At 48.8% G+C, this 57,095-nt stretch carries 60 protein-coding genes, 2 tRNA genes, 3 rRNA genes and 2 pseudogenes (1 of these 67 running past the window's edge); 1 reads left to right on the top strand and 66 read right to left on the bottom strand.

The window, feature by feature from the left end:
• The 55 genes and pseudogenes from NTY76_01625 to NTY76_01355 all read right to left on the bottom strand — a co-directional run.
• On the bottom strand, positions 1–172 hold the 5' portion of the coding sequence (locus tag NTY76_01625; protein ID MCX5677789.1) for a hypothetical protein. 68 nt of this gene lie to the left of the window's left edge; only the first 172 of its 240 coding nucleotides appear in the window; it begins with the start codon at positions 170–172; the stop codon falls past the left edge of the window.
• Positions 173–420: 248 nt separating this feature from the next.
• The gene (locus NTY76_01620; protein MCX5677788.1) at positions 421–1,698 is read right to left on the bottom strand and encodes an outer membrane protein transport protein; all 1,278 of its coding nucleotides are present in this window, start codon (positions 1,696–1,698) and stop codon (positions 421–423) included.
• Positions 1,699–1,777: 79 nt separating this feature from the next.
• On the bottom strand, positions 1,778–2,380 hold the full coding sequence (locus tag NTY76_01615; GenBank protein MCX5677787.1) for a methyl-accepting chemotaxis protein: 603 nt from the start codon (positions 2,378–2,380) through the stop codon (positions 1,778–1,780).
• On the bottom strand, positions 2,377–3,369 hold the full coding sequence (locus NTY76_01610) for a PDZ domain-containing protein (protein ID MCX5677786.1): 993 nt from the start codon (positions 3,367–3,369) through the stop codon (positions 2,377–2,379). Before NTY76_01610 ends, NTY76_01615 begins: the two co-directional genes overlap by 4 nt.
• Positions 3,356–4,534 (bottom strand): nickel pincer cofactor biosynthesis protein LarC, encoded by a 1,179-nt coding sequence (gene larC, locus NTY76_01605; GenBank protein ID MCX5677785.1) that lies wholly within the window; start codon positions 4,532–4,534, stop codon positions 3,356–3,358. Before larC ends, NTY76_01610 begins: the two co-directional genes overlap by 14 nt.
• A gap of 6 nt (positions 4,535–4,540) precedes the next feature.
• A complete protein-coding gene (gene larB / locus NTY76_01600; protein MCX5677784.1) occupies positions 4,541–5,281 on the bottom strand; it encodes a nickel pincer cofactor biosynthesis protein LarB in 741 nt (246 codons plus the stop codon).
• Position 5,282: 1 nt separating this feature from the next.
• Positions 5,283–5,681 carry a helix-turn-helix domain-containing protein gene (locus NTY76_01595; GenBank protein ID MCX5677783.1) on the bottom strand — a complete coding sequence of 133 codons (399 nt, stop codon included), beginning with the start codon at positions 5,679–5,681 and terminating at the stop codon, positions 5,283–5,285.
• Between the two features lie 13 nt (positions 5,682–5,694).
• Positions 5,695–6,366, bottom strand: a complete 672-nt coding sequence (locus NTY76_01590; GenBank protein MCX5677782.1) for an MgtC/SapB family protein — start codon at positions 6,364–6,366, stop codon at positions 5,695–5,697.
• An 18-nt stretch (positions 6,367–6,384) separates the two neighbouring features.
• Complete coding sequence (tsaD, locus tag NTY76_01585) at positions 6,385–7,383, bottom strand: tRNA (adenosine(37)-N6)-threonylcarbamoyltransferase complex transferase subunit TsaD (GenBank protein ID MCX5677781.1); 999 nt, start codon at positions 7,381–7,383, stop codon at positions 6,385–6,387.
• A complete protein-coding gene (locus tag NTY76_01580; GenBank protein MCX5677780.1) occupies positions 7,380–8,486 on the bottom strand; it encodes a divergent polysaccharide deacetylase family protein in 1,107 nt (368 codons plus the stop codon). The genes tsaD and NTY76_01580 overlap by 4 nt, the downstream gene beginning before the upstream one ends.
• Complete coding sequence (locus tag NTY76_01575) at positions 8,483–9,760, bottom strand: S41 family peptidase (GenBank protein MCX5677779.1); 1,278 nt, start codon at positions 9,758–9,760, stop codon at positions 8,483–8,485. The genes NTY76_01580 and NTY76_01575 overlap by 4 nt, the downstream gene beginning before the upstream one ends.
• Positions 9,761–9,765: 5 nt before the next feature.
• Positions 9,766–11,202: an Asp-tRNA(Asn)/Glu-tRNA(Gln) amidotransferase subunit GatB gene (gene gatB, locus NTY76_01570; GenBank protein ID MCX5677778.1), complete on the bottom strand. Its 1,437-nt coding sequence runs from the start codon at positions 11,200–11,202 to the stop codon at positions 9,766–9,768.
• Positions 11,199–12,620, bottom strand: coding sequence for an Asp-tRNA(Asn)/Glu-tRNA(Gln) amidotransferase subunit GatA (gatA, locus tag NTY76_01565; GenBank protein MCX5677777.1), 1,422 nt, complete (start codon positions 12,618–12,620; stop codon positions 11,199–11,201). The genes gatB and gatA overlap by 4 nt, the downstream gene beginning before the upstream one ends.
• Entirely contained in the window at positions 12,620–12,916 is a 297-nt protein-coding gene (gene gatC / locus NTY76_01560) for an Asp-tRNA(Asn)/Glu-tRNA(Gln) amidotransferase subunit GatC (GenBank protein MCX5677776.1), read from the bottom strand. The genes gatA and gatC overlap by 1 nt, the downstream gene beginning before the upstream one ends.
• Positions 12,917–13,004: 88 nt before the next feature.
• Positions 13,005–13,838: a 16S rRNA (adenine(1518)-N(6)/adenine(1519)-N(6))-dimethyltransferase RsmA gene (gene rsmA, locus NTY76_01555; GenBank protein MCX5677775.1), complete on the bottom strand. Its 834-nt coding sequence runs from the start codon at positions 13,836–13,838 to the stop codon at positions 13,005–13,007.
• Positions 13,839–13,847: 9 nt separating this feature from the next.
• Complete coding sequence (gene pdxA / locus NTY76_01550) at positions 13,848–14,813, bottom strand: 4-hydroxythreonine-4-phosphate dehydrogenase PdxA (protein MCX5677774.1); 966 nt, start codon at positions 14,811–14,813, stop codon at positions 13,848–13,850.
• Positions 14,791–15,744: a peptidylprolyl isomerase gene (locus NTY76_01545; protein MCX5677773.1), complete on the bottom strand. Its 954-nt coding sequence runs from the start codon at positions 15,742–15,744 to the stop codon at positions 14,791–14,793. The genes pdxA and NTY76_01545 overlap by 23 nt, the downstream gene beginning before the upstream one ends.
• Positions 15,741–16,619, bottom strand: a complete 879-nt coding sequence (locus NTY76_01540) for a peptidylprolyl isomerase (protein MCX5677772.1) — start codon at positions 16,617–16,619, stop codon at positions 15,741–15,743. The genes NTY76_01545 and NTY76_01540 overlap by 4 nt, the downstream gene beginning before the upstream one ends.
• Before the next feature lie 67 nt (positions 16,620–16,686).
• Positions 16,687–18,291, bottom strand: a pseudogene (gene mfd, locus NTY76_01535) (transcription-repair coupling factor).
• A gap of 9 nt (positions 18,292–18,300) precedes the next feature.
• A pseudogene (locus NTY76_01530) lies at positions 18,301–18,561 on the bottom strand (hypothetical protein).
• Positions 18,562–18,563: 2 nt separating this feature from the next.
• On the bottom strand, positions 18,564–20,246 hold the full coding sequence (argS, locus tag NTY76_01525; GenBank protein MCX5677771.1) for an arginine--tRNA ligase: 1,683 nt from the start codon (positions 20,244–20,246) through the stop codon (positions 18,564–18,566).
• Positions 20,247–20,250: 4 nt separating this feature from the next.
• Positions 20,251–20,733: a ribosome silencing factor gene (gene rsfS / locus NTY76_01520; protein ID MCX5677770.1), complete on the bottom strand. Its 483-nt coding sequence runs from the start codon at positions 20,731–20,733 to the stop codon at positions 20,251–20,253.
• A 60-nt stretch (positions 20,734–20,793) separates the two neighbouring features.
• Positions 20,794–20,937, bottom strand: a complete 144-nt coding sequence (locus NTY76_01515; protein MCX5677769.1) for a DUF5679 domain-containing protein — start codon at positions 20,935–20,937, stop codon at positions 20,794–20,796.
• Between the two features lie 90 nt (positions 20,938–21,027).
• On the bottom strand, positions 21,028–21,600 hold the full coding sequence (nadD, locus tag NTY76_01510; protein MCX5677768.1) for a nicotinate-nucleotide adenylyltransferase: 573 nt from the start codon (positions 21,598–21,600) through the stop codon (positions 21,028–21,030).
• Between the two features lie 114 nt (positions 21,601–21,714).
• On the bottom strand, positions 21,715–22,971 hold the full coding sequence (locus NTY76_01505; protein MCX5677767.1) for a glutamate-5-semialdehyde dehydrogenase: 1,257 nt from the start codon (positions 22,969–22,971) through the stop codon (positions 21,715–21,717).
• On the bottom strand, positions 22,968–24,047 hold the full coding sequence (gene proB / locus NTY76_01500; protein ID MCX5677766.1) for a glutamate 5-kinase: 1,080 nt from the start codon (positions 24,045–24,047) through the stop codon (positions 22,968–22,970). Before proB ends, NTY76_01505 begins: the two co-directional genes overlap by 4 nt.
• A 4-nt stretch (positions 24,048–24,051) precedes the next feature.
• Positions 24,052–25,038, bottom strand: coding sequence for a GTPase ObgE (gene obgE, locus NTY76_01495; GenBank protein ID MCX5677765.1), 987 nt, complete (start codon positions 25,036–25,038; stop codon positions 24,052–24,054).
• Positions 25,038–25,268 (bottom strand): 50S ribosomal protein L27, encoded by a 231-nt coding sequence (locus NTY76_01490; GenBank protein MCX5677764.1) that lies wholly within the window; start codon positions 25,266–25,268, stop codon positions 25,038–25,040. The genes obgE and NTY76_01490 overlap by 1 nt, the downstream gene beginning before the upstream one ends.
• Positions 25,268–25,594, bottom strand: a complete 327-nt coding sequence (gene rplU / locus NTY76_01485; GenBank protein ID MCX5677763.1) for a 50S ribosomal protein L21 — start codon at positions 25,592–25,594, stop codon at positions 25,268–25,270. The genes NTY76_01490 and rplU overlap by 1 nt, the downstream gene beginning before the upstream one ends.
• A gap of 75 nt (positions 25,595–25,669) precedes the next feature.
• A complete protein-coding gene (locus NTY76_01480; GenBank protein MCX5677762.1) occupies positions 25,670–27,184 on the bottom strand; it encodes an Rne/Rng family ribonuclease in 1,515 nt (504 codons plus the stop codon).
• Entirely contained in the window at positions 27,177–27,506 is a 330-nt protein-coding gene (locus tag NTY76_01475; protein ID MCX5677761.1) for a TIGR03936 family radical SAM-associated protein, read from the bottom strand. Before NTY76_01475 ends, NTY76_01480 begins: the two co-directional genes overlap by 8 nt.
• Entirely contained in the window at positions 27,502–29,196 is a 1,695-nt protein-coding gene (locus tag NTY76_01470; GenBank protein MCX5677760.1) for a secretin and TonB N-terminal domain-containing protein, read from the bottom strand. Before NTY76_01470 ends, NTY76_01475 begins: the two co-directional genes overlap by 5 nt.
• The gene (locus NTY76_01465) at positions 29,186–29,575 is read right to left on the bottom strand and encodes a hypothetical protein (GenBank protein MCX5677759.1); all 390 of its coding nucleotides are present in this window, start codon (positions 29,573–29,575) and stop codon (positions 29,186–29,188) included. The genes NTY76_01470 and NTY76_01465 overlap by 11 nt, the downstream gene beginning before the upstream one ends.
• On the bottom strand, positions 29,572–30,171 hold the full coding sequence (gene pilO / locus NTY76_01460) for a type 4a pilus biogenesis protein PilO (protein ID MCX5677758.1): 600 nt from the start codon (positions 30,169–30,171) through the stop codon (positions 29,572–29,574). The genes NTY76_01465 and pilO overlap by 4 nt, the downstream gene beginning before the upstream one ends.
• A gap of 6 nt (positions 30,172–30,177) precedes the next feature.
• Positions 30,178–30,801, bottom strand: a complete 624-nt coding sequence (locus NTY76_01455) for a hypothetical protein (protein ID MCX5677757.1) — start codon at positions 30,799–30,801, stop codon at positions 30,178–30,180.
• Complete coding sequence (gene pilM, locus NTY76_01450) at positions 30,798–31,841, bottom strand: type IV pilus assembly protein PilM (GenBank protein MCX5677756.1); 1,044 nt, start codon at positions 31,839–31,841, stop codon at positions 30,798–30,800. The genes NTY76_01455 and pilM overlap by 4 nt, the downstream gene beginning before the upstream one ends.
• Complete coding sequence (locus NTY76_01445; GenBank protein MCX5677755.1) at positions 31,841–31,981, bottom strand: type II secretion system protein; 141 nt, start codon at positions 31,979–31,981, stop codon at positions 31,841–31,843. The genes pilM and NTY76_01445 overlap by 1 nt, the downstream gene beginning before the upstream one ends.
• A gap of 138 nt (positions 31,982–32,119) precedes the next feature.
• Entirely contained in the window at positions 32,120–32,461 is a 342-nt protein-coding gene (locus tag NTY76_01440) for a prepilin-type N-terminal cleavage/methylation domain-containing protein (GenBank protein MCX5677754.1), read from the bottom strand.
• A gap of 147 nt (positions 32,462–32,608) precedes the next feature.
• Positions 32,609–33,826: a type II secretion system F family protein gene (locus tag NTY76_01435; protein MCX5677753.1), complete on the bottom strand. Its 1,218-nt coding sequence runs from the start codon at positions 33,824–33,826 to the stop codon at positions 32,609–32,611.
• Between the two features lie 23 nt (positions 33,827–33,849).
• A complete protein-coding gene (locus NTY76_01430) occupies positions 33,850–35,586 on the bottom strand; it encodes an ATPase, T2SS/T4P/T4SS family (GenBank protein MCX5677752.1) in 1,737 nt (578 codons plus the stop codon).
• Position 35,587: 1 nt separating this feature from the next.
• On the bottom strand, positions 35,588–37,321 hold the full coding sequence (locus NTY76_01425) for an ATPase, T2SS/T4P/T4SS family (protein ID MCX5677751.1): 1,734 nt from the start codon (positions 37,319–37,321) through the stop codon (positions 35,588–35,590).
• Between the two features lie 8 nt (positions 37,322–37,329).
• Positions 37,330–37,779, bottom strand: coding sequence for a hypothetical protein (locus tag NTY76_01420; protein ID MCX5677750.1), 450 nt, complete (start codon positions 37,777–37,779; stop codon positions 37,330–37,332).
• A 16-nt stretch (positions 37,780–37,795) separates the two neighbouring features.
• Positions 37,796–38,860, bottom strand: coding sequence for a type IV pilus twitching motility protein PilT (locus tag NTY76_01415; GenBank protein MCX5677749.1), 1,065 nt, complete (start codon positions 38,858–38,860; stop codon positions 37,796–37,798).
• A gap of 12 nt (positions 38,861–38,872) precedes the next feature.
• Positions 38,873–40,258 carry a diguanylate cyclase gene (locus NTY76_01410; protein ID MCX5677748.1) on the bottom strand — a complete coding sequence of 462 codons (1,386 nt, stop codon included), beginning with the start codon at positions 40,256–40,258 and terminating at the stop codon, positions 38,873–38,875.
• An 80-nt stretch (positions 40,259–40,338) separates the two neighbouring features.
• Positions 40,339–42,045 (bottom strand): TIGR03960 family B12-binding radical SAM protein, encoded by a 1,707-nt coding sequence (locus NTY76_01405; GenBank protein ID MCX5677747.1) that lies wholly within the window; start codon positions 42,043–42,045, stop codon positions 40,339–40,341.
• Positions 42,035–42,562: a tetratricopeptide repeat protein gene (locus tag NTY76_01400; protein MCX5677746.1), complete on the bottom strand. Its 528-nt coding sequence runs from the start codon at positions 42,560–42,562 to the stop codon at positions 42,035–42,037. Before NTY76_01400 ends, NTY76_01405 begins: the two co-directional genes overlap by 11 nt.
• Positions 42,563–42,567: 5 nt before the next feature.
• Complete coding sequence (locus NTY76_01395) at positions 42,568–43,734, bottom strand: SpoIID/LytB domain-containing protein (protein MCX5677745.1); 1,167 nt, start codon at positions 43,732–43,734, stop codon at positions 42,568–42,570.
• Positions 43,731–44,294 carry an epoxyqueuosine reductase QueH gene (locus tag NTY76_01390; protein ID MCX5677744.1) on the bottom strand — a complete coding sequence of 188 codons (564 nt, stop codon included), beginning with the start codon at positions 44,292–44,294 and terminating at the stop codon, positions 43,731–43,733. Before NTY76_01390 ends, NTY76_01395 begins: the two co-directional genes overlap by 4 nt.
• An 11-nt stretch (positions 44,295–44,305) precedes the next feature.
• Complete coding sequence (ruvB, locus tag NTY76_01385; GenBank protein MCX5677743.1) at positions 44,306–45,307, bottom strand: Holliday junction branch migration DNA helicase RuvB; 1,002 nt, start codon at positions 45,305–45,307, stop codon at positions 44,306–44,308.
• Positions 45,308–45,405: 98 nt separating this feature from the next.
• On the bottom strand, positions 45,406–46,047 hold the full coding sequence (locus tag NTY76_01380) for a helix-hairpin-helix domain-containing protein (protein ID MCX5677742.1): 642 nt from the start codon (positions 46,045–46,047) through the stop codon (positions 45,406–45,408).
• Position 46,048: 1 nt separating this feature from the next.
• Complete coding sequence (gene ruvC, locus NTY76_01375) at positions 46,049–46,534, bottom strand: crossover junction endodeoxyribonuclease RuvC (GenBank protein ID MCX5677741.1); 486 nt, start codon at positions 46,532–46,534, stop codon at positions 46,049–46,051.
• Positions 46,534–47,271, bottom strand: coding sequence for a YebC/PmpR family DNA-binding transcriptional regulator (locus tag NTY76_01370; protein ID MCX5677740.1), 738 nt, complete (start codon positions 47,269–47,271; stop codon positions 46,534–46,536). The genes ruvC and NTY76_01370 overlap by 1 nt, the downstream gene beginning before the upstream one ends.
• Position 47,272: 1 nt before the next feature.
• Positions 47,273–49,339 (bottom strand): elongation factor G, encoded by a 2,067-nt coding sequence (gene fusA / locus NTY76_01365; protein ID MCX5677739.1) that lies wholly within the window; start codon positions 49,337–49,339, stop codon positions 47,273–47,275.
• A gap of 97 nt (positions 49,340–49,436) precedes the next feature.
• Positions 49,437–49,667, bottom strand: coding sequence for a DUF4405 domain-containing protein (locus NTY76_01360; protein ID MCX5677738.1), 231 nt, complete (start codon positions 49,665–49,667; stop codon positions 49,437–49,439).
• Positions 49,668–49,680: 13 nt separating this feature from the next.
• The gene (locus tag NTY76_01355; GenBank protein MCX5677737.1) at positions 49,681–49,935 is read right to left on the bottom strand and encodes a SemiSWEET transporter; all 255 of its coding nucleotides are present in this window, start codon (positions 49,933–49,935) and stop codon (positions 49,681–49,683) included.
• Positions 49,936–50,062: 127 nt separating this feature from the next.
• Between NTY76_01355 and NTY76_01350 the strand changes: the two genes are divergently transcribed.
• Positions 50,063–50,446 (top strand): PilZ domain-containing protein, encoded by a 384-nt coding sequence (locus NTY76_01350; protein MCX5677736.1) that lies wholly within the window; start codon positions 50,063–50,065, stop codon positions 50,444–50,446.
• A 119-nt stretch (positions 50,447–50,565) separates the two neighbouring features.
• Here NTY76_01350 and NTY76_01345 read toward each other — a convergent pair whose 3' ends face one another.
• The 11 genes from NTY76_01345 to NTY76_01295 form a co-directional block, all read right to left on the bottom strand.
• Complete coding sequence (locus NTY76_01345; GenBank protein MCX5677735.1) at positions 50,566–50,856, bottom strand: hypothetical protein; 291 nt, start codon at positions 50,854–50,856, stop codon at positions 50,566–50,568.
• A gap of 10 nt (positions 50,857–50,866) precedes the next feature.
• Positions 50,867–51,148 (bottom strand): TRASH domain-containing protein, encoded by a 282-nt coding sequence (locus NTY76_01340; GenBank protein ID MCX5677734.1) that lies wholly within the window; start codon positions 51,146–51,148, stop codon positions 50,867–50,869.
• A gap of 35 nt (positions 51,149–51,183) precedes the next feature.
• Positions 51,184–51,576, bottom strand: a complete 393-nt coding sequence (locus tag NTY76_01335) for a hypothetical protein (protein MCX5677733.1) — start codon at positions 51,574–51,576, stop codon at positions 51,184–51,186.
• Positions 51,577–51,606: 30 nt separating this feature from the next.
• Positions 51,607–52,074 carry a hypothetical protein gene (locus NTY76_01330; protein ID MCX5677732.1) on the bottom strand — a complete coding sequence of 156 codons (468 nt, stop codon included), beginning with the start codon at positions 52,072–52,074 and terminating at the stop codon, positions 51,607–51,609.
• Position 52,075: 1 nt separating this feature from the next.
• Positions 52,076–52,447: a response regulator gene (locus tag NTY76_01325; GenBank protein ID MCX5677731.1), complete on the bottom strand. Its 372-nt coding sequence runs from the start codon at positions 52,445–52,447 to the stop codon at positions 52,076–52,078.
• A 20-nt stretch (positions 52,448–52,467) separates the two neighbouring features.
• A complete protein-coding gene (locus NTY76_01320; protein ID MCX5677730.1) occupies positions 52,468–52,737 on the bottom strand; it encodes a hypothetical protein in 270 nt (89 codons plus the stop codon).
• A 377-nt stretch (positions 52,738–53,114) separates the two neighbouring features.
• Positions 53,115–53,231 (bottom strand): 5S ribosomal RNA (gene rrf / locus NTY76_01315).
• Between the two features lie 83 nt (positions 53,232–53,314).
• Positions 53,315–56,270, bottom strand: a 23S ribosomal RNA gene (locus NTY76_01310).
• A 202-nt stretch (positions 56,271–56,472) separates the two neighbouring features.
• Positions 56,473–56,548 (bottom strand) — tRNA-Ala (locus tag NTY76_01305).
• A gap of 20 nt (positions 56,549–56,568) precedes the next feature.
• A tRNA-Ile gene (locus tag NTY76_01300) sits at positions 56,569–56,645 on the bottom strand.
• A gap of 187 nt (positions 56,646–56,832) precedes the next feature.
• Positions 56,833–57,095 (bottom strand): 16S ribosomal RNA (locus NTY76_01295); the annotation flags it as partial.

The following is a 57,095-nucleotide window of genomic DNA, read 5'->3' as shown; positions in this document are numbered from 1 at the left end:
CGTGGTGCCCAACCTCCCTCTCGATCCGCCCCTTAGTAAGGGCTGTTACCATGGCTTTCGAATTACTGCGCTTGCTGATAAGGTTCTTAATCTCGCGCACAAGTTCTTCAGTATGAAGCTTCACCAAAAATCCATCTCCCGGATTACTCGAAAGAAGCACTAGCACTCTCACACATACCACCTCCCTCTTATTAAAGATCTATATTTTGCCAGAGACAATTATAGCCCACCACTATAAAAATGATGAGCTATTAAGTTTTATCTAACTTTCTTTTATTATTACATAAAGTATACACTACACTTTTTAGATTGTCAATAGATGATATCTTAATATTTAATGGATTAACAGTATGCAGAAAAAATAGGGGAGGTTTTATGTCTCCCCTATTTCGAAAACAATCCTGACAACTGATCTGTTATCTAAAACTTATATCCTAATCCGATGCTTAGCACATCCAATGCCCCTGTAACCTGTGTGCCTGTGCCGATAAGATCCGCGCTATCGCCACCATCGTCCACCATCGTATTTCTAAAATGATGCTCCCACGCAAAGTCTAAAGACAGGGCTTTCGTGATAAAATATGAAAAGCCTGTAGTAAGATGGTGCTCTACAATTACCGGCATAAGAGCATTGGCAAAGACTACATTCGGCTGAATAGGAGATCTTCCATAATTATAGCCAAGCCGGAGTTTTAACTTATCTTTAAAGGTAGTGTATTCGGAACCAACAGCAAATACCCACTGGTCCCTCCACCCAAAACCGCCTTGTCTGGGAGCAAGCCTCGCAAGCTTCACATCTGTCCAGTTAATATAGCGGGTATCATACGTAAGCTCTAAATCCTTTATAGGCTTAAAAGATACTCCCAAGTTTATTATAGGCGGCTCATCTATATATGGCAGAACATCTTTGTATTTATAATGGTCCTGCTGCCAGTTGTGGCTTTCGTAGGAAGCTCCCAGGCTTACCATATCATTAATCTCGTATAGGAGGCCTGCGGTGAAACCTCCGCCAACTGTAAAATCCCATTTTCCTCCGCCCGCTGTTTCTGAAAAAAGCGTAAGCCCGGCAGGAGTAATGCTGTGAGCTAAATTGGTGCGTAATGCCTGAAGATCTATGTTGGCTGTCATACCAAAAGAGAGTTTATCGTTAAATGCGGCCGCTATGCCCGGCGCAAATCTCATGGTCCTTAAATCTACCATCTTGTCGTAATTGCCCCCGTTAGCCAATAATGCGGTATTGAGCCTGGAACTTGCGTAGTTACCTGCCATCCCGCCTATTGTAAATGCTCCCATACCGACAGATATCGGGTATTTGTCAGTTCCCGGTATGCGATAACTAACACCTGCGTTACCTCCGGGGATGTAATTTATATTACTGGTCTGGGTTAAACCCGCGTTTGTAAAAGGCACTCCTGGTATAAGAGAGGTCCCCGTGGTATTCAACGTTACATCGTGAAAAAGAAGATTTTCATACGAAGCGTCGATCCTATTTCCTATCCTTACAAGTCCGGCGGGGTTTCTCACCAAGCATGATGTATCCTCCGAGGAAGCAGTGGTAGCGCCGGCCATTGCTTCATCTCTCGCGCTAAATCCCAGCATACGTGAAGCGTTACCGGCATAAGCGTAATCGCTCGAAACCACGCACATCGCGACTGTTACGATTAAAATAAAAATAATTGCGTCAAGCTTTTTAGTCATACCTCTCCTTTTTTAGTAAATCGAGGTAAGTATACCCGATAATCCGCGATTGTCAAGTGTTAGGAAATAGATATTCGAATTAAACTTTATATTTTCCGAGCTGCGCCTCTAAATTCCTAATCTCGCCCTGCAGCCTTTCTACATTCTTATCCAGCGATAAGACATCGCCGGGTTTTGAGCTAATCATCTTTTTAAGTTCATCGAGTTCGGCAACTATCCTTCCCATGCTGGACTTCTGGCTGCCGATGGTAGTCTTTAAGCTGTCATTCAATACGTTTATCTTATCGGCCACCGACATAAGCTCGTCGCCTTTTCTCAGGACGATACGAGCCGCGAAATTTCCTGTGGCCATGTCGCCGAGGAATTTTTCTATCCTGTATATAGGTCCCGCTATCTTATGCGATAGAAATATGCCGATTACCGCGACCACAGGCGTAATTAAGAGTAAGCTGAATAATATCCGCAAGTTTACGGTATTGATGATCGCTATAAGGCGCCCCTGAGGATAAACATTGGATAACTTCTCGCCCATCAGTATCATAACCGTGTAATATATGATATACGAGCATATCAGGGCCGTCACAAGCATCAGCAATAATATTATTCCGACGTACCTCAGCTGAAGCTTCGTTGAAACAAGGTATTTCGTCCTCTTGAACTTAGGTTTCGAAAATTGCGTCATCGCTCGTTAGTCCTCCAGATTATGGTCTTTCTTCTAATAACCAGTTTAACTGCCCCTTCCTTTAAATTCCTTATCAGCTCGACCGCTTTTTTAAGCGGCATATACCTGGTCTGTTTGCCGTCAATGGCCATTATGAGATCTTCCTTCTGCAGGCCGGCTTGGGCGGCATATCCTGATTCCTTAACAGCCGATACCGTAAGACCGTCTATCTCCATGGCAAATGAAGCTCCTATGAGGTCTTCGATCCCTGAGATGATAGTCTTATTCGGATTAATCTCTACATCGGATTCGCGCTCTATTGTGCATCTTATCTCTATGGCCGATTTATTGATGAGTAGGTCCAGTATCTCTTTAAGTGACAGATAGCCGGTAAGCTTGCCCCATACCGAAACCAGGATATCCCCCCTCCTCAATCCCGCCTCATATGCCGGCGAAGGTGACCTGAGGGCCTCTATCTTTGGCATATTATCCACTACCGCGATCCTCATTCCGGTCAACTTTTCCAGCATCCTGGTCATATCGCCGGTCTCGTCGGATTTCTGGGCCTCCGGAGCCTGGCCGCCGTAAAGCTCTATATCCTGCTGTCTCTTTATATCAGCTGCTTTCAAAGATTCTTCTTTTCTAAAAAAACTGCCGCGTAAGTATGCCATACCCTGTTTTACCGCCGAGGAATCAGGGTTCGCTTTTAGCGCCATATCATAATAACTCATGGCACGGGAATAGTCGCGCCGCTCCAGGGTTTGCTCAGCGAGTTTTATCAGATTGTCCTCATCGCTGTCAAACGAAAGCTCCCGCATGTCGGACTTCATCACTGTGATCTCGCCGTCTGCCGTGGAGAATATCACCCTGTCCCTGTAATCTTCGACTACTATACCCTTGATCTCTTTCCCGTCATTAGTGATAATTGTATCCGCAGGCGCGTCAGCGGCGTAAATAATCGCGCAAGCGGCGGATATTAAAATTAAAATAACGGATTTAACTGTTTTCATACGCGGCCTCCCTTGCCCTGTCGGAAACCTCTCTTAGCGGTACTTTCTTAGAGCGCGCGGCCTTACGGCAATCATCGTATTCAGGCGTAGCCGTTAATATTTCACCGGGGCGCGCGCTAACCTTTACCCGGATATTACCATATTTCGTCTTCGCCTTCACTGTCCTTCTTTCGAGCTTAATCCTGAGCGTCTCATAAAACCTGATACCGATCGTCGTGGTTTCGCTGAATATTATCGACGATATCTTATCCAGATCTTTCGGCTCGCATATCACCGTAAGCTTGTAGGCAGGCCTCGTCTTCTTCATCTGAATATGAGTGGAATATACGTCGAGGGCTCCGGCGGAAAACAGCCTCTCGAAAATATATTCGAAATACTGCGGGTTCATATCGTCGATGTTCGTCTCGACCACCAGGACCTTGTCCTCTTTAGGCGAGGGCACGCTCGTCGTCCCTATGATAAGACGCAGCATATTAGGCATCTCTTTAATTATTTTGGTTCCCGCTCCGTAGCCTATATCGGATATTTTCATCGACGGCATCGCGCCGAAGCCTTTCGAAAGCGTCTTTAATAAACCTGCGCCGGTAGGAGTGACAAGTTCCGCTTCTACGTCCAGAATATTTGTGGGCACCCCCTTCAATAACTCAAGCGCCGCGGGGGCCGGTATCGGAAGGGTCCCGTGGGCCGTATTTACGAATGTCCTGCCCATATTTACGCGCGAGGCGTAAACCTCGTCGATGCCGAGCGAATCTACCGCGATCGCGATGCCCACGATATCTATTATGGAATCTATGTCGCCGAGCTCATGGAGCCAGACAGTTTCGTTCTTTCCGGACCCGTGTATCTTCGCTTCGGCCTTTCCTATATTTTTGAACATCTCTTTAGAGATGGCTTTAATCCGGGGGTTTAACGAACTCTTATCTATAATCGAGATTATGCTTTTTAACGACCTGTGGCCGCTGTAATCTTTTGTGACAATACAATCAAATTTAGTTCCGACTATCGCTCCGCGCTTAACCTTGCCGGCTTTAAGCCGATAGCCTTTTATCTTCAATTTACTCAGCTCGTCCGATAATACGGGTAGTTTTAAGCCCGCGTCTAAAAACGCGGCTATCGTCATATCTCCGCTGATACCGCTGAAACAATCTAAATACGCTATCTTCATGGCATCCTATCTGTTTATAAGGGATGCGAAATATCCCGCGCCGAAACCGTTATCGATATTGACTACCGAAACTCCGGGCGAGCATGAATTCATCATCGTAAGGAGCGGGGCTATCCCTTCGAAACTTGCGCCGTAGCCGACGCTCGTGGGAACAGCTATCACCGGCTTCGATACTAGCCCGCTGACTACGCTCGCAAGCGCCCCCTCCATACCCGCTATCACTATTATGACATTCGCCTTATCCAGAATGTGCCTTTTATCGAGTATCCTGTGTATTCCCGCGACTCCGACATCGCATAATATCTCGACCGAGTTTCCCATTAACTCCAGAGTTATGCGCGCCTCTTCCGCGACAGGCAGATCGGCCGTGCCCGCTGTTATCACCAGGACCGGGCCTTTCTTCGGAATGGGACGATCTTCTCTGTAACTTAAGCAGGAGGCCCTCTCGTCATACTTAACTTTTGGATAGGCCCGCCTAAGCTTCAGATAAGCTGCCTTCGGGGCGCGGGTCACAAGAAGTATGCCGTCATGGGCTATTATTCGTTTTGATATTTCGACTATCTGATCTACGGTCTTACCTTTACCAAACACCACTTCCGGAAAACCGCGCCTCAGGGTCCTGTGACTGTCGATCTTCGCGAACCCGATATCCTTGTAAGGCATATCCCTTAGCGATAAGAGCGCCTTATGGACGGATATTCGTCCATGGCGGACGCCTTTTAATATTTTAGCTGTTTTTTCGGACATTTTATTTTTTAAATATCAAAAATAACAATACGCTTATCACGATAATCGATAATATATAAAAATCGTAAAAATAGATAAAATCCTTTATCCTCTCGATCGGCGAATAATCGTACTGCCTTACGGCGGGCTCGCGGGCCTTTATCTCTACCTCAAGCTCCGTCAAATGATGCGTAGGCTTACCATGCTCGTCGAGGACCGGAGCGGCATGCTCAGGGAACATCCATTCCACCGCCTCTATCTCGTCTTTTATAGCGTCTATATGCTCTTTCCTGAACCGCAGGAATGTCCCGCCTATCTTATAAGCCGGGATCTCGCCTATGTCCACGAGCCGCTTCACTTCCTCTTCCGATATCTTCAGATGATCCGCGACTTCTTTTATCGATAATAATTTTTCGGACATTTAAATTATCCTCTTATTCCCAATCCCACTTTACGCTATTTATGCCTTTGATAGAACCTATGTCCTCCACTAAGCGGTCGGCGTGTTTCGGCGACTTTAACTTCAGCCCTAGCTTGAGCAGCATATTACCGCTCTCTTTCGCGTGATCGATCTCGAAATCGGTTATCTCCGCATGCCACTCTTCCAGTATACCACGCACGGACCTTAACTGGTCAACGCCTTCTTTCGCCTCTACTATTATGGTCTTATACCAGTCTTTTCTTATCATGGCATGCTCTAATTTCGCGAATATCATCAGGGCCACCATCGTAATAGCTGTAGTGATGATCGCCCCAAAATAAAGCCCCGACCCTACCGCAAGGCCTATGCCCGCCACCACCCATAGGCTCGCCGCGGTGGTGAGACCCCTTATAGACGACTTAAAATGCATTATCGTGCCGGCCCCCAGGAATCCTATGCCGGTGATAACGCCTGCCGCTATCCTGCCCGGGTCCACGACCACCTTCCCGGCATATAGATCGAACATGTGCATCGATGTAAGCATTATGAGCGTCGAGCCTATGCAGAGCAGGATGTGCGTCCTGAATCCGGCCGAGCGTCCGTGAAACTCACGTTCAAAACCTATCGCTCCGCTCAGTACCGCCGCCAGTATAAGCCTCCATATTATCATCCAGTCATTTACCATAAAGATCCTCCGTGTGAGTTAAGCCCTCAAATTCGGTTCCGCAGTTAAATACATATCGGACCTGCATCCCTTTTTATAGAGCGCTTCTCCCAGCGCTCCGACCATTGCCGCGTTATCCATGCAATATTTCATCTCGGGAAAATAGGCTTTGATCCCGGAGAGCGCCGAGCGACTCAAGAGCTTCCGCCTGAGTCCGGAGTTGGCCGCCACGCCTCCCCCTATTACTATCCTCTTCGCCTTTTTCATATCGCAGGCAAGGCACGCCTTCTCGACCAGCACATCGAGCGCCGCTTCCTGAAAAGCATAACAGACATCGCTGATAAGGACAGCGTCCGGATTCTTTACCTTCTGCATATAATATAGTACCGCTGTCTTTACGCCGCTGAAGCTGAAGTCCAGCGAATCCTTGCCAAGATAGCTCCTGGGAAACGTTATCTTATTCTTTCCGGTGGCGCGCGCGGCCATCTTCTCTATTATCGGCCCGCCCGGATATCCCAGGCCCAGAAGCTTAGCCACCTTATCATACGCCTCTCCTACGGCGTCGTCCTGTGTCTGCCCCAGCACTTCCTGGTCATTTATATCCTTGCAATAGAATAGCGCCGTATGCCCGCCGGATACCACGAGGCCGACGAACGGGAACGACAGGCCTTCCTCGGTTAAAAATGAGCTATAGAGGTGCGCGAGTATGTGGTTTACGCCTATGATCGGCACATCCATGGCATAACTCAGCGCCTTCGCCAGCGAAATACCTGTCAGAAGCGCGCCTACAAGGCCGGGGCCGTTTGTGACCGCCACCAGGTCCACATCCTTTAATTTTCTCCCGGACCGCTCCAGCGCCTTAGAAAGAACCTCCGCTATATATTCCACATGGTAACGGGACGCTATCTCCGGCACCACGCCGCCGTATTTTTTATGAAGATGGACGCTGGACGTTACCACATTAGAAAGCACGGTCCTGGAGCTGGTAACAGAGACGCTCGTCTCGTCGCATGAGGTCTCAATGCCCAGCGTGATCATTTCTTCACCAGCTCGGAAAGCCGCACGAACTCGATCCCGTCCTTGGCCATCCTGGGCAGCTCTTTAATCAATACCGCGGCGGTATTCTTACGATCATGACATATGGCGATCGCTTCGCCGCGTTTAAACGCCAGAGCCTCGAGATCCGCTAATTGTTTTTCGATCGCGGCGGTATTGTTTGAGTTATCTAAAAATAGGTCGCGCTTCGCGCATTTGACGCCAAGCGATCTTGCCACATCGACGCAAACAGATTTGCTCGAGGTAAGGCTGTCGAAATAGTACAGGCTTTCGGATTTCAGATGTTTTATTATCGAGGTCATCGTCGCCCTGTCCGCGGTGGCCTTCGATCCCATATGATTGGACACCCCGTCTATCCCCGGCACCAGAGCTATCTCTTTTTTAAGTATTAACGCTATCTCTTTTTCGCCCATGTTGGTCTTTATAGTATCGACCTCCTGCCCCACATCATCCCTACCGGGTTCGAGGGGAAGGTGAAGTATCGTCTCGAATCCGTGGGCCCTGGCCTGTAGCGCGACCTCACGGGTATAACGCTGTTCCGGAAGGATCGATAATGTGATGGGCTGCTTCAATCCTAAAAACGCGTCCAGGTTGTTCTTGCTGTAACCAAAGTCATCCACCACTATCGCGACCTTTGGTTTAGCATATACTTTCTCGGTCACCGGAATAGCTACGGGCCTTCCTCTGCGGTTTATCTTCAATGTGAGCACATCGAACTTTCCGTAATTTATAATGACCGCGTAACATTCCTTATCCTTCTCAAACGTCTGTTCGACATCGAAGACAATAAATCCCGTACGCTTCAGCGCCGCCCTTAAAGCCGGGTCAAAGTTTCTCCACGCGAATGACTTCGGCACCTCATATTCTATGTATGTGCTTATATACCTGGCCCCACCCAGCTTATTCTCTTCCACGGCCTTCTTGACAAGCTTGTCATCGGTAAGGCCGAACTTTAAAAATACCGGCGAGAGGACTTTTTTAAGCGCGGCGGACTTATCGACCTTGCCGTAATTGGCCCGCCAATAGAAGAACCCCGTGACCAGAATAACCGCCAGGAATAAAATAGTTACAGATTTTGATTTCATTTATTAACTTCCATCCGTTTATAGATCTTTATGGCTTTCATTAAATTTACAGCCGCATCCAGCTGATTATCTTTTTCGAGTTCGGGTTTCTCTTTCGCGCCCGTCAGGTCTTTCCCTTCTTCCAGGTTTTCGAATATATCCGCGCTGTGGTCCTTCTTCTTGCGGGAATGGTCCGTTCTTTCGACGGTCACATCGGGCATAATGCCTTCGTTCTTTATCAGCTTACCGCTCGGCGTAAGATAATACGCGGTGGTGAATCTGAGAGCGGACCCGTCTTTTAACGGTATGACCGTCTGGACCGATGCCTTGCCGAACGTCTTCATGCCAAGGACTATCCCGCGCTTATTGTCCTTCACGGCGCCGGCCACTATCTCCGAGGCGCTTGCCGAACCTTCGTTCACCATCACTATGAGCGGGAAATCCGTATGCGCGGTCTTGCCGCTGGACTTGAACGACGCATTCTGGCTCTGGGTCCTGGATTTTATCGATACTATGGCTTTATCTTTTGATAAAAATCTCTCCGACACGTCTACCGCGCCGTCCAGGAGCCCACCGGGGTTGTTTCTGAGATCGAGTATCAGCGAATCCATACCATCGGCCTTCAGCTTCTTCAGGGCGTCATCCAGATCGCGGGGAGTGTTTTCCTGGAACTCAACTAATTTTATGTACCCGATATTATCCTCGATCATATCGGCCCTCTTTATGCTGTGAACCTTTATCATGTCCCGCTTTATCGGAATATCGAGGATATTGGGCAGACCTTCGCGCCATACCGTCAGCGTCACGGTACTGCCGGGCTTACCCCTCATCTGCTTCACCGCCTCATTAAGAGTTATGTTCTTCGTGACCTTACCGTCTATCTTGACGATCTTATCGCCGGCTTTCACTCCGCCTAAGTCCGCGGGAGTGCCGACCATCGGCGTTATGACCGTAAGTACGCCGTCCTTCAGGGTTATCTCTATGCCAATGCCGCCGAACTCGCCCTTTGTCTCGATCTTTATCTCGTTATATTCATCCGGATCCATGAACTGGCTGTAGTCATCGAGGGACCCGAGCATGCCCTGCATCGCGCCGTATATGAGCTTCTTCGAATCGACTTCGTCCACATACTCGTTTCTTAGTATGCTCACCGCGTCCGCGAAGAGCTCGAGCTGGTCGTACAGATTTTCCTTAGATTTGCTCTTTTCAGCGGCTTTTTCACCCACACCGGAGGCGAGCGCGACGCCGAAAATAAATACTGCAAGAACAGCTAAAACGCCCAGCCATCTTCTCATTATCTTTATTCTCCCAGCTTCTTCTTCAATATCCGATTGACCATTTCAGGATTGGCCGCGCCCTTGGTCTCTTTCATTATCTGGCCCACCAAATATCCGAGAGCGTTCTTCTTCCCGAGTTTATAATCATTCACCGATTTCTCATTTCTGGAGATAGTCAGCGCCACTACCTCTTCGAGTTTGCCGGAATCACTTATTTGCGACAGGCCTTTTTTGGCGACTATCTCAGCGGGGCTGGTCTTCGTCTTAATGGCTTCGATCAATATCTCTTTTGCCATCTTACCGCTTACAGCGCCCTCATCTATCATCTTCAGGAGCGCTATAAGGCCTTCCGGAGATACACCCAGATCCGCCGGCGCGATACCGTTAGTATTAAGATAGGCCATAATGTCGCCCATTATCCAATTAGCTATGGCCTTCTTGTTTCCATAAATCTTCGCGCACTTCTCGAAATATTCCGCAAGTTCCGACTGGCTCGCGAGCACATTAGAATCGTATTCCGACAGATCGAAATCTTTAATGAACCTGTTGACCTTGGCTTCAGGAAGCTCCGGCAGGCCGCTCCTTATCTTCTGGATGAGCGATTTATCCACAATAAAAGGCACGAGGTCCGGCTCTGGGAAATATCTGTAGTCAGTAGCCTCTTCTTTATTACGCATTGAGATAGTTACCAGCTTATCCGCGTCCCACAGCCTCGTCTCCTGTATGATCTTCTCCCCATCCGTAACAGCGGCTGTCTGGCGTTTAACTTCGTATTCCAGGGAGGCCTTTACGCCTTTAAATGAATTCATATTTTTCAGTTCGACCTTGGTGCCCAGCTTACTCTCGCCTTTAGGGCGGATCGATATGTTCGCGTCGCATCTGAGAGAGCCCTTCTCCATATCGCAATCCGAGACCTTCAGATACTCGAGAATGGATTTCAATTTTGTCAGATAGTCATATGCTTCCTGCGGCGAATTCATATCGGGTTCGGTTACTATCTCGAGTAGAGGCAGGCCCGTCCTGTTAAGGTCCACCAGACTGTACCCTTCTCCTTCCGAATGGATGAGCTTTCCCGCGTCCTCTTCGAGATGAACGCGCAATATACGGATACGTTTCGGAAGCTTGGCGCCGGCCTCCGGAATATCGACAAAACCATCGTATGAGAGGGGCATATCGTATTGCGATATCTGGTAGTTCTTGGGAAGGTCCGGATAATAATAATTTTTCCTGTCAAACTTTATCAGGTTCTGGATCTTGCAATTGAGCGCGAGGGCGACTTTGATCGCATAAAGGAACGCCTGCTCGTTCAATACGGGCAGGCTGCCCGGAAGCCCCAGGCATACGGGGCATGTCTGGCTGTTCGGCTTCTGACCAAACTTTGTCGAACATCCGCAGAAGGCCTTCGTCACGGTCGAGAGCTGCAGGTGGACCTCAAGCCCTATCACGGTTTCATAGGTCATAGTTTCGGCTTTCTCTTATGGAAATCCGTGCTCTGCTCAAAAGCGTAAGCGGCCCTGAATATCGTCTCCTCGGCGAACGGCCTTGCCATTATCTGCAACCCTATCGGAAGGCCGAGCGAAGAAAATCCGCATGGGATGGATATCCCCGGCAGCCCCGCAAGGTTCGCCGGTATCGTAAATATGTCCGAGAGGTACATAGCGAGCGGATCATTGGCCTTCTCCCCTATCTTGAACGCGGGCGTCGGAGATGTCGGCGTGACTATCAGATCGCAGGACTGAAAAGCGTTATCGAAATCCTCTTTTATCTTCGTGCGAACCTTCAGGGCCTTCAGGTAATACGCGTCATAGTATCCGGCTGAAAGGCAATATGTGCCGAGAAGTATCCTGCGCTTCGCTTCATTGCCGAACCCTTGCGAGCGGGTCCGGGTGTACATATCTATGATATCTTTAGCGTCGGGCACCCTGTAGCCGTAATGCGCGCCGTCAAATCGCGCGAGGTTCGAGCTCGCCTCCGCGGGGCCGATTATATAATATGCGCTCACGGCGTACTCTGTGTGAGGCAAGCTTATGTCGACTATAGAGGCGCCGAGATCTTTGAATACAGCGATCGAACGTCTGGCAGCGGCCTCCACCTCTTCGTCTATCCCCTTAACAAAATATTCTTTCGGAACGCCTATGCGCAGTCCCTTGACATCCTTGACGAGCGACTTGGCGTAATCAGGAACCGGAATGTCCACAGATGTCGAGTCCATCTCATCATAACCGGCTATCACGCTGAGGAGGAGCGCAGAATCCTCGACGTCCTTTGTTATCGGCCCAATCTGGTCGAGACTTGAGGCGAACGCGATCAACCCGTACCTTGAGACCCTGCCGTATGTGGGTTTCAACCCCACCACTCCGCAGAGCGCGGCCGGCTGCCTTATAGATCCGCCCGTATCCGAGCCGAGCGCCATTATAGTCTCATCGCCGGCGACCGCCGCGGCGGAACCACCGGACGATCCGCCGGGGATCCTGTCGAGATCCCATGGATTCCTCGTAGGCCCGTAACAGGACGTCTCGCATGATGACCCGAACGCGAACTCATCCATATTGGCTTTTCCGATTAGAAAGGCCCCCTCCTCCTTAAGTTTCCTGACTACTGTAGCGTCATAAGGCGGCTTGAAGTCTTTCAATATCTTTGATGAACAGGTAGTCGCCTCATCCTTCACACAGATGTTATCTTTGACCAGCACCGGAACGCCGGCCAATTTACCCCCGCCATTATGCTGGCCGGCCTTCTTATTCACAAAAGCAAACGCTTTGATCTTTGGGTCGATAGCCTCAATGCGCTTATATATGGCATCCAATACCTTAGCGCCTTCAAGAGCGCTTCGCAGTTTTCTGATTTCGTGGCCGGTTAATTGATGTAGATTTTCCATCATTTGTTCTCGACCACCTGAGGCACTTTGAAAAAATCGCCGTCTTTTGAAGGCGCGTTCGCGAGCGCTTCTTCGGTCTTTAACGAGGGTTTCAGCAGATCCTTGCGATATACATTCTTGAGAGTGGACAAGGCATGGCTCGTAGGAGGGACATCCTTAGTATCTATTTCATTTAATTTTGATATATAGTCAATGATAGTCGCCAGCTGGGAGCTGTATGCCAGGAGCTCGTCATCGGCTAAAGACAGCCGCGAGAGAGCCGCGACGCGCCTTACAGTCTCTTTATCTATTTTCATCACAAATCCTTATTTCAGTATAAGTTACCATAGGAGTAGCTATTTGTCAATTCGCCTACCTCCTAGACCCTGGGGGTCTAATACGGTACTAAAGGGCGTTGGCGATCTTCGCAAATTCGGACAGGCTCAGCATCTCAGGGCGAATGGAAGGATCTATCTTTAAGCCGGCCAAAATGTCCGAAAGGTCCTTCTTAGGCATATTGAGGGCCTCTTCGCGGGATAGTGAGTTTATTATCGACTTGCGCCGCTGGTTAAACGAGCTTCGTATGACCTTAAATAAGAGGTCCTCATCCTTCACATCGACCGAAGGCGTCTCCAGCACATCCAGCCTTATCAGGCCTGTGTCGACATCGGGCTCGGGATAAAAAGAGGCCCTCTTGACCGTGTAAATGTAACTCGGCTTCATATGGTATTGAATGAAGCAGCTTAATGAGCTGTAATCTTTTGTCCCCGGCAAGGCAAGCAGCCGGTTAGCGAATTCCCTCTGGACCATGACGATCGCCGACTCTATGTCTGCTTTATTCCTGATCAGATATTCCATGATCGGCGTCGTTATATAATAAGGCAGATTTCCGATAACCTTTATCCTTTTAGAAGCTCCTATGTCTCTTATATCGAATTCCAGTATGTCGCCCTGGATGAGTTTCAGATTTGGAATGTCTGCGGACAATTTGCCAAGGATCGCGAACGCTTTCCTATCTTTTTCTACGGCAAAGACCCCGGCGCCGGATTTCGCCAGGTCCATTGTGACGGCACCCAGGCCGGGCCCTATCTCCAGGACTATGTCCTCTTTTAAGAGACGGCTCTCGGCGATTATCTTATCTTTGATATTTGAATCGATCAGGTAGTTTTCGCCGAGGCGTTTCAGCGGATGGAAATCGTATTTTGCGAAGATCTCTTTAAGCTGTGAGATGGTGAGCATGGCCTTAAGTCACGCTTTGCCGGACAGACGGCATGCGAGCTTTATGGCCTCGATCATCGACGACGGGTCGGCAATTCCCTTTCCCGCTATATCGAATGCCGTGCCGTGATCCGGCGAGGTGCGGACAAACGGAAGGCCGAGCGTGAGATTCACGCCCGTATTAAAATAGAGGAGCTTGAACGGTATAAGCGCCTGGTCGTGATACATGGATATCACCGCGTCGAATTTTCCGTCAAGCGCCATATTGAATATGACGTCGGGGCTCACCGGGCCGGTGAGGCATTTAACGTGTTTGGCCGCTTTCTTTATAGCTGGAGCTATGACTAGCTCCTCTTCGTCTCCGAACATGCCGCCCTCGCCTGCATGCGGGTTTAATCCCGCCACGCCGATCCTGGGAGCCGAAATCCTGAAGAATTTTTTTAGATATCTATCTGTGAGCTCTATTGCCGAAAGGATATTTGCCTCCGAGAGTTTTTTCGGCAGGTCCCTGAGCGCTATATGGCGCGTTACAAGCGTTATCTTAAGCTCTTTGCCTACGAACATCATCGCGAAATTACTCGCATGGGTCTTTTTAGCCAGATATTCGGTATGGCCTTCGAATCCCTTATAGCCCGCGGAGTTTATGGAGGCCTTGTTTATCGGAGCCGTGACGAGCGAATCCGCGTCATCACTATCTATAATATCCAGGGCTTTATCGATATACTGTATTGACGCTTTGCCGAAAGCCGGATGAGATTTGCCATATCTGAATATTTCCTGCGGGACATTATCTATATCCATTAGAGACGCCGAAAATTTCAGCCCCAGCTCACGCGAGGTTTTCTCTATGGTAAACCGATTGCCCACAACAATAAAATCGGCAAGCCCCTTGATCTGAGGACTTGCCAGAGCTTTTAAAGTAACTTCGGGACCTATACCGGAGGGATCCCCCATGGTTATAACAATTCGCTGCTTACTTGAACGCGATGTAGGCATGCTTTCTCAGTTCCTCGATCCACCCCTTTGATTTTTCCCTCATCTTGCTCATCCAGAGCGTCTGCTCGATAGATTGGCGCGCGTCAGCCATGCTAACGCTCTCGGGAGCCTTCTTCTCATCCACCTTGATAAAATGAAATCCGACCTTAGTCCGTATCACGTCGGAGATCTCTCCCTCCTTCATACTGAATACCACTTTCTCTATCTCGGGTAAGAGATCCCCTCTTCTCACATATCCCATAGCGCCGCCTTCTTTGGCGCCCGGGCCCTCGGAATAGATCTTCGCAAGTTCGGCAAAATCGCTGCCCCCTTTAAGGCGCTTGCCTATCTCGGCGACCAGCTCCACCGTCTTCTCAATCTTCACATTCTCTTTAGGCTTTATCAGTATGTTGCTTAACCGGAGCGCCTCCGGTTTGGAAAATTCCTCTGCATGCTTCCCGTAATATTCAATTACCTCGTTCGGAGTTATGAAAACTTTTGAGCCGACTTTCTGATCTATCAGCTTCTTCGTCATAAGCTGCTCTTTAAATTTAGCCCTCAAATCCTTCAGAGTCAGATGCTGCGCGGCGAGCGCCTCCTCGAACAACTCGTTCGAAGGAAAGCGTTTTTTGGACTCCTGGACCTTCGCGTCCACATCCTTCTCATCGACTTCGATATTCTGCTTCTTCGCCTCACTCAGGATGAGCTTCTCTTCTATCAACTGGGCCATAACGGCCTGTCTGGCATCATCCAGCTTCTTAATAAGCTGATCCTCGGGAAGCATGCTCTTATATTGCTCATATGCGGGAGCGAGTATCCTGTCTATCTCGCCCTGAGTAATGACCTCGTTATTGATCACAACCACTATCTTATCCACTACCGCCGCGTATAAAACTGCCGACGCCGAGGCCATGAAGACAAGCGCTAAAAATAGTAAGCGTATTTTTTTCATATCTCACCGTCCGGTTTGTCTTCTTTTTTTAATGGGTCTTTGGAACTGAACGCGCTCTCATCTATATTTACGCCATATTTCTTTTTTAATGCCATCACAAGCTCGTAGAAGAGTTCCGCCTTCTTCTTCTTCCTGAGCTCATTCTCTATCAGCGGCTTCGCTTTTTCATAAGTCTGCATATCGGGGGCCTTATTATCGGTGAGCTTTATTATATGGTAGCCGAATTTTGTGTGCACGACGTCGCTCAACTGGCCCACGTCCAGGCTGAGGGCTGCTTTCTCGAAATCGGGCACCAGCTGGCCGGCCCTGAAGTACCCGATATCGCCGCCCCTGGATGCGGTAGCGTCCTTTGACTGAGCTCTGGCGATATCCTCAAAATTGCCGCCGCTATTTAATTTCTGCAGAATTTCCTTCGCTTCCTGTTCGGTCGGCACCAGTATTTGCGACGCGCGCCACATTTCCGGCGTCTTCAGCTTATCCTTGTTCGCTGCGTAAAAGCTAGCGATCTCATCCTCGCTCACTTTCACCTTGTCTTCCACGTCATTCTTGATAAGCTTCGCTATAACGATCTTCCTCTTGGCCTCCATCACTATCTCAGCGACTTCTTTATCATTATTCAGCCCTCTTCGCAGGGCTTCCTCGTAGAATAATTTTTCAGCGATCATCTCTTCCAGATAACGCTTCCTGTCCTTCTCGACCATATTCCGGTAGTAAGGCGGAAGCTTCTCGATCCTTGTCTTAAAATCCTTAAGAGTGATGGTGCTGTTACTGATCTTTACAAGGACCTTATCATCCGGGGAAGGCTCTTTCGCGCAGCCGAAGGCCAATGTTAATGAGGCGCTTAATATTACTATAAGAATATGCCGTATATTCATAATTGGATTATATATTACCATTAAAAGCGAGCATATTCAATCTCGAACTGCCTCAGCTCTTATATGAGTCCACAGCGGACTTCAGGAGACGGCAATATAAGTCGAACCCGACCGAGCTTATATAACCATGCTGTTCAACGCCGAGGAGGTTTCCCGCTCCCCTTATCTGCAGGTCCTCCATCGCGAGCTTGAACCCGCTGCCCAGCTCCTGAAATTTCTTTATCGCCTGGAGCCTCTTCTCGGACTCCGCACTCAAGACAAATTTTTTCGGTATCATAAGATAAGCATGCGCCGCGCGCGTAAACCTGCCTACCCTTCCGCGGAGCTGATAAAGTTCGGATAGCCCGAAGGCATCGGCCCTGTTTATGATAATAGTGTTGGCGTTCGGTATATCTATGCCGGATTCGATGATCGTGGTCGATACTAGGCAGTCTATGTTCCCCTTTATAAAATTGATCATCGTTTCTTCGAGCATCCTCTCCGGCATCTGGCCGTGAGCTACGACCAGCCTGATCCCGGGAACAAGGCTTGAGATCTTCTCGGCTATAAGCTCGATGCCCTTGACCCTGTTATGGACAAAGAATACCTGGCCTCCCCTGGCCTTCTCGGCCAATATCGCGTCTTTTATCAACGCTTCATCGTAATGAACGACTTTAGTCTCTACGGGCTGCCTCTCGGACGGCGGAGTATTTATAATGGAGATGTCGCGGCCGCCCATGAGGGCAAAGTATAACGTTCGCGGGATCGGGGTCGCTGTCAATGTGAGCACGTCCGTATTGACGCGGAGTTTCTTCAGGCGCTCTTTATGCCGCACGCCGAACCTCTGCTCCTCGTCTATTATTACCAGGCCCAAGTCTTTGAAAGCCATGTCGCTCGACAAAAGCCTGTGCGTGCCGATTATTATATCGACTTTACCTTCAGCCACATCCTTGACTATTCTTCCCTGTTCCCTGGATGTCCTGAAACGCGACAGCATCTCTACGGCCACGGGAAAGGCCCGCATCCTGTTCCGGAATGTATTGAAATGCTGCTCGGCGAGGATCGTCGTCGGCACAAGTATCGCCACCTGCTTATTGTCCATCACGGCCTTAAACGCCGCCCGGAGCGCGACCTCGGTCTTTCCGTAACCCACATCGCCGCATAGGAGCCTGTCCATCGGCTTCGGGGATTCCATATCCTTTTTTACCTCGGCCGTCGCGCGCAGCTGGTCGGCTGTCTCTTTATACGGGAAACTGCCTTCCAGCTCTTTCTGCCACTCCGTATCCGGCGAAAATTTGAACCCTCCGGCGGCCGCGCGTTTTGCCTGCAGGTCCAGAAGATCGATCGCTATCTTCGATACGCCGCTCTTCACCCTCTCCTTGGCGGCGTTCCACAGTTTCGACCCGATCTTGTGCAGTTTCGGCAGCCTTCTCTCGAATCCCAGGTATTTATGTATCTTGCCGACATCGTCGAAAGGAACGAAGAGCTTTTCGCCGTCAGCGTATTCCAGCGCTAGATGCTCAACATATTTACCCTCTATCTTCAGCTTCTCTATACCGAGATACTTTCCTATGCCGTGGTCGATATGTACGACGTAATCCCCCGGCTCTATATCGACAAAATTATCTATCGGGGACTCTTCCCCGGCCAAGGGCTCTTTGCGCCGGATCCTCTTTCTCTGTATGCCCTTTATTGGAAGGATTATAGCGGCGGAGTGTTCGTCGACATTCTGGTATGTGACAGGATCGACGCTTCTTATTCTCTCGACTTTATTATCCAGGAGCTCTATTCTGAGCGGGTATTCGAATGTAAGCGGATATACTGTGATGGTGTCCCCGAGCCGGGAGTAATCCCCCTCTTCGGCGACCCTCTTTCGGGCGTGATAGCCGTACTCGACAAGCCTCGTCGATATCTTCTCTACGTCTATCTCTTCGTTTAGATAGATCTTTATGGATTCGAACACTGTTACATCTTCTTGGGAAGCGAAACTCCCAATAAACGTAAACCGTTGGCGAGCACTACCCTGACGCAATCGACCAGCACTACCCTGGACTTCGTCAGGCGCGGGTCGTCACTCACAACCCTGTGTTTATTATAAAAAGAATGGAACGATCCTGCCAGGTCCTGAAGATACTGCAGGACCACATAGGGCTCAAGGGTCCTGGCGCTCGATACCACTATCAAGGGGAATTGTCTGAGCATGCGCATGATCTCTATCTCTTCCGGAGACTTCAGCAGGCCCGGATCGAATTCGGCGGATATGTCGGCGCCTTTGCCATACTCCAGTATCGACCAGATGCGCGCGTGCGCGTACTGGATGTAATAGACGGGGTTCTCCGCGGATTCCTTCTTGACCACGTCCAGGTCGAACTCCAGATGGCTCGACATCCTCCTCATTATGAAACAGAACCTGGAGACGTCCTTACCGACCTCGTCCATGACCTCTCTTAGGGTCACGAATTCCCCGGCCCTCGTCGACATAGAGGCCACCTGGCCGTTCCTGTACAAAGTGGCGAGCTGCACTATCAGCACCGAAAGAGAGTCTTCGGGGTATCCCAGAGCCTTTATGGCGGCCTTGATCCTGGGGATATAGCCATGATGGTCCGGGCCCCATATATCGATCAACTTTTTGAATCCCCTGTTGAACTTTTCCAGGTGATACGCTATATCGGGTGTAAGGTAAGTAGCGCTTCCATCGGATTTATATATAACCCTGTCTTTATCGTCGCCGAAAAGAGTCGACTTAAACCATACCGCCCCTTCGCTTTCATATATGAAGCCCTTACCCCTAAGGGTGTCGATAGCTTTCTCAACTTTTCCGGATTCCCTCAGGGACTTCTGGCTGTACCAGACATCGAACTTTACGCCGAAATCGTCAAGGTCCTTCTTTATACCCTCCAGTATCCACTGGAGTCCGAACTCCCTGAATATATCTGTCTCTTTCGTCTTTACGTGATCTTTTCCGTGTTCCTTCATGAAATCTTTCGCTATATCGATCACATAAGACCCTTTATAGCCGTCATCGGGCAGCGGTTCATCGACTCCGCAGAGGCTCAGGTATCGCGAGCGTATGGAGAGCCCGAGCATATTCATCTGATTGCCTTCATCGTTAAGATAATATTCCCTGGTCACATCGTATCCGAGGAAGGTCATAATGTTCGCAAGGCTGTCGCCTAACGCGGCCTGCCTGGCATGCGCTATCGTAAGCGGGCCCGTCGGGTTCGCGCTGACAAACTCTATCTGCATCTTTACGGGCCCGGCGATATTCGAACTGCCGAAATTACTATCTTCTTTCAGGATCTCCAGCAGAATACCCGATAAAAAATCCTTGCTGACAAAAAAGTTTATAAAACCGGGCCCCTTCACCTCGACCCGGTCGATAGCGCCTTTTAAAGGCGATGACGGGATAGACTCTTCGAGTTTTGCCTTTAACAGATTCGCGAATTCAACCGGCGGTTTTGAGGCAAGCTTGGAGATCCTTAAGGCGATATTTGAAGAGAGGTCGCCATGGGACCTCTCTTTAGGTATCTCTAATTCGATCTTTATTTCCTGGGGTGACGGGGGCTGGACACTGAGGCGCGAGAGCACCGATTGAAGAGAGCTCTCTAAAACCAACGTTATATTTTTTTCAATCTCGCCATAATGCATTGATCTATTTTTTGTTCTTCTTTCGGGCCTTTTTCCTGGGCTTCTTCGCGGCTTTACGCACGGGTTTCTTTACGGCTTTCTTTACTACTTTTTTTAGGGGTTTTCGCTTCGAGGGCTCCGGTTCCTCGAACCTGGTTTGGGGAGCCTTGGCCCAAAGCTTCTCGAGATCGTAGAACTTACGCGTATCTTTCAGGAATATATGGCCGACCACGTCGCCGAAGTCCGCCAGTATCCACGAAGCTTCTCTCTCGCCCTCTATATGCCTGAGTTTAGCGCCTTTCTCCCTTAACTGCTTGATAATGTTATCGGAGATCGCGCGAACATGTGTAGTGGAAGTACCGGTGGCTATCACGAAATAATCGCATATACCTGACACCTTCCTCATCTTTATAGTGATTATATCGATGCCTTTTTTATCCGAAGCAGCTTCAGCCATAATTAACGCTTTACGTTTAGAGTCGATCGCTATGCTCCTTTTTTGGCCCATAAAAAGATTACACAGATCAGCTAGCTGCAAAGCTTACTTCTAATCTGTGTAATCGTGGCATTACTTCATTATCTTATACATTCCGGTATTACAAGTCGTGCACTTCCCCTTCATCGCTGTTCTCTTATTCTTCATCGTGACTTGTTGAGTATCTTTCATCTCTTTCTTGGATTTACACTTTACGCAATATCCTATCTCGGCCATCTGATATCACCCCCTTAAAAATTGAGCTTGATACTTAAATTTTATTCAATTATAACCTTAAACGCCGCTATCGTCAAGGGAAACTGCTACTTATTTATACAACCCCCGCTCAATGATATAACTGCGCACCTTTTCCGGCACAAGGTATCTTATGGACTTTCCGGCCTTGAGGCGCCTCCGTATATCCTCGGACGACACCTCGATGGGCGTTATCACTACGGTCTCCACCTCTTTAGGAACATCCTTCACGGGATATCCCGGGCGGTTGGCGACTATGAATTTAGATATCTTGAATATATCGTTAACGCTCTTCCATGAGAACAGGTCCTTTAGAAGGTCCGAGCCCGTTATGAAATATAGCTGGACGTCGTCGCCATGTTTGGCGCGAAACTCTTTCAGGGTATCAATGGAATATGATGTCTTCTTCCGGCCTATTTCAAAATTCGAGACCTCGAAAGACGGATTATCCCCTATCGCAAGTTCGACCATCTTGAGGCGGTCCTGAGGCTTAATGCCGGTTTCGACACTCTTGTGGGGCGGCATATACGACGGGACGAAGACCACCTTATCCAGCTTTAACTTTGAGAGAGCTTCATCAGCCAGTATAAGATGCCCTATATGGATCGGATTAAATGTCCCTCCGAGTATCCCGATTCTCATCATGCCTAAACTCCTAGTTTATTCAGCCGCATTGTAGGCTAAGTGCCGATATCTCTGATATCGGCCTAGTTTATTCAGCCGTATTGCAGGCTAAGTGCCGATGTCTCTGGCATCGGCCTATTTTCTGATCTGTCCCGTGCCGAAGACCACGTACTTATATGAGGCCAGCTCCTCGAGGCCCATGGGGCCGCGCGCATGCAGCTTATCCGTGGATATGCCCATCTCGGCGCCCTTGCCGAACTCTCCGCCGTCGGTAAATCTTGTCGAAGCGTTCAGATAGACACATGCGGAATCGACCTCGCTTAAGAATTTCCCGGCGTTTTTCTTGTTTTCAGTCACTATCGCGTCCGAGTGGTATGAGCCGTATTTCATTATATGCGCGATAGCCTCATCGACATCCTTCACCACCTTCACGGATAAAACAAGGTCCAGATACTCGGTGTACCAGTCCTTCTCCGCCGCTCTCTTTAAGCCAGGAACAATGCGGCGCGTCTCGGGACATCCCCTGATCTCAACGCCCGCGGCAATAAAACGCTTTATCATAGGCAAAAGGAACTTCTTCGCCACTTTTCTGTGGACCAGCATCGTCTCCATCGCGTTGCATACGCCGGGCCTCTGAACTTTCGCATTAAAACAGATATCTTCCGCCATCTTCAGGTCCGCGTCGGAATCGACATAGGTATGGCAGACACCCTTATAATGTTTTATAACGGGTATCCTCGACTTCCTGGTGACCTCGCGTATAAGCGATTCGCCGCCTCTGGGTATAACAAGGTCTATAAGGCCCTCTTGTATAAGAAGCTCGTCCACGACCCGCCTGTCGGTGTCTTTAATTATCGCGATCGAATGGTCCGGTAACCCGGCATCTACCGCGACTTCGTTCAGGACATTGAATATCGCTATATTGGAATTAACCGCCTCGCTTCCGCCCCGCAAGATAACAGCATTGGAAGATTTAAGACAGAGCCCTATACAGTCGCTCGTGACGTTGGGCCGCGCCTCGTAGATTATCAGTATCACGCCAATAGGAACCCTGATCTTTTTTATCAGTAAACCATTGGGCCTTCCCCTGGTCTCGGTGACCTCGCCGATGGGGTCTTTCAGCCGGGCGATCGCGGACAGGGATTTCGCCATGCCGGCTATCCTTGATTCGGTGAGCCGCAGCCGGTCTATAAGCGCCGGCGACAACCCTTTTCGCACGGCTGTTGAAAGATCTTTTTTGTTTTCCCTGATGATATAGGGAGCTCTTATCGTCAGGGCCTTACTCATCGCGATGAGGGCCTTATTCTTGGCCTCCGTACCGGTAACAGCAAGCTCTCTCGATGCGGACTTCACTTCGCTGCATATTTTTTTTATATTATATGCGGACATCATAGTATCACCAGATTGTCTTTATGGACGATCTCGTCCTTAGCTTTATATCCCAGCACGTTTTTGAAATCGACGGATTTCAATCCTTTCAGTTTCTCCACCTCATCGGCCGAATAATTAGAAAGACCCTTCGCGAACTCATGCCCATCCTTATCCGATATGCTGATAACGTCGCCCGACACAAAATCGCCGCTGACTTCGACTATGCCGGAGGCCAGCAAACTCTTATTGCGATGAATAAGCGCCGTCCTGGCGCCGTCATCGATCCTGATCGCCCCCCTGGACATGGATGAGTAAGCTATCCAGCGCTTCTTAGCGTCGAACTTTTTATTTGCGCTGAGGATCCTGGTGCCGACTCTATCACCATCCAGAACTAACCTGGAAAGTATGTCCTTGGCCTTACCGTTAGCTATGATGCATTCGATGCCGGCTTTTTGGGCAGCCCTGGCGGACTGAAGCTTAGTCGCCATCCCGCCCGTCCCCAGGTCGCAAACGCTCCTTCCGCCAAGTTTCAGTATCTTCTGATTCACCTCGCCGACCATGCCTATGACAGAGCCATGCTCGTCCAATAGGCCATCCACGTCGGTAAGAAGGATGAGTTTATCGCACCCTGCGATATCCGCTACAAGGCTTGATAAACGATCATTGTCGCCGCATTTTATCTCTTCGGTGGCTACTGTATCGTTCTCGTTTATTATCGGTACCGCGTTGTATTTCAAAAGCGCGCCTATAGTATGTTTGATATTGAGATATCTTTTCCTGTCATTGAAATCGTCCTGCGTCAGCAGTATCTGGCCTGTGAGGGAACCGTGCGCCTTGAAATATTCACCGTAGAGTTTCATCAGATAATTCTGCCCTATCGCGGCTACGGCCTGCAGTTCCGAAAGATCGGCCGGCCTCTTCTTGATACCGAGGAGCCACATTCCCGCACCTATCGCGCCGCTCGTCACTATAAGCACGTCTATACCTTTTTTACGTATAGCGGATATCTGAGACACCATATCCTTTACGCGCTCTTTATCGAGAGCCCTGTCCTTGGACGTTATGACCTTGGTCCCTATCTTTATTACTATTCTCATCGTCTTATTCTTTCGCGGCGCACTTCACGCTCATCGCTTTTTTATATGCAGCTCCCAGAAGCTCCTTCACCCCTTTTCCCGTGATCGCGGATATCGGGTAAACTTTCTTTTTCGGATAAGCCTTCCTGAACTTCTTTAAATGAATCTCAGCATCGGGATTGTCTATCTTGTTCAATGCTATGAACTGAAACTTCTTCGAAAGCTCTTTACTGTAAGACTTGAGTTCGTAATTTAATTTCCTGTAATCCTGCACAGGATCCCGGCCTTCGAAGGCCGAAATATCGACCATATGTATAAGGATCCTGGTCCTCTCGATATGCCTGAGGAATTTGTCACCCAAGCCCCTGCCTTCATGCGCGCCCTCTATCAGTCCGGGTATCTCGGCGACCACGAAAGAGGTCCCTTCATGGATCTTGACCACACCCAGGACGGGCTCCTTGGTCGTGAACGGGTAACCTGCTATCTTGGGATGCGCGCTCGATATCCTGGAGATAAGCGTGGATTTTCCGGCATTGGGGTAACCTATTATCCCGGCATCCGCTATCAGCTTCAATTCGAGCAGCACGGTCTTGGCCTCACCCGGAATTCCCTTTGTCGCATCGTGGTTACGGGAATTTCCCCTGCCGCCGGCGCCGCCTTTTGCCACTATTACTTTATCGCCTATAATTGTGAGATCGCGTATGACGAGGCCGCTGTCGGAGTCCTTGATGAGGGTGCCCGGAGGAACTTTTATTATGAGGTCCTTGCCCCGCGCGCCTTTTTTGTGGTTAGAGCTGCCGTGGTATCCGCGCTCCGCTTCGTGATGCTGCCTGTATTGAAAGTCCAGAAGGGTCTGGACATTCTGATCTACGACGAAGACGACGTCCCCGCCTGCTCCGCCGAAGCCGCCGTCGGGTTTGCCTATTCTATTGAATATATCCTTATAGAGGCTGCTGCAGCCGTCACCGCCGTTACCGGCCTTGACATATATCCTAGCCTCATCTATGAACATTATTTCTCGTTAGGAATTACGCTTACTACTTTATTGGGCTTGAAATTCACCACGCCGGAAACCAGCGCGAAGAGCGTATCGTCCCTGCCTATCCCTACATTGGCTCCGGGCCTGAAACGCCGGCCCTTCTGCCTTACGATTATATTACCGGCCTTAACGACCTCGCCTTTATATTTTTTTACGCTTCGGGTCTTAGGTTGACCGTCGCGGCCATTTACCATGTGTGCCATTATTTGTCGCCTTTCGCTATCTCGATTTCTTTCACTTTGAGCACTGTGACATCGCGCCTGTGGCCTATCTTCTTCTTCTCGCTCTTTCGTTTCTTATATTTATAAGCTATTACCTTGGCTTCTCTCTCCTGGCGCAGGACCTCGCATACCACATGCGAACCCTTAAGATAAGGATTGCCTATATGAGTGGAGTTCCCCTCTTTGGACAGAAGCACCTTATCAAGTTTGATCTCTTCGCCGGCCTTCACATCCATTCTCTCCACGGAGAAAACGTCATTCTTCGTTACTTTATACTGCTTACCGCCAGCACTGATTACAGCGAACATTTAATACCTCCGGATCTTTTGTAGTTGATTATAAGGGTTACAGACCGGATAATATAGCATAATATCAAGCATCGGTCAAGCGTTCCGTTGCTCTATCTTTATCTCTTCGATATGGATATTGGGGTCTTCTATTATCCTTATACTCTTCCTGAAGCGCCTTTCTAGTGATTTTACCATATTTTTTTCAGGGCTTGAGACATAATATGCCACTTCCGGATGCATCGAAACGAACAGCTCCCTCGACCTTGTATTCTGCAGCACATACTCGAGTTTCCTGATGAGCTCGATAGATATAGTCGATATCGACTTCACGATGCCGCGGCCGTTGCAATACGGGCATTTCTGATAGCTCTTCGACTCGATCGACTCGCGCACCCTCTGGCGCGTCATCTCAACAAGCCCTATGCTTGAAATGTTCAGAATATTCGTCTTGGCCTTATCATCCTCAAGGCGCCTTTCAAGCGTCTTGAATACTGACTTTCTGTGGTCGGCATAATCCATATCTATGAAATCGATTATTATTATGCCTCCGAGGTCCCTCAGCTTCAACTGCCGTGGCACCTCCTCCGCAGCCTCTATATTGGTCTTGAATGCCGTGTCTTCCAGGTTCTTCCTGCCGATGAATTTACCCGAGTTAACATCTATCGCGACAAGGCTCTCCGTCTGCTCGAATATGAGATAGCCGCCGCTCTTTAATTGCACGATCCTATCGTATATCTTCTCGATCTGTTTCTCTATCTCGAACTTCTCGAATATAGGCTCCTTGTCCTGATAAAGCTTCAACCTGGACTTTAAGTGAGGCGCCAGTATATTTAAAAAGCGCGAGATCCTTCTGAAATCGTCTTTTGAATCCACCTCCAGCCTGCCCACATCGCTTGTAAATATGTCCCTGGCAACTCTCAATATCAGGTCATATTCGGGATGTATGAGGGCGGGAGCTTTCGCCTTTCTTGTCTTAGACTTTATATTGTTCCAGAGATTGATAAGATACCTGGACTCCCTGAAGAAATCTTTATCGCTCGCCCCTTGCGCGGCTGTCCTCACGATGAAACCGAGATCCTTAGGCAGCTTCAAATTTTCGATGATGGCCCTTATCCTGTCGCGCTCTTCCCGCGATTCGATCCGCTTCGAAAGGCCTATATGGTTGTCGAATGGCATAAGGACCAGGAACCTGCCCGGTATGCTTATATGGGTCGTCAGGCGCGCGCCTTTTGTGCTTATGGGTTCCTTCACTATCTGGGTAAGCACCTCGTCGCCTTTTTTCAACAGCTGGTTTATCGGCGGAAGTTTCTTCTGTCTCTCGGCCTTCTTAACGTCTTCCTCTCCCACGCCCTCTTCCAGAAGCTTCTCATAGCTCCCCATGCCGGGCACTACATCCGTTACATACAGAAAACCGTTCTTCTCTAAACCGATGTCGACAAATGCCGCGCCCATACCCGGCAATACGGATTCGACCCTGCCCTTATAAATATTTCCTACGAGGTTCACATCGTCGAGACGCTCCGTGTAAAACTCTTCGATACGCTTATTCTCAAGGACAGCTATCCTTTTTTCGTGTTGAGTAACATTTATAAATATCTCTTTATGCATTCAAGTCATCTCCTCTAGCGCTCACTACTTTTACTCCGTCGGGTAATTTAGCGTTAATTGCATCCACAAAACTCTGAGGCGGGAGCTTCTCGGTCATGTAAAATACGGCCTCTTCGGAGGCGCTCTCCACGCCCAGCTTCAGAGCCTTCATTACGCTCATTTTTATATGAGGACTGAATCCTTTGGTTATGACAGCCGGCAGGCCTGCCCTGCGCAATGCCCTATGGAAAAGCCTCATAAGATCCAGGTGCGATATGAAACGCATATCGCCGGTCTTGGAAAATACCGCTCTTAACTTATAATTTACGTTTTCGGGATTAATATGTTTTTTTCAATCTCTTCTTATCGGCGGCTGTGTTACCACGCTGGGTATCGGTAAATACGGGCACATACGCTTTACTGGCTAACGGCGCACCTTCTATCGCAGTTCCGGGAGACATTATATTAACTGTGATGAAAAATATCAACTCCACCCTCTGCTTAACTATGTCTTTATGGGAGACCAGGAGCCCCAGATACGGAACATCGCCAAGCATGTCCCCGATGAACGGCAGCTTAGTGCGCTTATCAACTTCTTTCTCGCTTATCAGGCCGCCGATAAATATTGTCTGGCTGTTTTTCACCATCACCTGCGTCTTTGCTTCTCTGGTCCTGAATAATGGCGCGAATATATCACTGCCCGGAGCTATGGGCGAAGTCCCCAGGTATTCTTTTATCTGGGGAACCAGATCCAGCGCTATCTCGCCGACATCGTTAATATGAGGAGTGACATCCAGCACAATGCCGGAATTTGTCTGGTCATATCCGGTGATCTCCATCTTTCCGGTTGTGGAGTTTCTTTCAAACTTAGGAATGTAGATAATTTCGCCAACATTTATAGTAGCTTTATTATTATTAAGAGTGGCTATGCGCGGATTTGATATGGTATCTGTGTCGGCCCGCGATTTCAATAACTCCAATACCGCTTTAAACTGGCTGAAATCTAGCGTCCCAAAACTGAAACTGTCAGCGAGCGCAAGAGGAAATGATTTCACATTGATACCAGCATTAGATACAGGGAAATTCGCAGGCGTTACAGTCTGTGTACCTTGCGTACCCGGTAATGCGATAACCGTTGGTGCATTTGTCTGGTCCCAAGGGATCATTTTATCTAAAAATTTCCAGTCATCGTTATTAAAGAAATTGAACGGCATTGTAGTCGGACGACTAGCGCCGCTGACTGTCATCTTTGCGGTCCAGTCTATCCCCAGCTTCTCGTCATTACCCAGCACCGTCTCTATTATCCTCGCCTCTATAAGAACCTGCTCCGTCCTCTTATCGAGCCTTCCGATTATCTGGCCTATCCTGTATATGTTAGTGGGGATATCCGTGACTATAACAGTATTGGTCCTATCGTCAAACACTATATTGCCCCTCTCACCTACTATATTCTTTAGCGCCGCGACGACTTCCTTCGATTTTGAGTAGTTAAGGCTAAAAGCCTGGGTCGTAAGCTCTTCCTGTTTCAACTTATCAAGCGTCACGACCCTTATGATGTCACCTTCCCTCTCGTAAGCGAATCCATAATTTCTTACGATGATATCGAGCGCCGCCTTCCATGGCTTATTGGTCAGCCTAAGATCTATAATACCTTTAACATCGGGAGCCGACACTATATCGACGCCTGCCACTTCCGATATATAGGCCAGGACCGTTTTTATCTCAGCGCCCTTAAAATTGACAGTGACGTTGCCGGGCTCGACCGGAAGGACCTCCACAGGCTTAGCTTCTTCCTGCGCCGGCGGCTCTGGCAGGGCCGGGGCCACTCCGGATTTAGCAACAGGTTGCGCGGAAACATCCTGAGCTTTCTCTGCCGGGACGCTGACCGCAGACGCAGGCTTCTCAGGAAGCGTCTCCGCTTTCCCTTCTTCGGCAAACGCCTGGATAAGAGCTAAAGGCGGTGCGATAAATATAATCACCAATACCATGATCAGGAGCTTTCTTGATAGCCTTGCGGCTCTTTTATAACCCACTCTTTGTTCCCCCCTCTTCGGCTAAATCGATATTATAATTTTTACCGCCCATTATTATCGTGACGGTCTTTTTTGTGATTTTTTTGATTTCTATATCCCCGAACTTGTCGCCTTCCTTCACGATCTCACCGTTCAATATCGCGGCTATTTTTCCCCGAGGGGTGCTGGCCACGCCTTCCAGTTTCACATCCGCGACCGATGTCACATCCTCTAATCTCGACACCGCGGGCCTGTCTATGCTCACCAGGGGCACGAAAGGGTCGCGCTTACCGTGAGAATCATATTTATAGTCGTCACCGGCGCAGGGCAATATAAAAATAACCATAGCTGCCAGCGAAAAAAAGATAAGGTGCGCCTGTTTCCCGAAATGGAATTTCATCGGCCCCCCAGCAAAACATATGTAACCACCAGCAGTTCCACATCGTGCTTCTTCGGCGAAGCCGGATCGGCTTTTATCTGCATATCGACCACCTTCATAAACCGGTCGGAATTCTCCAGGCTGGAAAGAAACCGTCCCACCCCATGATATCCGGCCTTGGCGGTTATCATTATAGGTATCTCTTTGTAAACACGATTTCCGGACCCGGCCCCTTTTTGTTGATCGACCGGCACTATGCCGGCTATGCGCATATTAGAGCTCTTCGCCATCTCGGAAAGGCTTTCCAACAGGTCAGGTATGCCCTCTTCCGTGGGAAGCGTCTTCTCATATTTGTCCAGCTTCTTGTTGTATGCTTCGACCGCGCTTCTCATGCTGTTGATTTTGGCGATATCAGATTTTGCGGCCCTCAGATCCGCGCTGACTTTACCGAGATTGCTTCTAATGCCGGATATGTTGATAACCTGAGGTTTCAGCAAAAAATTAAAATACAATAAGAGCGCAAAGGCGCAGCCCGCGGATATCACAATTATCATCTGCTTCGGGCTCTTCTTAAGGTTCGTGAAAATAGCGATTATGTTGTTCAATATCGTCCGCATCTTAACCTATTTAAATAAACAGTTTATCCTGAAACTCATCACGTCCTGCTTGTCCACTTTGTCGCTCTTCGTGGAGACCAGTTCCACGCTGGCGACATCTGAATAGAAATCTTTATTATCCTGCAGACTTTTTATAAATTTTCCTATAAGGGCGGCTCCCTGCTCGCCAACTCCGGAAGCGTATCCGCTCATCACAAGCGCTCCGGGCATAGCCGTCTTGGCCTGGCCTGGAACCGGACGTTCATCATAGTAAAGCTCCGAGAGCCATATCCCGGGGGTCATGCAATCGCTTAAGAGATTGATCTTCCTGGCCCAGCTAAACCGCTTCACCATCAGCTCGTCGATAGCGCCGGATCTCTTATTGATATCGGCTACTTTCGCCTTCAATATGTCCGCCTCTCTCTTTTCCGGCAATATCGCGTTGTATTTTTTGGTAGTCGAAGCAAGCTCAATGCTTGAAATTATCCCGAACAGAAAAACCGCCAGTTGCATCAGGACTAGCCCAGCGCCTATGCCGGCGGCTATCTTGAGTATCGGGATGCTCTTTATATCGATTCCTTTAAAATCCAGCCCGGAAAAAATCGGAGGTTTCTTCCTGAGTTCCTGCGGAAGCAGATTTATCTCTATCATAGGCCTCCTCTCAGCGCAAGTCCGGCGCAAACGGCAAAAGAGCCGTTTGTCCCGGCTATTTCATCAGCGTTGACTATGGAGGGATCTATATTTAGAAACTGAAAAGGGTTCCACCGCGCCGGCTTGGACCCGAAAGTGTCGTTAAATGCCTCTTCCAGTCCGATAAAACCCGCGCCTCCGCCGGATATATGTATCTCATCTATGCCTCTGCCGCTCTGGTTTTCATGATATCCGAAAGAGAGTTTTATCTCATCTACAAGACCTGCGAGAGCGGACTTCGCCGAAAGAGCGACTTCGGCCGATTTCTCGGCCGAAACGCCTTTAGACCAGTCGGAGAGTTCCAGGTTGACGCCGCACTTTTTAGAAATCGTCTGGCAAAAGTCATTCACGCCTATCGCCAGATCCCTGACGAACGATATGACTCCTCCCCTCAATATTACAAGATTCGTATATACAGCCCCCACATTGATAAGAGCTATGGTTTTAGCCGGCTCTATGGAGGTGAAATTCTTAAGAAACGCGTTTGTGAGGGCAAAACTGTCCACATCGACCACATTGACGCTGAAACCCGCATCCTCCACGATCTTTATCTTCGCGAGAACATAGTCTTTTTTGGCGGCCGCCAGAAGTATGTCTAAATTATTCTTTTCTCTCGCGCTCTTTCCCTGAATATGAAAATCGAGCGTGCATTCATTGATATCGAACGGGATAAACTTTTCCGTCTCAAACCTGATGGCGTTCTTCAGGTCCTCATCCCCCATATCCGGCATCGATATGACACGGGCCACTATGGACGATCCGGCAAGAGATATATTAAGGTCTCTCCCCGCTATCTTAAGATCTTCAGATAGCGTTCTCACGGCGTCCGCTACCGATCCGCTCGAAAGCCCCTGTATCTTTTTTATACCGAATGAGACAAGAGACGGCCTTTCCGCTCCAACGGAAATCTCGATCATCTTTATCGAGTGGCTGCCGATATCGAGCGCGGTGATGCTCCTGATTTTTCCGGGACGCTTTAATTGCAGGTTAAATCCGGCCATCACCTCTCCATGCCTATCGCGGGAGATGCGTAACTTGAAACAAAAAAAGCACCCATTATGCCTATCAATAGGGTGCTTACCAAAAGTATCGCTACTAGATTTTCAACTAATGTCAGACCAGCGTTATTTTTTAGATTCATTATAGTCAGATTATCATATAAAAAAACCGTTGTCAAGATAATGGCATGGACAAAATGTATAGAAAAACCCCGCGCCCATTAATTTGGACGCGGGGCTGATCCTAGGTTTACATTAATCAACACTTATGAACCTGTCGGCTATATAGTGTGGCCAACACTGCCTGTGGTCGGACACGTTGGAGTGCCGCTCACGGTCGTTTCTGCATAAGAATTCGTACCGCACTTCGGCCACCCCTTCAGATAATTAGGCACCAGAGCCGCCGATGTAGCTGTAGCGTCTGACGCCGCGCCGGTATCTATGGCCCATACCTGAGCCGCTCCCTGAATCTGTTTCAGGTTAGCGATACACGCGTTTCTCTGCGCAGTCTCCCTCGCTTTGATGAAGTTTGGAATGGCTATCGCAGCTAATAGACCTATAATTGCGACAACAATCATTATTTCAACAAGCGTAAAGCCTTTCTTGTTCATCTTTGTCATCATATAAATCACCCCGCTTTCTCCCAGAATTGGGCATATTCCAGACCTTCAATAAAAGTATACGTTATGAATTACCCGTTGTCAAGAGCGCGAAAGCAATAAATCTTACTGTCTATCTCCGCAGGAATGAGAGCGGCTTTCTGGGGTGATTTACATGCTTACAACTGTGGTAAGTTTAAAGATCGGAAGGAACATGGCTATAACAACGGATCCTATGACTATGCCCAGGAATGCTATTATAAGCGGCTCTATCATGCTGGTTAACCCGCTTACGGCTATACTTACCTGATCATCATAGAAATCGGCTATCTTTGAAAGCATCTTCTCCAGCTCTCCGGATTGTTCGCCCACTGAAACCATTCTAGTCATCATAGTCGGAAATATTTTGGACTTAGCCAGAGGAGCCGCTATACCCTCGCCTTCCCTGACATTCTTCCTCACTTCATCTACAGCATTTTCGACCACTTTATTGCCGGCTGTTTTGCCTACTATCTCCAGCGCGGATAATATCGGAACCCCTGATTTTACGAGAGTCGAGAGCGTCCTGGAAAATTTACTTATCGCGACTTTTGTGAGAAGGGTCCCGAATATTGGCACATTCAGCACGAATCCGTCAAATTTTACCCTGCCTTTTTCGGTGTTCAGATATTTGCGCAGCAGAAAAACCATGCCGGCAACGCATAACACAACCATTAAAAAATATTTTTGCAGGGTATTGCTGATAGTTATCAGGATGAGTGTGGGCGTAGGAAGTTTGGCGCCGAAGCCGGAAAATATATCTTTGAATATCGGCACTACTTTCAAGAGTAATATGAGGGTTATCCCTATCGCCATACTGCTTACAATGGCCGGATAGATCATAGCGGACTGTACTTTCTTCTGAAGGCTGCTGGTCTTTTCGAGATATTGAGACAGCCGGTCCAGTATGTCGTCAAGCATACCGCTGGACTCACCCGCCCTTACCATATTAACGAATAAAGGCGAAAATACCTTTTTGTGTTTGGCCAGCGCCGCCGAAAGGCTCGAACCCGTCTCAACATCATTACGAACGGTCAATATTATCGCGCCGAATGCCTTATTGTCCATCTGTTCTCCCAGTATATCGAGAGCGGCTACCAGCGTAATTCCCGCGTCGACCATCGTGGCCAGCTGCCTGGCGAACATGGCGATATCATCCAGCTTGATCTTCTTCGCCCCTCCGAACATGGCAAGCGATATGCCGGTTTTCGGCGTCTCTTCAATCACCGATATGATAATGAGATCCTTTTTTCTCAGGACATCCACGGCCGCCGCGCGGTCCTTGGCATCCAGACTTGCGCTCAAAGCCTTGCCGGCGCGGTCCTTGGCAACATATTTAAAATTCGGCATATCGTCCCTTTCAAGCTTTCGCTCTAGTCCTCCGAGGTCACCCTTAAAACCTCCTCAAGCGCAGTGGTCCCGTTAATAAAATTCTCTACCGCGTTATCTCTCAATGTCAGCATATGCTGTTCTTTTATGGCATAATCTTTTATATCGCCGCTCGAGGTCTTCTTCATTATCATATCCCGCACATTATCATCGATCAAAAGCGCCTCAAGGATACCGAACCTGCCGTGATATCCGGTATTATTGCATCTCTGGCAACCCTTACCTTGATGAAAATGTTTAACGCCTTTTTTAGATATCTCATCAAGGCTTATCCCCGCTTTTTCCAGAATGTTTTTCGGTATATCTACCTCCTCCGTACAGAACGGACAGATTTTTCTCATGAGCCTTTGCGCCGAAGAGAGGACGAGACTGGATGCCACAAGAAATGGTTCCACTCCCATGTCTATAAGCCTCGTTATCGCGCCCGCTGCGTCATTGGTATGAAGAGTACTTAATATAAGCTGGCCGGTCAGCGATGCCTTGATGGAAATATCCGCAGTCTCAAAATCCCTTATCTCTCCGACCATCACAATATCAGGGCTCTGCCTTAAGACGGACTTTAGCCCCGTGGCGAAGGTCAATCCTATGTCGGGTCTGGCCTGAATCTGCGTAATACCGTCGACCTCGTATTCTACCGGATCTTCCAGGGTAATTATGTTCTTGTCCGGCGTGTTAATCTGATTTATGATTGAGTATAATGTCGTGGACTTTCCGCTGCCCGTAGGACCGGTCACAAGGATCAGTCCGTAAGGCCTCGCGAGAGCGGCCTTAAAAGTGCTTAAAGGGCCCGGTAAAAATCCGAGTTCATCCAGGCCTATGCTCAGGTTCGACTTGTCAAGCGCGCGTAAAACTATCTTGCCGCCAAACGCCACCGGCAGGATCGACACTCTGAAATCTATCTCTCTTCCTTCGAAGTTTACTTTAAACCGCCCGTCCTGCGGAATTCTGGTCTCGGTGATGTCCAGGCCGGATATGATCTTTAATCTCGCAATGACCGCATTCTGATTTTTCTTAGGGAGAGTAAGAGCATCTTCCAGATTACCGTCAATTCTATAGCGCACCATCAAGTTTTTTTCGCGCGGTTCGATATGGATATCGCTCGAACGCTTCTTCATCGCTTCATTCAATATCAGATTGACTATTTTAACTATCGGCGCCTTCTTCGATTCTTCAGCCACCTCGCTTACATTTATCTCCTCTTCCCCTTCTGCTTTTTCCACCTCCGAGACATCCGAGGCCTCAGCCTGATCGAGCATATCAGAGATGTCCTCAATGGCCGCGCTGCTATAGTAGGTGCCTATAGCCTCTTTTATATCATTCTCAGTGGCCAGTATCGGCTGGATCCGATAATTGGTCAGCGTCTTTATGTCATCGATGGCAAATATATTAAGCGGATCCACCATAGCGACGGTGAGCACATTGCCGATCTTGGATATCGGCATTATCAAGTACTGCTTTACTATCCGTTCAGGGATAATATCTATCAACGTCTTGTCTATCTGATATTTAGACAGATTTATCGGCGGAATGTTTAGTTGCTGGCTCATCGCTATCACGATATCTTTCTGAGAGACATAACCCTGCCAGACGAGGATCTTCCCGAGAGATCCGCCTATATTCCTCTGCACATCGAGCGCGGTAGCCAGCTGCTCCTGGGTTATGAGTTTGCCGTTTATCAAAATATCTATCAGTTTTTCTTTAAGCGGGTCCGCTGTTTTCATTTTATACCGTATCCATGTCCTGATCGCCGACAGTAACGCGCACTACCTCGTCGAGGGTAGTTATACCGTCGAGCACGTTCTGTATTCCATTTTCGCGAAGCGTCTTCATGCCCTCGCGCCTTGCCGCTTCCCTTATAATATGCTCCTGCTCGCCTGCCAGGACCAGCTCTTTTATCTTCGGAGTAAGCATAAGGACCTCTATCAACGCGGTCCGGCCCTTGTATCCCGTCCCCAGACAGTCAGGGCATCCCTTGCCCCGATACAGAGTAATTTTACCGGATGCCGGCGCCAGGTTGATTTTTCTGGCAATATCCTTATCGAGATCGTAAGACTCTTTGCAGCCGGGGCATATCTTTCGGACAAGCCGCTGCGCGGCCACCATTATCAGGGATGACGCTATCAGGAACGGTTCAAGGCCCATATTGACAAGCCTTATGATTGAGCCCGTTGCCGTCGTCGTATGCAGCGTGCTTAAGACGAGGTGCCCCGTAAGGGCCGCTTTTATAGCTATGTCTACGGTTTCGAAATCACGTATTTCGCCTATCATTATTGAGTCGGGGTCCTGTCTCAATATCGAACGAAGCGCGGCGGCGAAGGTGAGGCCTATTTCAGGCCGCGCGGTCACCTGGCTTATGCCTTCTATGAGATACTCTACCGGGTCCTCGACAGTCACTATGTTGTCCGTCGGATAATTTATAAGCTGCAGTATCGAATAGAGGGTTGTGGTTTTTCCGCATCCCGTCGGACCACAGACGAGTATCATGCCATGCGGCCTCTCGGCTGATTTCTTTATCTTGTCGAGGGATATCGGGTCGATCCCAAGTTTATTTATATCAAGTGTAGCCTGAGCCTTATCCAGTATCCTGATCGCGACCTTCTCTCCCATACGCGATGGCAGGATCGATATCCTGAAGTCGACCTCCCTTCCGGACACCTTAATCTTAAACCTGCCGTCTTGGGGCAAGCGGTGCTCCGCGATATCAAGATCCGATATAATCTTTAGCCTGGACACGATAGAGCTATGCAATACCTTCGGGGGCCTTCGCCCCTCCTGCAAAATGCCGTCGACCCTGTACCTGACACGCAGCTCTCTTTCCATCGGCTCGATAAGTATATCGCTGGCGCGCATCTTTAGACCCTCGGCGACAAGCATATTCGTTATCTTCACTACAGGAACTTCCTGCGCGATCTCCGTCATGTCTTCCACACCGACGTCTGAGCCGGCGCCATCCATGAATTTCACGTCCCCATCAGCGCCTTTTATACCGGTGACTATCTTGTCTATAGCGGCATAGGTATCTTCCTCATAATAGTGGCCTATAGCGTAATTTATATCGTTTTCGGTAGTAACTATAGGGGCTATCTTAAACCCTGTAAGGGCTTTTATATCATCGATGGCAAATATATTAAGAGGGTCCGCTATAGCAAGCGTCAGCACATTACCCATCTTAGCGATCGGCATTATCTTATAATGCTTTGCGGTTTTTCTGGAAACAAGTTTAAGAACTGCGGGATCTATCTTAAAACGGCTCAGATTTATGGGCGGGATACCCAGATGCTCGCTGATTACCATCATCAGGTCATTCTTCGATATCAGCTTGAGGGCTATCAGCACGTCGCTTAAAGATCCGCCCTTTTCCTTCTGCAGCGCGAGGGCCTTCTGAAGGTCATCCTCTTTTATGAGGTTCTTATCTATCAGGATCTTTGTAAGTTTCTCTTTTAGTCCGGGCGTCATTTAAAGGATTATTTTTTCTGGTAGTATTTGGTTATCGCGTTAGTTACGTCGGACATCGTGCTCACGAATACCTGCACCGTGCAATTCGATATCATTTCAATATCCTCTACCGCCTGAGCATTCAGGGGGTTCGACATAGCTATAGTCAACAGGTTGCCCATCTTATCTATCGCAATAAGATTGTATTGTTCGGCGACGTTCCGCGGTATCAGCTTCATCGCCTCAGTATTTATCTCATAATACTCAAGCGGTAAATACGGAAAACCATACTGCACGGTAAGCGCCTGAGCTATCTCCTCTTCTTTTGCGTAACCCAGCGAAACAAGGATATAACCTATCAGGCCTCCGTTAATCTCCTGGGCCTTCAGGGCTTTATTCAGCTGTTCTTCGCTGATCACGCCCCGCTCCAGCAAAAGCTCGCCCAATTGTTTAGATACGACTCTCTTAGCGTTGGACATTGGCTTTCTTATATTTCTATTTTTTAAACAGCCTTCCTAGATCCTCGATATCCGTGGATCGGTCGAAAGCTTCTTCATAAGTGATCAGCTTCTTGCTATAAAGCTCATAGAGAGACTGGTTCATCGTCTTCATACCCTCTTTCTTCGACGTCTGTATCACAGAATACAGCTGGTGCGCCTTCGATTCCCTTATCATGCTGCGCACCGGAGGCGTCACCATAAGGATTTCGGTAGCCAATACACGTCCCGGCCCTTCCGCTTTAGGAATAAGCTGCTGGGACAGGACCCCGACCAGAACAAACGAAAGCTGAGTACGTGTCTGTTCCTGCTGATGAGAGGGGAAGACATCTACAATCCTGTTAATGGTCTGGACGCAGTCTGACGTATGCAGAGTCGCGAAAACCAGGTGGCCCGTTTCGGCGATTATTAAAGCCGACTCGATCGTCTCCAGGTCCCTCATCTCTCCTATCAGGATAACGTCCGGGTCCTGCCTTAAAATATGTTTCAGCGAAGCGTTGAAAGAGTGCGTATCGCTGTATACTTCGCGCTGATTGACTATCGACTTCTTATTCTTATGAACAAATTCCACAGGGTCCTCGATCGTAACAATATGGCATGAGCGGTTAGTGTTTATCCAGTCTATCATCGAGGCAAGGCTTGTGGACTTACCGCTTCCCGTCGAGCCCGTGATCAGCACAAGGCCTTTGGGCCTGTTGCAAAGGTCGATCGCCACATCCGCCGGCAAGCCACACTTTTCGAAAGACCATAAATTACCGGGTATGAGCCTTATTGATGAGGCGACTGAGCCCCTCTGCTTAAAAACGTTAACCCTGAATCGGCCAAAATCTTCCATGCTGAACGCCACATCGAGCTCCAGCTCCCGCTCAAATTTTTCTATCTGCGTTTCGGTCAGCATACTGAAGACAAGGGCCTTCGTATCATTATCGGACAAAATATTCCGGTCCACGGGAATAAGGTTCTCGTCCACCCTTAAATGGACCGGAGACCCGGAGGTTATATGAAGATCTGAGGCGCTCTTCTGAACCATCAGGCTTAAGAGGTCTTTCATATTATGAGGCATTTAATATTCCTTTCATTCTTTTTCCAATGAAGCCACAGCTTTTTTAAATAGCTCTTCGCTCGTCGCGCCGTCTATCGGGTTTTCGCTCAAGCCCATCTTCACCTCAAGGCTGACCTTACCCGCTTTCAGCACATTGACGTTTTCAATCTTCCTGCGTACATCTTCGGCGATGCGGGTGGCCTCTTTTTTATTCTTCTCAGGAAGGAGCATAGCAAACTCACTTCCCCCTATACGCGCGGCCCTGCCAACCGGAATATTATTGTCCCTTATGACCTTGGCTATACGTTTAAGAGCCTCTTCCGAAGCCAGCTCGCCGTTTGTTTCGCGGAATGCCCTGAAATTATCCACCCTGAAGACTATGAACGCGCAGGGTCTCTGATAAAATATGGACCTCTTTATCTCTTCTTCGAGCCGTATAAGCAGATAACGCTTGTTATACAGCCCTGTCAGGTCGTCCATTATGGCAAGCTCTTTGTTCTTCTTTTCCAACAGGTCGCTTTCGATGGCGATCGTGATATGTTTGGCGAATACCGTAGCTAGTTCAATATCATCGCTGGTGTAGCTGAAATCACTCAGACGATTACCAAGCAAAAGAAGCCCGAACGCTATCCTGTCGGAATACAACGGGATCACAATAAAATTCTTCAGATTATGCGCTCTCTTAAAATCATCCAGATCATCAGGAAGCTTCATACCATCAGTGACCTGGAACATCTTCTTATTTTCGATAGCTTTCTCCAGGACGCCATGACCGCCTCTTCTTATTACGATCTCCGCAAGCTTCTCCTTATCGGCGTTATAGCACACTTTCGCGATAAAATCCCCGTCCTCTTCCCTGGACATATACAGAGCGCCGAAACCCATATCGAACATACCGGATGCTTTGCCCACCCCAAGCTCCAAAAGCGAATCTATCTGCAGCGAACCGGCCGAAATCACTTCATCTATCTGCAACAAGCTCGAAAGCGCGGTCACTTTCTTCTGTATCTCCGCGTTTATCGCTTTCATGCTCTGCCCGTAGTTCTTCAGTTCATCCAGGTTGGATTTTATCCTCCTGGTCATCATATTAATCGACTGGCCGAGATTACCGAGTTCGTCGTCACCCGGTATGTCTATGCGCCTGTCGTAGTCGCCGGCGGATATCTTTTTTGTTTCAGCAGAAAGTTCGACGACAGCGTTTATGATGCTTCCGGCAATGATAAGGCCCAGGATCGAAATGACCAGCGACGCTAAGATTATTACAGCGAGATTTACAAGGTTCTGAAATCCGGGATTCAGATATGGGGAAAGCAGGTATACACAGGCCAGAAGAGGTATGATGGTCATCAGGCTGAACGCAACCATAAGTTTGTGCCTTAAGCCTTTGCTGCTTATAAACAACCCCTTAAGGGTGGCCATCGTTATCTCCCTCCCGTATATTGGCAATAATATCGTTATATATTATATTGACCAAAGTATACTATAAGGATATCCTTTTGTCAAATTTCGATAAAATCCCATGGCAGCAGCTCATTTTCTTTTCTGGCCCTCAAGGCATAAAACGATCCGTCTATTCCAAGTTCTTTAAGCGATGATAACCAGGTCTCGAATCTAAAAAGTTCCTGCCACCCGTCAAATCTCGCGCCTGAGCGCCAGGACTCATATATGACATTCGCCAGCCTTCTGTCTCCCCTGGTCAGTATCGCTTCAAGATAACTTCTGTTGAATGAATGGAAATCCAGGTCGATCAGCTTAGACCGAAAACCGCTCCGCAGAATCTCTCTCTTCTTCTCCAGCGACTCAACATCCGCCATTGCCGAACGCTCAAAGAACGTATGAGGTTTCGGCACGAACGCATTAATGCTCGCCGTTATCTGGGCCGGATGGCCGTCGATCTCTTTCTTAAGATTTGAGATCTTGCGCATCAGATCGGTTATACCGGCCAGATCTTCTTCGGTCTCGCCCGGAAGCCCTATCATGAAGTACAGCTTGACTTTGCGCCAGCCTTTTCTAAACGACTCTGACGCGGCCTCGAACAGCCTCTCTATCTTTATATTCTTGTTAAGTGATTTTCTAAGGCTGTCGCTTCCTGCCTCCGGCGCGAATGTGAGCCCGGTTTTTTTTATTTCCGATATCAGCGCCGGTAAATCCTTAAGTGAATCCTCTATGCGAAGCGACGGAATAGAAAGCGACACGGCATTACGGCAAAACTCTTTATTGAGATCCCTGATAGTATCGTGAAGTTCGGAATGGTCCACGCTCGATAACGATAAGAGGGATATTTCATCGTACCCGGTCGAGCTGTGTGTCTTTTTAGCAAGTTCTAAAATAGTATTTCGCGAACGCTCCCGCACCGGTCTGTACGCAATCGTGGCCTGGCAAAACTTGCAGGCATGCTTACACCCCCTCATGATCTCTATAGCGGCGCGGTCGTGTATTATACCGATATTCGGCACTATCTGATCTACGGGATAGAAGGCCTTGTCCAGGTCCCTGACTATCCTTTTTTCAATTTTTTCCGGAATGCCCTTCTCGCAAGGTTCAAAACTTTCAATCGTGCCGTCTTCGTTGTAATCAACTCTGTAGAGGAAGGGAACATAAACACCTTTTATGTTGGCCATCTCCCTCAAGACATCTTTTCGGGACCGGTTTCCGGATAAGCGCAGTTTTTTATATATATCCACTATCTCGCTTATAGCGTCTTCTCCGTCGCCTATTAAAAAAGCGTCGATGAACTCCGCCATCGGCTCAGGATTATAACAGGATGGTCCGCCGGCGATTACCAGCGGGTCCGAGTCGGTTCTCTCCGCGCTCCTCAGAGGGATGCCCCCCAGGTCCAGTAGATTCAATACGTTCGTGTAACACAACTCATAGGCCAGGCTTATCCCTATTATATCGAACTCTTTTATCGGTTTGCGCGATTCCAGGCTGAAGAGGCTTATATGATTTTTTCTGAGGACCTCCTCAAAATCGATCCATGGCGAGAAGACACGTTCGCACAGGCAGTCGGAACGGTTATTCAGGATACCGTAAAGTATCTTGATGCCGAGGTAGCTCATCCCCACTTCATAGGCGTCGGGGAACGCCAGCAGCACCTTTACCTTATCGTCGGTCCACTCCTTCCTGGCAACGTTCCATTCTCCGCCGACATACCTGCCGGGCTTCTGCACGGTAAGGAGCAGCTCGTTCAATTTATCAATGTTCATTCGTTTCTTCTTGCTCCCGGTATGGTTTAAGGAGATTGAGGAGTTCGGACTTTACCTTGTAGCCATACTTGATGGCGAGATCGCATTGCTCTATAGCGAGTTCGTAATCGCCTTGAAGGTAATAAGCTACGGCGAGATTGTTATGAGCGGTGGCATTGCCAGGTTCCAGCTCTATGGCTTTTTCGCACAAGGCTATAGCCGATTCGGGATTTCGTTTTTTTATCTGAATGGCGGCGAGGTTCACATACAGGTCGGGATTGTTCGAATCTTTAGTCAACATCCGGTTATATACGCTTATCGCTTTATCGTGCATGCCTTTCTTCTCATAAGCCACGGCCATGTCATTATTGGCCTTCACGCTTTCGGGAGCGGCTTTCAATTTCCTCTCGTAAAGCTCGATAGGATTTCGCCTGTTGAAGCTCTGTTTAACCGCTATATACAGATATGCTGCGATTGGGATAACAACAAGAAGGGCTATCGCTGTTTTAAAATAATTTCTGGCGGGAAGAGATTTCATTATCTCTATAGCTTGCTCTTTACGCTGTCTATAGTAGCGATTTCGGCGCCGGGATAATAAAATTTCAGGATATCTTCCGCTTTTTTACCCTGAGAAGCCATGCTAAAAGCTCCCCACTGGCACATCCCTACTCCATGCCCCCATCCGCGGCCTTCGATCATAAGGCTGCCGTATTTTATAGATGCCTCGAATTTGGTGCTCCTTAACTCATTGGGGCCCATTATCTGCCGGAAATCTTTTCCTGTGAGCAGAATGGAAACGCCGGCGCTATCCTTTATCTCCATCTTGTCCACCCTTCCCGATTCATTCCTGGATAATATGTTGACCGACGCAATCTTATCGATCTTATAACTATTTTCGCGAAGTTTGTTCTCAAGCGACCACAGAGGGACCTCCTTCGTCCACTTGTAATGCGGTGACCGGACACAGAAATTACAGATCACCCCTTTTAGCGGCGGGATATCGACTTTCCATAGATTGGCGGCGTCCTCGGTGGAACCGGCGCATGTCGCATGATAATAGGCCGGCAGGATATCCCCATTGTAGACCAGAATTTTGCCTTTAGTGACATTCACCGCCATCGTTGTCGACCATCTCTCCGATGTCGAACCTCCGTACACCTGTGAATATATATCGCTGCGAAGGTCATACGGCTGCATCTTGTTCTGCCTGGCCTGATACAACGCGAAGGTCCTCGCCGCTATGGCCTGCGACTTCAAGGCCTCCATGGGCCAGCGGTGCGATACCTCATGGTACAACACTCCATAAAGATAATCTTCCAGGCCTATGTGATTTATCAGCATCAATTTATTATTCTCTTTTCTGATAATGTCCACGTCTCCCCTGAATAGCCTGCCGCCGACATAGATCCTCGTCTTGCCCTCGGCCTTCACGCTGATCCCGCCCATCTTCAGTTCTTTGGCTCCGACCATGAGCCCGTCTTTTGTCGCGGAGATATTTGTAGCAAGCCGCGGGCCGCTCATTAAGACTCTATCGGAATTTATGGCGTAAATCTTATACGCGTCCTTCACAGACAGGTAGACTGAATCCTTATCATCCATTATCGAAACTCTCACGACTATCGGATCGCTCCCGGCATCAAGCGCCACAGCGGAACTTGCGCAGAACATGGCAAATAGATATGCCAGAATAAAAAACGCTCTCTTTCTCATCTCTTCTTTCCCTTGCCTTTAGCCGTTTCTTTCCTCTCTAAGCGTTCCTTCTCAGAAAATATGCAGCCGCAATAGTTCTGGCAATATATGCCTTTTGCCTTTGCGTTTTCCAGCGACTTTTTAAAGCCGGGCCTGAAATCTTCGTAATAGAATTTGAGCCCGGCCTTTTCAGCCACCTCATCACCGATCCTCTTTATAACCTCGTGATCCTGATAAGGACTGCCCAGAAGGGTCGTAGTGAAGGCCTCGAACCCGTTCTCTTTCGCGAATTTAGCGGCCATCTCAAGCCTTATCCACCAGCAGACGGGACACCTCTTTTTAAATGCCTCGTTATAAATTATATATTCGAAGTATTTTTCGAGATCGTAATCGCCGATAATGGTATTCAGGCCGGCCTCTTTCGAATATTTATCGACCTCAGTTTTTCTTTTAAGGTATTCCGAATAAGGATGGACATTGGGATTGTAAAAGTATCCTGCGATCCGGTGATACTTTGCCTTAAGCTGTGCGATCGGATATATGGAACATGGAGCGCAGCAAATATGCAGTAATATGTTCATCCCGGCGCCCATCAGAACAATTCCTTGTCGGGCCCGGATTTATTTTTAAACCCCATATGCGCGTATGCCTGTTTTGTGAGCTCCCTTCCGCGCGGCGTCCTCTTCAGAAATCCTATCTTCAGAAGGAACGGCTCCACTATATCGACTATCGTATCAGGTTCTTCATTCATCGTGGCGGCGATCGACTCTATGCCCACGGGTCCGCCGTCAAACGATTCGTGCATAACGCTTATGACCTTTCTGTCAACGCTGTCAAGCCCCATCCCGTCTATCCCGTGCACCTTGAGCGCTTCCTCTACCGCGTCCCCGGTAATATTTCCGTCCTTCTTCACCTGTACCCAGTCGCGCACACGACGCAGCAGCCTATTGGCCACCCTGGGAGTGCCTCTCGCGCGCCTGGCGAGCTCCTCCGCCGCGGGTTTCGCGATAGGGATGTTCAGGATCTTCGCCGAACGGCTTATTATCTTCACAAGATCCTCGACGTCATAAAATTCCAGGTGATATAATATTCCAAAACGCGATCTCATAGGAGCCGTTAACAGCCCCGCGCGCGTAGTCGCGCCGATCAGTGTAAACGGTTTCAGGTTGAATTTGTAAGTCTTCGCATACGGCCCCTTGTCCATTATTACGTCTATTTCGAAATTCTCCATCGCCGGATAGATATATTCCTCTACGGTGCTTGAGAGACGGTGTATCTCATCGATGAACAGTATATCCCCGGCTTCGAGATTGGTGAGAATGCCCACAAGATCTCCGGGCCTTCCTATGGCGGGACCGCTTGTCGTAGTGATACGGGTCCCCATCTCGTGAGCCATGATATTGGCAAGCGACGTCTTGCCGAGCCCGGGAGGGCCCGAAAGGAGAGTGTGCTCCATGGGCTCGCCGCGCTTCTTCGCGGCCTCGAGAGATATCTTAAGATTTTCTACCACTGTGCCCTGGCCGATAAAATCCTTAAGCTTAGAGGGGCGCAGAGATATATTGAGTATAACGTCTTCTTCGGACTCGCTCGCCATAAGCGCCTTGTCCCTTCCGGCGGGCCTGCTGACAGCGCTCAGATCCTGTTCAAGCTTTATCTTTTCCCTGCCCCTGTTAGGTTTCTCTCCGGAGACTGTCATCTGGAATTCAACCTCACTTTAGATCCCTTATAGACTTCATTTAATATCTCTTCGCAGTTTGACGCTTTCGGATTACGTTTAATAGCGGCTTCGACCATACCGCGCGCCTCATTTCTCTTATATAGCAACTGCACCAAAAGACTGACCGCCTCTTCTTTTATATCCTCTTTGGCCATAGACACCGCCTCATCGCCTCCATCCTGAATAAGCCCGAATTTTCCAATCTTGCCCTGAAGTTTCGCGATGATCTCGCGGGCCCTCTGTTCGCCTATTCCCGGCATAGTCTTAAGCATAGCCACGTCGCCTCTATCGATCGCCCCCGCGATGACCGAAAACGGCTGGATCAGCGCCCTGCAGGCTGCCTTTGGCCCGACCCCGGAAACTGTTATGAAATGTTCGAAGAACTCTTTTTCGATCTCGCTTAAAAATCCGACAAGCACCGGTATTGCTTTGGAAGGGTCCATCTGGTAATAATGGTAGGTGATCAGTGTTACCGCTCCGTCTTCGGCCCTGGCCTTATCGAGCCCTTTCATAACGGCGGACGGCATCATCACTTCATAGGATATGCCTCCCCCCACGTCTATGATGACGCTCAGCTGTTTCTTCTTGCGTATCTTTCCCGAAATATAGGCTATCATCTTAGCGCAGTTCCAGCGGACTCCTCTCTACGAAGCAGTAAGTTATCGCCATCGCAAGCGCATCGCTCACATCTACCGGCTCAGGCGTCTTTTTTAATTTCAACAGATCCCGGACCATCCGTTGAACCTGGACCTTGGAAGCGTGGCCGTTGCCTGTTATTACTTTCTTGATCCTCGTGGAGGGATAATTAACAAGTTCGATATTAAACTTACCGCAGACAAGGCACGCCATCGCGCGCGCGTGGGCCATCAGTATCGACGTGGCAGGATGCTTGTAATGCGAATATATCTTCTCCAGCACCAGAACGCCCGGCCGATGCTCTTCGATGATACCAGATATCTCGTCGAATATCTTTTTAATGCGCTCCTGGACCGGAGAGCCGGTCCTGGTCCGTATGGTCCCGGCCTCGATCACTTTAAAGCTATTGCCGTCTATGATGCCGTATCCTGTTGTTCCTAAACCCGGGTCTATTCCGAGTATCCGCATTATTCCTTTATCAGATCATCCGGTATATCAAAATTGGCATAAACGTGCTGGACGTCCTCGTGTTCTTCCAGCGCGTCCACGAGCTCCAGCACTTTCTTAGCGTCATCTCCTTCTACTTTCACCGTAGACTTGGGAATAAGCGTTATCTCCGCATCCTCGGTGGCGATCTTATTATCCTCGAGAGCTTTCTTCACCTTAAAGAAATCGGCCGGAGCGGTCTTCACCTCATAACTTTCACCCTCCGTCACCAGATCCTCCGCGCCGGCATCCAGCGCTATGCTCATAAGTTTGTCTTCATCGATAGTATTTTTATTGATAACGAAATACCCCTTCTTCTCGAACATCCAGCCTACGGAACCGGCGCCGGCCATATTGCTGCCTCTCTTGGAGAATATGGTCCTGATCTCGCTGGTGGTGCGGTTCCTATTATCGCTGACACCCTCGATATAGATCGCCACGCCGCCCGGACCGTAGCCCTCCAGCGTTATATCTTCATAGCTTACGCCTTCGAGCTCGCCCGTGCCCTTTTTTACCGCGCGGTCTATATTGTCGGCCGGCATGCTTGCTTCCTTGGCGCGCTCTATGGCCACCCTGAGTCTTGGATTGGTTTCCGGCTTACCGCCCGACCTGGCCGCTATGGTTATTTCCTTGATAAGCTTTGTGAAGAGCGAGCCGCGCTTCGCGTCCGTCGCCGCCTTCTTGTGTTTAATAGTAGCCCATTTTGAATGTCCGCTCATTTTACTCCTCCACTTCCTCTTTCTTGGTCAGCTTTGCTTTTTCAATGATCACCTGTGCCACATTAGACGGCACTACATCATAGTGCGAAAAAGTCATAGTATATGTCCCACGGCCGCCCGTGATCGACTTCAGCTCATTAACATACTTGTACATCTCCCCTAACGGCATCTTCGCCTTTATAGTCTGAACATCCTCGCCCGGCTCCATCCCCATCACCCTGCCGCGGCGGGAATTCAGGCTTCCCGCGATATCCCCCACAAGCGTATCCGGCACAATGATATCGACATCCATTATCGGCTCCAGGATCACGGGCCTTGCCTTTTGTAAAGACTCCCTGAAAGCAAACTTGGCGGCCGTCTGGAACGCTATGTCCTTCGAGTCCACGGGATGCGTCTTGCCGTCATAAACTATGGCCCTGACGTCCACCACCGGGAAACCGGCCAGAGATCCGGACTGCAGGGCGGTCTTGATGCCCTTTTCGCAGCTCACTACGAACGGTCTCGGTATGGCGCCGCCTACCACTTCATCGACAAACTCGAAACCTCTCCCCCTCTCGAGCGGCTCTATCCTCATCCAGACTTCGGCAAACTGTCCGGCTCCGCCCGACTGCTTCTTATGGCGGTACTGCGCGTCGCCTTTACCGGTGATGGTCTCTTTGTAAGCGACCTTCGGCGTGCCCAGATCCACATTGACGCCGTAACGCATCCGCATCCTGTTTATCATCATGCCGATATGGAGATCGCCCATCCCGTTAGCGATAACCTCTTTAGTCTGCTCATCGCGCGACACCTTGAATGTCGGATCTTCCGCGGTCAGTTTGTGAAGCGCATTGCCTATTTTGTCTTCATCGGAGCGCGTCTTAGGTTTAAGCGAAAAAGCTATCGCGGGCTCCGGAAAATTTATATCCTCGAATTTCACCTGATTCTTATCGTCGCATATGCTGTCACCCGTGCGCGTATCCTTTAATTTTGAGACGCATGCGATGTCGCCCGCCTGAACCGTCTCCATCGGTATCTGTTGCTTACCGCGTAGAGTGAATATCTGGCCTATCCTCTCTTTAGTCGACCTGTTCACATTGTAGAATCCGCCGTTTGATTGCAATTTACCCGAAAACACTTTAAATATAGACAGCTGTCCAAGAAACGGGTCGGACAGCGTCTTGAAGACAAATCCCGAAAACGGCCCGTTCGGGTCCAATTTCACGGCAAATCTCTCTGCGCCGTCCGTGCCGGGCCTGGTCGCTTCGACCTGCGGCATTTCTGCGGGAGACGGTAAAAAATCTACGATAAAATCCAGAAGCTCTTTTACGCCTATGTTCGCTGTCGACGAACCGCACATTATCGGATGGATGGTTCCATTATCGACAGCCTTTCTCAGGGCACTCGTAAGTTCATCTACCGATAATTCGCCTTTATCGAGATACTTCTCCAGGAGCGCATCATCGGTCTCGGCAACCGCCTCCGAGAGCGTATCGATCGCGGCCTTTGCGGCGACCTTATCATGATCCGATAGGGCGTCCAGGCCTTTACGGGTGACCAGGTTTACCACGCCTTTAAACGATGACTTCTCGCCGATGGGATACGCTACGAGGACGCAGCTCTTTCTGAATTTTCTGGTTATGCCGTCAATGCACTTGGTAAAATCGGCATGCTCCTGGTCCAGCTTATTGATAAAGAACATGGATGGCACGCCCTTTTCACATGACATCCTCTGCGCCTTCTCCGTGCCTATCTCCACGCCTCCGGCCGCGTTGACTACGATGATGCTGGCATCGGCCGCCCTCAGGCCACCTATCATCTCGCCTATGAAGTCCGTATAGCCGGGGGTATCTATTATATTGATCTTTTTATCGCGCGAATTGAGCGATATCAACGATGAGCTTATCGAGCACTTATGCTCTTTCTCATCTTCGTTGTAATCCGAAACTGTGTTCTTTTCCGCTATAGATCCCATCCTCGGTATGGCACCGGAATTTAACAGAAGCGCCTCCGCCAATGACGTCTTCCCGCATCCGGAATGACCCAATAATACAATATTTCTTATATCTTTTGCTTCGAATATCGCCATTATTATACCTCCGGGATTTGTATGTTTTAGAGAGATATTATATGAAAATATTATATGGTATATGGCTTAAAAGTCAAGTTAATATAGGGGCGGGAGGCTATCTTTTAAAAAACTGTACTTTCACCCAGTTCCAGTTCAGGTAGAGATGCGTCCCGGCAAGGGCGACAAATACAAAACCGTTGTGTTTATGAAGCTCCATAATAGCCTCAAAGAGCTTCGGATTCGAAATAAACAGATGCAGCGCCGCGATCACCCCGGTAAGCGCCTGAATAACAAGCGAAATGAACAAGAGCGGATTTACAACTTTAAGCAGGCCTGCTTTATCCATTCTTCCCCCCGTCTTATTTGTACCTGATCTTCATCGCCAGAATATAGACCGACAAGATAAACGTTGTCCCGTTAGCGATCATTATCGGCCAGCTCTGTATCATGACTCCGTAGTATACCCATAAGAAAACGCCGCAGGAAAAAATAACGTACATCGGCAGCGAAAGGTCCTTGGTATGCCTGGTATGATATACTTTAACGACCTGCGGTAAAAAAGACGCGGTCGTGCAGATCCCGGCTATAGTGGCTATTAAATTTAACTTGTCCATCCTTGGGAATATATTATTACCTGCGGCCGATTATAGCAAGTGTAATTTTCAAAACCGCGCAACGCACATTTGCATTGCCATTTTGATTTATTCATGGTATAAAATTCTCGAGAAAGGAGAGGCGAGAATGAATACAAACCCTGAAAACAAAAGAGAGTTCGTGCGATATAGTTATAATAAGCCCGTAAATTTTAAAATATTACTTTCTCCCAGGCACAGCAAATCCGCGTTAAAACTGGTCAGCGGCATCTCAAAAAACCTAAGCGTCTCCGGATTGCTCTTCAAGAGCGATCATCTTCCGGACATCTCCAGCATACTTGAGCTCGATCTGGATTATCGCACTACGGGCATCTGTCATGAAATAGAAGAAAATGCGATGACGGTCGACAATAAGCTGATAGGCAAGGTGGTAAGGATCGAGGAGGATGAGGACGGTAAATATAATATCGGCGTGGCCTTCATAAGAAAAACCGATTCACTGCCGCCTGATATAGAGAATATACTTAAATAGAATCCCCCTTATTTCTTTCTCGCTTTTCTCTTCTTACGCCTTAGATCTTTACGCCTCATCGCGCGGGTATATTTTTTCGGCATTCTTCCCTCCCCTTTTTTAGTAAATACAATATGTCATTATAGCGGCTCATCATTATGTAATGATCCGGCCGACTTTATTGCCGTAGATTTAGGAACTCTCTGTCCGAGCGCATTTGTGGTAGATTGCTCTTTAGTATCCGGTTTATCTAATGACATCGTGACATCCAGATTGCCGGAAATAAGAGCATTTGCTTTACTAAATGCGGCTGCTACAGTATCTGATACCATATCCAATCCCTTAGCGGTATCCTTCTCCTCGGCTTGCGCCGAAAAACATAACCCTGCGATAATCAGCGCTGCCGCTATGCCTATGTATCTTGCCGTCATCCATACTCCGCTATTTGCCCTGTTCCTTCATCTGTTTCTCAACGATGGCGACATACTTTTCCGGATTATTCTTAAATTCCCCTATGCACATCGGGCAGCAGACATTATAGATCTTTCCATTATATTCGACTGTCGGTGTAGTGCCCGGCGTTATCTTTGTCCCGAGCACCGGACATACGGTATTTCCAACGTTTACGGGCGATTTGTCTTCTTTAGCCTGGGCATACGCACATCCGCACACCAGACTCATCATAAATATTCCCGTCACAGCTATAACCAATAGTCTCTTCACTTCAACGCCCTCCTATTTTTTAAACATTTTTAACATTATACCTTATAAACCTTATCGCCCGGATGGACTTTTTGCGATACTTTTATTCCGACGAGGTCACCGCTCTTACCTCCCGATACATTTTCATGATTGATCTGCATGGATGCCACGCCTTGCTTAAAATCGGAAGTATGCCCTTTGATATGAATCTTATCGCCTGCCTTGAGCTCTCCGCTTAACTCTATGATCCCAACGCTCAGGTGCCCATAATAGTGGGCTATCTTCCCTATCTCTTTCCCCTCTATCGCGCCCTTCCCCTGCGACGCATCGCATTTGTTGCACAGTCCGGGATCCTTCGCAGACGGCCTCACGCCGAATATCGTCGATGCTATCAGCTTGTACATGATCCCTTCAAGCGGGACCCTGCACTTTCTGCATCTCTTCGCCATACACGACCCCCTTTCGTTATCTCTTTCGCGTCATACCCGCTTCTTTCGATTTCGTAAACCTGGTTTCTTCTTTACGGCGGGTTTTTGAGTTTCGCTAACATTATGTTTATTGGGACGAATCACCTGAACAATACCTTCTTTTCCGGGCTTATTATCGGGTTTCGCGTTAAATGAACCGCTATTCTTGCGTTTTGAGAAGCACTCCTTGCAGTATACCGGTCGGTCGCCGCTTGGCTTGAAAGGGACCTCACATTCCTTATGGCAGTCCGCGCATACCGCTTTATGTAAGATTCTTTCCCTGAACCTGTCCTCTTGTTTTCTTTCATTATAACGGTGGGACTGATCAGCCGGCTGGACGGGTCTTGAATAATTTTTTTCTTCGAAAGGCCTTGGCGAAGAACGGCCGATCAGGGTATCTATCTTCTTCTCTAAAGAGATCAGCTGCTGCTGCATTTTATCGATCAGACCGGCGATGTCCGGCTTAACCCGTTTCTTCATTTCATTCCTCCCCCAGCGCTTCTTCCATCTTTTTCTCCAATTCTTCTATCTTTACTGGCTTTACCACATAACCGTCGTCATGCAGTTTAAGCGCCTCCATCATAGTCTCATCATCGGTCCTCGCGGTAACCATAATAACCGGAATAGCCTTTGTCTTTCCGTTCTCCCTGAGCTTCTTCAGCACTTCAAAGCCGTTCATCCCCGGCATATTTATATCCAGAAGCACGAGGTCCGGCCCGATGCTCTCCGCGGCCCTGAGCCCTGTCTCGCCGTCCAAGGCCGCGATAACCTCGTAGTCGTACCTTAGTTCGATGTTCGTCTTCATAAATGAGACAAACTCTTCTTCATCATCGATTATCAATATCTTCTTCATACCCCCCGCTCCTCTTTATCCTATTCGCCCAGCTTCTCTTCAAGCGCCGACTTCTTATATTTATCGCTCCGCCTCTTAGGTATCTTATGCCCTGAGGAATCCATATCATAATCATTCACCGACTCAAGGATAGGTTTCTCTCCGGATGTGACTTTATCGACCTTATCGAACACGTCCGATATAGCGCTCGATACAAAACCATCCTTTTCCGTCTGCCCGCTATCAGCGGCGTACGCCAAAACAGGCATTCCGATCAGCATAATAGCAACTGCCAACTTTTCATATCTCATATCATCCTCACCCATTTAAGAATACTTATCGTATCCCGGAACAATAAGAAGAGCTCCCGCTAAAGCGGGAGCTCTGTCAATACATCAATCTGTCATAACCGTGAAATACATCATCGTCCCTTTATTTTAAATATTATAGTATAAAGGGCGCCTCTTTTCAAGAATTATCTATAATTCCGGGAATGATATTTTCTGAATTATGCTGCAGATACACCGGTGGCTTCGTGGACTGTGCCGCAGAATGTGCACCATCCGCACTCATTGTCAACGTGATCCAGTTTCTTGCCGCAATTAGGACACTTCATTGCCTGTCTCACCTCCTTATCTTGATTTGTTAAAAGAGCCCTGCATTGAATCGCAGGGCTCTTTTAAAATAAACCCGGCACTGGTCTACTCTCCCAGCCAGTTGCCCAGCAAGTACCATCGACGCTGGAGGGCTTAACTTCCGTATTCGGAATGGGAACGGGTGTGACCCCTCCGCTGGTAGCACCGGGAATTTCTGTAAAACTCCGACAACACTGATTTAAGTGAACATGGGTGCGATCGAACATCGCATCAATGCCATTTTCAAAAATAAAAGGTCAAGCCAAACGACGGATTAGTACACCTAAGCTTAAAGCCTCACGGCTCGTACACTTGGTGCCTATCGACCTTGTAGTCTCCAAGGCGTCTTCAGGGATATCTATTCTTAGGGTAGGCTTCGTGCTTAGATGCATTCAGCACTTATCCTTTCCGAACGCGGCTACCCAGCCATTACCACTGGCGTGATAACTGGAACACCGTCGGTTCGTCTGTCTCGGTCCTCTCGTACTAGAGACAGCTCCCTTCAAATATCCTGCGCCTGCATCAGATAGGGACCGAACTGTCTTACGACGTTCTGAACCCAGCTCACGTACCACTTTAACCGGCGAACAGCCGGACCCTTGGGAGCTTCTCCACCCCCAGGATGTGATGAGCCGACATCGAGGTGCCAAACCGCATCGTCGATATGAACTCTTGGATGCGATAAGCCTGTTATCCCCGGAGTACCTTTTATCCGTTGAGCGATGGCGCTTCCACACGCCACCACCGGATCACTAAGACCTACTTTCGTATCTGCTCGGCTTGTATGCCTCACAGTTAAGCTCTCTTCTGCCTTTACACTCAACGTGCGATTGCCGTCCGCACTGAGAGAACCTTTGTACGCCTCCGTTACAATTTAGGAGGTAACCGCCCCAGTCAAACTGCCCACCTGGCATTGTCCCCCGGCCGGTTTCACGGCCGCGGGTTAGAATCCTAATACAATAAGGGTGGTATTTCACATTTCCGCTCCACCACGGCTAGCGCCGCGGCTTCAAAGCGTCCCACCTATGCTACACATACAGGATCAAAATCCAGTACCAGGATACAGTAAAGGTTCCGGGGTCTTTCCGTCTTGATGCAGGTAACCGGCATCTTCACCGATGCTACAATTTCGCCGACTAAGTCGTTGAGACAGCGGTTCTATTGCTATACCATTCGTGCAGGTCGGAACTTACCCGACAAGGAATTTCGCTACCTTAGGACCGTTATAGTTACGGCCGCCGTTTACCGGGGCTTCAAGTCAGAGCTTCACAGCCTTACGGCCACTGACCCCTCCTTTTAACCTTCCGGCACCGGGCAGGTATCAGACCCTATACATCCTCTTACGAGTTAGCAGAGTCATGTGTTTTTGCTAAACAGTCACAGAACCCACTTTAGTGTCACTCTTTCGGGCTACATAAGAATTTACTTGACCCTAGTAGAGTACCCCTTCTCCCTAAGTTACGGGGCTATTTTGCCTACTTCCTTAACGACCCTTAGTTCGAGCGTCTTAGGATATTCTCCTCGCCTACCTGTGTCGGTTTACGGTACGATCACTCACCAAACTCGCTATAAAGGTTTTTCTCGGCAGTGTGGACCAAGCCAGTTCCCCCGCTCCGTAGATTGGGGTCCTATTCGGCTCTCAGTCTGTTAAGACTTACGACCTTGAACGACCACTTCCAACCGGTCGATGACTCTACCTCCTGCGTCACTCCATAACTGATAACGCGTAATGAGTGGTATCTGAATATTAAACAGATTCTCCATCACCTACGCCTTTCGGCCTCGGCTTAGGATCGACTAACCCTGGGTGGATTAACCTTCCCCAGGAAACCTTAGGCTTTCGACGAATACGTTTCTCGCGTATTTTTGCGCTACTTATTCCGGCATAATCACTTCCAGTTCCTCCAGCAGTCTTCTCAGTCTGCCTTCGCAGTACAATGGAACGCTCCCCTACCACCTGGACAATCCGAAGATTGTCGCAAATCCGAAGCTTCGGTACTATGCTTAGCTCCGATTATTTTCGGCGCGAGACCACTCGACCAGTGAGCTGTTACGCACTCTTTAAATGATGGCTGCCTCTAAGCCAACATCCTGGTTGTCTAAGAAATCTCACATCCTTTACCACTTAGCATAGATTTAGGAACCTTAGCTGTCGGTCTGGGCTGTTTCCCTTTTGAGAACGCAGCTTAGCCCGCGCTTTCTGACTCCCGTGATACGGTTGGTAGCATTCAGAGTTTCGTTGGGTTCAGAAACCTGGTAAGGCTCTTAGCCCATCGAGTACTTTACCTCCACCAACTATGACACGAGGCTAGCCCTAAAGCTATTTCGGGGAGAACCAGCAATAACCAAGTTTGATTAGTCTTTCACTCCGATCCACAGCTCATCCCATAACTTTTCAACGTTAACGGGTTCGTACCTCCAGCTGGTATTACCCAGCTTTCGCACTGGCCATGGATAGATCACCTGGCATTCGGGTCTGCTTGACGTTACTTAGTCGCCCTATTCGGACTCGCTTTCGCTACGGCTACGGCCCAGAAGGCCTTAACCTTGCAACGCCCAGCAACTCGCCGGATCATTAACCAAAAGGCACGCAGTCAGCCATTACTCATCCGAAGATGAGTCATAGGCCTCCTACCGCTTGTAAGCTTACGGTTTCAGGTACTATTTCACTCCCCTTAAAGGGGTGCTTTTCAACTTTCCCTCATGGTACTTGTGCACTATCGGTCACGAGTGAGTATTTAGCCTTAGCCCGTGGTCAGGCCGGATTCATACTGGGTTTCACGTGTCCAGCATTACTTGGGATACCGCTAGGGTGCTTCGGAATGTCGTGTACGGGGCTATCACCCTCTTCGACGGACTTTTCCATGTCCTTCCACTATTCCTCTACAATCCCACGTTGCGGTCCCGCAACCCCACCGATGCAAGCACCGATGGTTTAGGCTGTTTCCCGTTCGCTCGCCGCTACTTGGGAAATCAATGTCTTTTTATTTTCCTCGGGTTACTGAGATGTTTCACTTCTCCCGGTTTGGCTTCAGGCACCTATGTATTCAGTGCAAGATTATGCGGTATAACCCGCAAAGGGTTGCCCCATTCGGAAGTCTCCGGATCAATGTCTGCTTGCAACTCCCCGGAGCGTATCGCCGCTTGCCGCGTCCTTCATCGCCTACTCGTGCCAAGTCATCCACACGTAAGCTCTTAGTAGCTTGACCATTTTAATTCGTCATAAAATGGCATGCTGATGCTCGATTTACCTTTGTCACTTAAACCTGTGTTGTCAAAGAACGAGCTGTTCCTTTTATAAAGGAACAAAATCGTTACAAAATGAATGATCAAGTCGTTTATTATCTGCGCAAAAGCTGTCCCCAGTTAGATCGTCGGGACGCTTTTGCCGCTGAAGACCATTGCAAAAGCTGGTGGAGACAACCGGGATCGAACCGGTAACCTCCAGCTTGCAAAGCTGGCGCTCTCCCAATTGAGCTATGTCCCCGGTTATCTCATCGTACAAACTGGTGGGCCCATCTGGAGTCGAACCAGAGACCTCCGCGTTATCAGCACGGCGCTCTAGCCAGCTGAGCTATAGGCCCTGCTTAAAACGCCATCGAACGACTATTATATATATATTGAATGACCGACGTACTCCCTAATACTTTGCGGGAATAAGACAAGACTGAACTCTATTTTTACATCACCTATTTTCTTTAGCGTATCGCCAAAGATTTGTTAAGTCGACCATACCAGTGAAACGGTATAGTAATGTTTAATTCTCCTTAGAAAGGAGGTGATCCAGCCGCACCTTCCGGTACGGCTACCTTGTTACGACTTAGCCCTCCTCACCGACCACACCTTAGTCGCCTCCCTCTCTTGCGAGTCAGGAGAAACGGTTTCGGGTGCAATCAATTCAGGTGGCTTGACGGGCGGTGTGTACAAGACCCGGGAACGTATTCATCGCGCCGTGTCTGATGCGCGATTACTAGCGATTCCGGCTTCATGAGGGCGAATTGCAGCCCTCAATCTGAACTGGCCCCGCTTTTTTG

The organism is Candidatus Omnitrophota bacterium, from assembly GCA_026387175.1.
Classification (GTDB): domain Bacteria; phylum Omnitrophota; class Gorgyraeia; order 2-01-FULL-45-10; family 2-01-FULL-45-10; genus CAIMPC01.
Note: the sequence above shows the minus strand (reverse complement) of the source record. Positions and strands in the feature narration are given on the sequence as shown.

Coding starts and splice junctions, on each gene's coding strand:
- NTY76_01620 (MCX5677788.1), bottom strand. CDS start 1,698: ATGACTAAAAAGCTTGACGCAATTATTTTTATTTTAATCGTAACAGTC.
- NTY76_01615 (MCX5677787.1), bottom strand. CDS start 2,380: ATGACGCAATTTTCGAAACCTAAGTTCAAGAGGACGAAATACCTTGTT.
- NTY76_01610 (MCX5677786.1), bottom strand. CDS start 3,369: ATGAAAACAGTTAAATCCGTTATTTTAATTTTAATATCCGCCGCTTGC.
- larC (MCX5677785.1), bottom strand. CDS start 4,534: ATGAAGATAGCGTATTTAGATTGTTTCAGCGGTATCAGCGGAGATATG.
- larB (MCX5677784.1), bottom strand. CDS start 5,281: ATGTCCGAAAAAACAGCTAAAATATTAAAAGGCGTCCGCCATGGACGA.
- NTY76_01595 (MCX5677783.1), bottom strand. CDS start 5,681: ATGTCCGAAAAATTATTATCGATAAAAGAAGTCGCGGATCATCTGAAG.
- NTY76_01590 (MCX5677782.1), bottom strand. CDS start 6,366: ATGGTAAATGACTGGATGATAATATGGAGGCTTATACTGGCGGCGGTA.
- tsaD (MCX5677781.1), bottom strand. CDS start 7,383: ATGATCACGCTGGGCATTGAGACCTCATGCGACGAGACGAGCGTCTCT.
- NTY76_01580 (MCX5677780.1), bottom strand. CDS start 8,486: ATGAAATCAAAATCTGTAACTATTTTATTCCTGGCGGTTATTCTGGTC.
- NTY76_01575 (MCX5677779.1), bottom strand. CDS start 9,760: ATGAGAAGATGGCTGGGCGTTTTAGCTGTTCTTGCAGTATTTATTTTC.
- gatB (MCX5677778.1), bottom strand. CDS start 11,202: ATGACCTATGAAACCGTGATAGGGCTTGAGGTCCACCTGCAGCTCTCG.
- gatA (MCX5677777.1), bottom strand. CDS start 12,620: ATGGAAAATCTACATCAATTAACCGGCCACGAAATCAGAAAACTGCGA.
- gatC (MCX5677776.1), bottom strand. CDS start 12,916: ATGAAAATAGATAAAGAGACTGTAAGGCGCGTCGCGGCTCTCTCGCGG.
- rsmA (MCX5677775.1), bottom strand. CDS start 13,838: ATGCTCACCATCTCACAGCTTAAAGAGATCTTCGCAAAATACGATTTC.
- pdxA (MCX5677774.1), bottom strand. CDS start 14,813: ATGCCTACATCGCGTTCAAGTAAGCAGCGAATTGTTATAACCATGGGG.
- NTY76_01545 (MCX5677773.1), bottom strand. CDS start 15,744: ATGAAAAAAATACGCTTACTATTTTTAGCGCTTGTCTTCATGGCCTCG.
- NTY76_01540 (MCX5677772.1), bottom strand. CDS start 16,619: ATGAATATACGGCATATTCTTATAGTAATATTAAGCGCCTCATTAACA.
- argS (MCX5677771.1), bottom strand. CDS start 20,246: ATGCATTATGGCGAGATTGAAAAAAATATAACGTTGGTTTTAGAGAGC.
- rsfS (MCX5677770.1), bottom strand. CDS start 20,733: ATGGGCCAAAAAAGGAGCATAGCGATCGACTCTAAACGTAAAGCGTTA.
- NTY76_01515 (MCX5677769.1), bottom strand. CDS start 20,937: ATGGCCGAGATAGGATATTGCGTAAAGTGTAAATCCAAGAAAGAGATG.
- nadD (MCX5677768.1), bottom strand. CDS start 21,600: ATGATGAGAATCGGGATACTCGGAGGGACATTTAATCCGATCCATATA.
- NTY76_01505 (MCX5677767.1), bottom strand. CDS start 22,971: ATGATGTCCGCATATAATATAAAAAAAATATGCAGCGAAGTGAAGTCC.
- proB (MCX5677766.1), bottom strand. CDS start 24,047: ATGAGAATAGTAATAAAGATAGGGACCAAGGTCATAACGTCCAAGGAC.
- obgE (MCX5677765.1), bottom strand. CDS start 25,038: ATGTTCATAGATGAGGCTAGGATATATGTCAAGGCCGGTAACGGCGGT.
- NTY76_01490 (MCX5677764.1), bottom strand. CDS start 25,268: ATGGCACACATGGTAAATGGCCGCGACGGTCAACCTAAGACCCGAAGC.
- rplU (MCX5677763.1), bottom strand. CDS start 25,594: ATGTTCGCTGTAATCAGTGCTGGCGGTAAGCAGTATAAAGTAACGAAG.
- NTY76_01480 (MCX5677762.1), bottom strand. CDS start 27,184: ATGCATAAAGAGATATTTATAAATGTTACTCAACACGAAAAAAGGATA.
- NTY76_01465 (MCX5677759.1), bottom strand. CDS start 29,575: ATGAAATTCCATTTCGGGAAACAGGCGCACCTTATCTTTTTTTCGCTG.
- pilO (MCX5677758.1), bottom strand. CDS start 30,171: ATGCGGACGATATTGAACAACATAATCGCTATTTTCACGAACCTTAAG.
- NTY76_01455 (MCX5677757.1), bottom strand. CDS start 30,801: ATGATAGAGATAAATCTGCTTCCGCAGGAACTCAGGAAGAAACCTCCG.
- pilM (MCX5677756.1), bottom strand. CDS start 31,841: ATGGCCGGATTTAACCTGCAATTAAAGCGTCCCGGAAAAATCAGGAGC.
- NTY76_01445 (MCX5677755.1), bottom strand. CDS start 31,981: ATGAATCTAAAAAATAACGCTGGTCTGACATTAGTTGAAAATCTAGTA.
- NTY76_01440 (MCX5677754.1), bottom strand. CDS start 32,461: ATGATGACAAAGATGAACAAGAAAGGCTTTACGCTTGTTGAAATAATG.
- NTY76_01435 (MCX5677753.1), bottom strand. CDS start 33,826: ATGCCGAATTTTAAATATGTTGCCAAGGACCGCGCCGGCAAGGCTTTG.
- NTY76_01430 (MCX5677752.1), bottom strand. CDS start 35,586: ATGAAAACAGCGGACCCGCTTAAAGAAAAACTGATAGATATTTTGATA.
- NTY76_01425 (MCX5677751.1), bottom strand. CDS start 37,321: ATGACGCCCGGACTAAAAGAGAAACTTACAAAGATCCTGATAGATAAG.
- NTY76_01420 (MCX5677750.1), bottom strand. CDS start 37,779: ATGTCCAACGCTAAGAGAGTCGTATCTAAACAATTGGGCGAGCTTTTG.
- NTY76_01415 (MCX5677749.1), bottom strand. CDS start 38,860: ATGCCTCATAATATGAAAGACCTCTTAAGCCTGATGGTTCAGAAGAGC.
- NTY76_01410 (MCX5677748.1), bottom strand. CDS start 40,258: ATGGCCACCCTTAAGGGGTTGTTTATAAGCAGCAAAGGCTTAAGGCAC.
- NTY76_01405 (MCX5677747.1), bottom strand. CDS start 42,045: ATGAACATTGATAAATTGAACGAGCTGCTCCTTACCGTGCAGAAGCCC.
- NTY76_01400 (MCX5677746.1), bottom strand. CDS start 42,562: ATGAAATCTCTTCCCGCCAGAAATTATTTTAAAACAGCGATAGCCCTT.
- NTY76_01395 (MCX5677745.1), bottom strand. CDS start 43,734: ATGAGAAAGAGAGCGTTTTTTATTCTGGCATATCTATTTGCCATGTTC.
- NTY76_01390 (MCX5677744.1), bottom strand. CDS start 44,294: ATGAACATATTACTGCATATTTGCTGCGCTCCATGTTCCATATATCCG.
- ruvB (MCX5677743.1), bottom strand. CDS start 45,307: ATGGCGAGCGAGTCCGAAGAAGACGTTATACTCAATATATCTCTGCGC.
- NTY76_01380 (MCX5677742.1), bottom strand. CDS start 46,047: ATGATAGCCTATATTTCGGGAAAGATACGCAAGAAGAAACAGCTGAGC.
- ruvC (MCX5677741.1), bottom strand. CDS start 46,534: ATGCGGATACTCGGAATAGACCCGGGTTTAGGAACAACAGGATACGGC.
- NTY76_01370 (MCX5677740.1), bottom strand. CDS start 47,271: ATGAGCGGACATTCAAAATGGGCTACTATTAAACACAAGAAGGCGGCG.
- fusA (MCX5677739.1), bottom strand. CDS start 49,339: ATGGCGATATTCGAAGCAAAAGATATAAGAAATATTGTATTATTGGGT.
- NTY76_01360 (MCX5677738.1), bottom strand. CDS start 49,667: ATGGATAAAGCAGGCCTGCTTAAAGTTGTAAATCCGCTCTTGTTCATT.
- NTY76_01355 (MCX5677737.1), bottom strand. CDS start 49,935: ATGGACAAGTTAAATTTAATAGCCACTATAGCCGGGATCTGCACGACC.
- NTY76_01350 (MCX5677736.1), top strand. CDS start 50,063: ATGAATACAAACCCTGAAAACAAAAGAGAGTTCGTGCGATATAGTTAT.
- NTY76_01345 (MCX5677735.1), bottom strand. CDS start 50,856: ATGACGGCAAGATACATAGGCATAGCGGCAGCGCTGATTATCGCAGGG.
- NTY76_01335 (MCX5677733.1), bottom strand. CDS start 51,576: ATGGCGAAGAGATGCAGAAAGTGCAGGGTCCCGCTTGAAGGGATCATG.
- NTY76_01330 (MCX5677732.1), bottom strand. CDS start 52,074: ATGAAGAAACGGGTTAAGCCGGACATCGCCGGTCTGATCGATAAAATG.
- NTY76_01325 (MCX5677731.1), bottom strand. CDS start 52,447: ATGAAGAAGATATTGATAATCGATGATGAAGAAGAGTTTGTCTCATTT.
- NTY76_01320 (MCX5677730.1), bottom strand. CDS start 52,737: ATGAGATATGAAAAGTTGGCAGTTGCTATTATGCTGATCGGAATGCCT.